41 protein-coding genes and 1 pseudogene are annotated in these 51,665 nt (G+C 56.8%); 29 read left to right on the top strand and 13 right to left on the bottom strand.

Annotated features, from left to right (window positions below):
* Positions 1–165: 165 nt before the first annotated feature.
* The gene (locus QN378_RS22000; protein WP_322204719.1) at positions 166–1,350 is read right to left on the bottom strand and encodes a thiolase family protein; all 1,185 of its coding nucleotides are present in this window, start codon (positions 1,348–1,350) and stop codon (positions 166–168) included.
* Positions 1,351–1,468: 118 nt separating this feature from the next.
* Positions 1,469–2,968, bottom strand: a complete 1,500-nt coding sequence (gene pap, locus QN378_RS21995; RefSeq protein WP_322204720.1) for a polyphosphate:AMP phosphotransferase — start codon at positions 2,966–2,968, stop codon at positions 1,469–1,471.
* Between the two features lie 184 nt (positions 2,969–3,152).
* Here pap and mnmC point away from each other — a divergent pair, with 184 nt between their 5' ends.
* From mnmC to QN378_RS21955, 8 genes are all read left to right on the top strand, one after another.
* Positions 3,153–5,132: a bifunctional tRNA (5-methylaminomethyl-2-thiouridine)(34)-methyltransferase MnmD/FAD-dependent 5-carboxymethylaminomethyl-2-thiouridine(34) oxidoreductase MnmC gene (mnmC, locus tag QN378_RS21990; protein WP_323550589.1), complete on the top strand. Its 1,980-nt coding sequence runs from the start codon at positions 3,153–3,155 to the stop codon at positions 5,130–5,132.
* Between the two features lie 162 nt (positions 5,133–5,294).
* Positions 5,295–5,963 (top strand): ABC transporter ATP-binding protein, encoded by a 669-nt coding sequence (locus tag QN378_RS21985; RefSeq protein WP_323550590.1) that lies wholly within the window; start codon positions 5,295–5,297, stop codon positions 5,961–5,963.
* 1 nt (position 5,964) lies between these two features.
* Positions 5,965–8,445 carry an ABC transporter permease gene (locus QN378_RS21980; protein WP_322204723.1) on the top strand — a complete coding sequence of 827 codons (2,481 nt, stop codon included), beginning with the start codon at positions 5,965–5,967 and terminating at the stop codon, positions 8,443–8,445.
* Complete coding sequence (locus tag QN378_RS21975) at positions 8,435–9,514, top strand: lipocalin-like domain-containing protein (RefSeq protein ID WP_323550591.1); 1,080 nt, start codon at positions 8,435–8,437, stop codon at positions 9,512–9,514. Before QN378_RS21980 ends, QN378_RS21975 begins: the two co-directional genes overlap by 11 nt.
* 196 nt (positions 9,515–9,710) lie before the next feature.
* Positions 9,711–11,483, top strand: a complete 1,773-nt coding sequence (locus tag QN378_RS21970; protein WP_322204725.1) for an N-acetylglutaminylglutamine amidotransferase — start codon at positions 9,711–9,713, stop codon at positions 11,481–11,483.
* A 3-nt stretch (positions 11,484–11,486) separates the two neighbouring features.
* Complete coding sequence (gene ngg / locus QN378_RS21965; protein WP_322204726.1) at positions 11,487–13,235, top strand: N-acetylglutaminylglutamine synthetase; 1,749 nt, start codon at positions 11,487–11,489, stop codon at positions 13,233–13,235.
* 67 nt (positions 13,236–13,302) lie between these two features.
* The gene (locus QN378_RS21960; protein WP_323550592.1) at positions 13,303–14,499 is read left to right on the top strand and encodes an osmoprotectant NAGGN system M42 family peptidase; all 1,197 of its coding nucleotides are present in this window, start codon (positions 13,303–13,305) and stop codon (positions 14,497–14,499) included.
* Positions 14,500–14,610: 111 nt separating this feature from the next.
* Complete coding sequence (locus tag QN378_RS21955; RefSeq protein ID WP_297844929.1) at positions 14,611–14,838, top strand: YheU family protein; 228 nt, start codon at positions 14,611–14,613, stop codon at positions 14,836–14,838.
* A 2-nt stretch (positions 14,839–14,840) separates the two neighbouring features.
* Here QN378_RS21955 and csrA read toward each other — a convergent pair whose 3' ends face one another.
* The 4 genes from csrA to QN378_RS21935 all read right to left on the bottom strand — a co-directional run bounded on the left by csrA (position 14,841) and on the right by QN378_RS21935 (position 16,964).
* On the bottom strand, positions 14,841–15,041 hold the full coding sequence (gene csrA, locus QN378_RS21950; protein ID WP_322204728.1) for a carbon storage regulator CsrA: 201 nt from the start codon (positions 15,039–15,041) through the stop codon (positions 14,841–14,843).
* 175 nt (positions 15,042–15,216) lie between these two features.
* Positions 15,217–15,549 (bottom strand): YnfA family protein, encoded by a 333-nt coding sequence (locus tag QN378_RS21945; protein WP_322204729.1) that lies wholly within the window; start codon positions 15,547–15,549, stop codon positions 15,217–15,219.
* 130 nt (positions 15,550–15,679) lie between these two features.
* Positions 15,680–16,480: an SDR family oxidoreductase gene (locus QN378_RS21940; RefSeq protein ID WP_322204730.1), complete on the bottom strand. Its 801-nt coding sequence runs from the start codon at positions 16,478–16,480 to the stop codon at positions 15,680–15,682.
* Positions 16,481–16,586: 106 nt separating this feature from the next.
* Positions 16,587–16,964: a DUF2784 domain-containing protein gene (locus tag QN378_RS21935; protein WP_322204731.1), complete on the bottom strand. Its 378-nt coding sequence runs from the start codon at positions 16,962–16,964 to the stop codon at positions 16,587–16,589.
* 149 nt (positions 16,965–17,113) lie between these two features.
* On the opposite strand from QN378_RS21935, the gene QN378_RS21930 reads away from it, so the two are divergent.
* Positions 17,114–17,272 (top strand): DUF3309 family protein, encoded by a 159-nt coding sequence (locus QN378_RS21930; RefSeq protein ID WP_322168252.1) that lies wholly within the window; start codon positions 17,114–17,116, stop codon positions 17,270–17,272.
* Between the two features lie 86 nt (positions 17,273–17,358).
* Here QN378_RS21930 and QN378_RS21925 read toward each other — a convergent pair whose 3' ends face one another.
* The 3 genes from QN378_RS21925 to QN378_RS21915 form a co-directional block, all read right to left on the bottom strand.
* Positions 17,359–19,017 (bottom strand): cation acetate symporter, encoded by a 1,659-nt coding sequence (locus QN378_RS21925; RefSeq protein ID WP_322204732.1) that lies wholly within the window; start codon positions 19,015–19,017, stop codon positions 17,359–17,361.
* On the bottom strand, positions 19,014–19,325 hold the full coding sequence (locus QN378_RS21920) for a DUF485 domain-containing protein (RefSeq protein ID WP_322204733.1): 312 nt from the start codon (positions 19,323–19,325) through the stop codon (positions 19,014–19,016). Before QN378_RS21920 ends, QN378_RS21925 begins: the two co-directional genes overlap by 4 nt.
* Before the next feature lie 245 nt (positions 19,326–19,570).
* A complete protein-coding gene (locus QN378_RS21915; RefSeq protein WP_322204734.1) occupies positions 19,571–20,425 on the bottom strand; it encodes a glycine betaine ABC transporter substrate-binding protein in 855 nt (284 codons plus the stop codon).
* 335 nt (positions 20,426–20,760) lie between these two features.
* Between QN378_RS21915 and QN378_RS21910 the strand changes: the two genes are divergently transcribed.
* Complete coding sequence (locus QN378_RS21910; RefSeq protein ID WP_407074090.1) at positions 20,761–22,362, top strand: glycosyl hydrolase family 17 protein; 1,602 nt, start codon at positions 20,761–20,763, stop codon at positions 22,360–22,362.
* 569 nt (positions 22,363–22,931) lie between these two features.
* On the opposite strand, the gene QN378_RS21905 is transcribed toward QN378_RS21910, so the two are convergent.
* A complete protein-coding gene (locus QN378_RS21905) occupies positions 22,932–23,306 on the bottom strand; it encodes a hypothetical protein (RefSeq protein ID WP_322204736.1) in 375 nt (124 codons plus the stop codon).
* Positions 23,307–23,542: 236 nt separating this feature from the next.
* On the opposite strand from QN378_RS21905, the gene QN378_RS21900 reads away from it, so the two are divergent.
* The 3 genes from QN378_RS21900 (at position 23,543) to QN378_RS21890 (ending at position 26,758) form a co-directional block, all read left to right on the top strand.
* Entirely contained in the window at positions 23,543–24,841 is a 1,299-nt protein-coding gene (locus tag QN378_RS21900; protein ID WP_322204737.1) for a serine/threonine protein kinase, read from the top strand.
* Positions 24,834–25,637, top strand: a complete 804-nt coding sequence (locus QN378_RS21895; RefSeq protein WP_322204738.1) for a VacJ family lipoprotein — start codon at positions 24,834–24,836, stop codon at positions 25,635–25,637. Before QN378_RS21900 ends, QN378_RS21895 begins: the two co-directional genes overlap by 8 nt.
* Before the next feature lie 266 nt (positions 25,638–25,903).
* On the top strand, positions 25,904–26,758 hold the full coding sequence (locus tag QN378_RS21890; RefSeq protein WP_322204739.1) for a pirin family protein: 855 nt from the start codon (positions 25,904–25,906) through the stop codon (positions 26,756–26,758).
* Positions 26,759–26,798: 40 nt separating this feature from the next.
* On the opposite strand, the gene QN378_RS21885 is transcribed toward QN378_RS21890, so the two are convergent.
* Both QN378_RS21885 and QN378_RS21880 read right to left on the bottom strand, forming a co-directional pair.
* On the bottom strand, positions 26,799–28,019 hold the full coding sequence (locus tag QN378_RS21885) for a patatin-like phospholipase family protein (protein ID WP_322204740.1): 1,221 nt from the start codon (positions 28,017–28,019) through the stop codon (positions 26,799–26,801).
* A 10-nt stretch (positions 28,020–28,029) separates the two neighbouring features.
* Positions 28,030–28,977 (bottom strand): lipid A biosynthesis lauroyl acyltransferase, encoded by a 948-nt coding sequence (locus tag QN378_RS21880; RefSeq protein ID WP_322206898.1) that lies wholly within the window; start codon positions 28,975–28,977, stop codon positions 28,030–28,032.
* Positions 28,978–29,095: 118 nt separating this feature from the next.
* Here QN378_RS21880 and minC point away from each other — a divergent pair, with 118 nt between their 5' ends.
* The 6 genes from minC (at position 29,096) to QN378_RS21850 (ending at position 35,420) form a co-directional block, all read left to right on the top strand.
* The gene (gene minC, locus QN378_RS21875; protein WP_322204741.1) at positions 29,096–29,836 is read left to right on the top strand and encodes a septum site-determining protein MinC; all 741 of its coding nucleotides are present in this window, start codon (positions 29,096–29,098) and stop codon (positions 29,834–29,836) included.
* Between the two features lie 199 nt (positions 29,837–30,035).
* Positions 30,036–30,851, top strand: a complete 816-nt coding sequence (gene minD / locus QN378_RS21870) for a septum site-determining protein MinD (protein WP_322204742.1) — start codon at positions 30,036–30,038, stop codon at positions 30,849–30,851.
* Positions 30,848–31,102: a cell division topological specificity factor MinE gene (minE, locus tag QN378_RS21865; RefSeq protein WP_322168238.1), complete on the top strand. Its 255-nt coding sequence runs from the start codon at positions 30,848–30,850 to the stop codon at positions 31,100–31,102. Before minD ends, minE begins: the two co-directional genes overlap by 4 nt.
* Before the next feature lie 95 nt (positions 31,103–31,197).
* Positions 31,198–31,833 carry an RluA family pseudouridine synthase gene (locus QN378_RS21860; RefSeq protein WP_322204743.1) on the top strand — a complete coding sequence of 212 codons (636 nt, stop codon included), beginning with the start codon at positions 31,198–31,200 and terminating at the stop codon, positions 31,831–31,833.
* A gap of 107 nt (positions 31,834–31,940) precedes the next feature.
* Positions 31,941–33,230 (top strand): M18 family aminopeptidase, encoded by a 1,290-nt coding sequence (locus QN378_RS21855; RefSeq protein ID WP_322204744.1) that lies wholly within the window; start codon positions 31,941–31,943, stop codon positions 33,228–33,230.
* Between the two features lie 39 nt (positions 33,231–33,269).
* Complete coding sequence (locus QN378_RS21850) at positions 33,270–35,420, top strand: mechanosensitive ion channel domain-containing protein (RefSeq protein ID WP_323550593.1); 2,151 nt, start codon at positions 33,270–33,272, stop codon at positions 35,418–35,420.
* 16 nt (positions 35,421–35,436) lie between these two features.
* On the opposite strand, the gene QN378_RS21845 is transcribed toward QN378_RS21850, so the two are convergent.
* A complete protein-coding gene (locus QN378_RS21845; protein ID WP_322204746.1) occupies positions 35,437–36,153 on the bottom strand; it encodes a UTRA domain-containing protein in 717 nt (238 codons plus the stop codon).
* A 360-nt stretch (positions 36,154–36,513) separates the two neighbouring features.
* Between QN378_RS21845 and QN378_RS21840 the strand changes: the two genes are divergently transcribed.
* The 10 genes and pseudogenes from QN378_RS21840 to QN378_RS21795 all read left to right on the top strand — a co-directional run.
* Positions 36,514–37,581: an ABC transporter substrate-binding protein gene (locus QN378_RS21840; protein WP_322204747.1), complete on the top strand. Its 1,068-nt coding sequence runs from the start codon at positions 36,514–36,516 to the stop codon at positions 37,579–37,581.
* Positions 37,582–37,700: 119 nt separating this feature from the next.
* Positions 37,701–38,507 (top strand): alkaline phosphatase family protein, encoded by an 807-nt coding sequence (locus QN378_RS21835; RefSeq protein ID WP_322204748.1) that lies wholly within the window; start codon positions 37,701–37,703, stop codon positions 38,505–38,507.
* Complete coding sequence (locus QN378_RS21830) at positions 38,504–39,346, top strand: ABC transporter permease subunit (protein WP_322204749.1); 843 nt, start codon at positions 38,504–38,506, stop codon at positions 39,344–39,346. Before QN378_RS21835 ends, QN378_RS21830 begins: the two co-directional genes overlap by 4 nt.
* A complete protein-coding gene (locus QN378_RS21825) occupies positions 39,333–40,133 on the top strand; it encodes an ABC transporter permease (RefSeq protein WP_322204750.1) in 801 nt (266 codons plus the stop codon). The genes QN378_RS21830 and QN378_RS21825 overlap by 14 nt, the downstream gene beginning before the upstream one ends.
* Entirely contained in the window at positions 40,130–41,119 is a 990-nt protein-coding gene (locus QN378_RS21820) for an ABC transporter ATP-binding protein (protein ID WP_322204751.1), read from the top strand. The genes QN378_RS21825 and QN378_RS21820 overlap by 4 nt, the downstream gene beginning before the upstream one ends.
* A 49-nt stretch (positions 41,120–41,168) precedes the next feature.
* Positions 41,169–41,822: an HAD family hydrolase gene (locus tag QN378_RS21815; RefSeq protein ID WP_323550594.1), complete on the top strand. Its 654-nt coding sequence runs from the start codon at positions 41,169–41,171 to the stop codon at positions 41,820–41,822.
* 323 nt (positions 41,823–42,145) lie between these two features.
* Entirely contained in the window at positions 42,146–46,108 is a 3,963-nt protein-coding gene (locus tag QN378_RS21810; protein WP_322204753.1) for a hypothetical protein, read from the top strand.
* A 78-nt stretch (positions 46,109–46,186) separates the two neighbouring features.
* Entirely contained in the window at positions 46,187–47,107 is a 921-nt protein-coding gene (locus QN378_RS21805; protein WP_322204754.1) for a hypothetical protein, read from the top strand.
* Positions 47,108–47,141: 34 nt separating this feature from the next.
* Positions 47,142–48,755 (top strand): hypothetical protein, encoded by a 1,614-nt coding sequence (locus QN378_RS21800; protein WP_322204755.1) that lies wholly within the window; start codon positions 47,142–47,144, stop codon positions 48,753–48,755.
* A 58-nt stretch (positions 48,756–48,813) separates the two neighbouring features.
* A pseudogene (locus QN378_RS21795) lies at positions 48,814–51,665 on the top strand (Ig-like domain repeat protein); the annotation flags it as partial.

The following is a 51,665-nucleotide window of genomic DNA, read 5'->3' as shown; positions in this document are numbered from 1 at the left end:
TGAACTGCGTTGAATATTTACCCATGAAAAACACCCCGGTAGTTGGATGGGTGTCCAACATTTGGGGCGCAGTTCAGAATGTGTGTCATTCACAACGAGGGCGATCACGTCATTCGCTTCCCCATAAATGGGCACGAATTCATATCGAGAAAAGGCCATACCGGTTTACTTCACCGCCTCAAACAACCCCGTAGCGCCCATCCCGCCGCCGACGCACATGGTGACGATGCCATAGCGCAGGTTGCGGCGTTGCAGTTCGCGGACCAAGTGGCCGACCTGGCGGGAGCCGGTCATGCCGAAGGGGTGGCCGATGGAGATGGAGCCGCCGCTGAGGTTGTACTTTTCGTTGTCGATGCCCAACCGGTCACGGGCGTACAAGCATTGCGAGGCAAACGCTTCGTTGAGTTCCCAAAGGTCGATGTCGGCGATTTGCAGGCCCTTGGCTTTCAAAAGTTTGGGCACCGAATACACCGGGCCGATGCCCATTTCATCCGGTTCACACCCGGCCACGGTGAAACCCCTGAAAAACGCCAGGGGTTTCAGACCCAGTTCCAGTGCTTTCTCCAGGCTCATGATCAGGGTCATCGACGCGCCGTCAGACAGTTGCGACGAATTTCCGGCGGTTACCGAACCGTCCTCAGCAAATACCGGCTTGAGGCTAGACAGGCTTTCTAACGTGGTGTCCGGGCGGTTGCAATCGTCGCGATCAACGATGCCTTCTACCAAGCTGCTGGCGCCTGTGGCCTTATCTTCGACGCGGTAGGTCACTTTCATCGGCACGATTTCGTCATCAAACCGTCCGGCAACCTGAGCCGCCGCCGTTCGTTGCTGGCTCTGCAAAGCGTAAAGGTCTTGCTGCTCACGGCTGACGTTGTAGCGCCGCGCGACGATTTCAGCGGTTTGGCCCATGGGGAAGTAAATGCCCGGCACTTGCTCTTTCAGCAACGGATTGATCAGGTTGTCCATGTTGACGCTTTTCATCGTCAGGCTGATGGACTCAACGCCGCCCGCGACGATGACATCGCTGCACCCCGAGGCAATTTGGTTGGCCGCGATCGCAATCGCCTGCAAGCCCGATGAGCAATAACGATTGAGGGTCATGCCGGGCACGTTAATGCCCAACTTTGACAGCACCGCCACGTTACGCCCGATGTTGTAGCCCTGAGCGCCTTCATTGGAGCCCGCGCCAACGATGCAATCTTCCACCAGCGCCGGGTCCAGACCATTTCGCGTCAGCAGCGCATTCACGCAATGGGCCGCCATGTCATCGGGCCGGGTTTGGTTGAACTTGCCGCGAAACGACTTGGCCAGGCCAGTGCGCACGCTGTCGACAATCACCACTTCACGCATGGCATATCTCCGTTCTTATTGGGGGGGGCGAGGAAGGTTGCTAAAACTTCCTTGAGCATAAGTCCAGGTCAGTGCGGTCCGCGATGATCATTCATTGGCTGTATGGAAAATCATCTGCTCACTTGGACTTCTTATCCTTGGCGAAGGCCGCTTCTAGTGCTTCGTTGATCGTGCGCAGCACTTTGACCCGCGCCCAGTGCTTGTCGTTGGCTTCAACCAAAGTCCACGGAGCAATTTCAGTGCTGGTACGGTCGACCATGTCATTCACCGCCGCGCGATATTCAGGCCATTTTTTGCGGTTGCGCCAATCGTCGTCGGTAATCTTGAAGCGTTTGAACGGGATTTTCTCTCGCGCCTCAAAGCGTTCCAACTGGGTTTTTTCATCGATGGCCAGCCAAAACTTCACCACCACGATACCCGCTTCGGTGAGTTGCTCTTCGAAATCATTGATCTCGCTGTAGGCACGCATCCAGTCCGCAGGGCTGCAAAAACCTTCGACGCGCTCCACCAGTACTCGGCCATACCAGGAACGATCAAACACTGTGAACTTGCCCCGCGCCGGAATTTGCCGCCAAAACCTCCACAGGTAGGGCTGCGCGCGTTCGTCTTCTGTGGGTGCGGCAATCGGGATAATCGCGTATTGACGCGGGTCCAGCGCCGCCGCAACCCGTCGAATCGCACCGCCCTTCCCCGCAGCGTCGTTACCTTCAAAGACTGCCACCAACGCGTGTTGGCGCATGCGTTTGTCGCGCATGTTCCCTGAAAACCGCGCCTGCTCGGTGATCAACTGTTCTTCGTAATCGTCCTTTTCCAGGTGTTGGGTCATGTCGAGACTGGTCAGCAGGCTCAGTTCGTCGACGGTTGGGGCTTGGGGCTCCAGGGGTGTCGGCATCGGTTTGGCTTTCCCGTTAGCCAACGCGGCCTGCATGCCTTGAAGCAATAAACGCCCGGTGGTCAGGCTGCGGTAATGCGGGTCAACGCCCTCGATCACATACCAAGGCGCGTAATCCCGACTGGTCCGGCGCAGTACGCGTTCACCATAACGAACGAATTTGTCGTAGGTTTTCGATTGCTGCCAATCCAGTGGGCTGATGCGCCAGCTGTGCAGTGGGTCATCCTCAAGCGCCTTGAGCCGAGCCTTCATCTGCTTCTTGGACAGGTGAAACCAGAATTTGAAGATTAACGCCCCTTCGTCGACGAGCATTTTTTCCAGCCGTTCAGCGCTATTAATCGCCTGATCAAGCTTGGCATCTTTAAACTCACCGTGAACCCGGCCTTGAATCATCTGGCTGTACCAATTGCCGAAAAAAATCCCCATGCGGCCTTTGGCAGGCAATTGCCGCCAATAGCGCCAAGCCGGTGGGTGAGCCAATTCCTCGTCAGTCTGCTGATCGAAGGTGCGCACCTCGATCAGCCGAGGGTCCATCCACTCGCTGAGGAGCTTCATCGTTTCGCCCTTGCCTGCGCCCTCAATGCCGTTGATCAAGACGATCACTGGAAAACGCGCCTGCTGTTGCAGTTCGTACTGCACGTCCAGCAATGCTTCGCGCAACGCGGGCACTTCGGCGTCGTAGGTTTCTTTGTCAATGGCGTGACCGATTTCGGCAGATTCGAACATCCACATATTCCTCTTTCAATATCGCCCAAGACTAACGGATCGAGTGAACCAATGTCGGTTAAGACAGCCAATCCTTGCGATGGGTCAACGGAAACACGATTTCCTTCACCGCACCCTTCGCACGCCTTGGCCCGCACGGCGATTACGTTAATATGTCGCGCTTCTGACCTCAGCCGAGTCCGCCATGACCCTCACCCGCCACGCCCAGATCGAATGGGACGAACAGGGCAACCCCCATTCTCCGGCGTTTTCGGATGTCTATTTCTCGACGCAATCGGGCCTTAATGAAACCCGTCACGTCTTCCTGAAACAGAACAACCTTGCGCAGCGCTTTACAGCGTTGGCGGCGGGGGCGCAGCTGGTGATTGGTGAAACCGGCTTTGGCACCGGCTTAAATTTTTTATGTGCCTGGCAGTTGTTTGCCCAATGCGCACCGGCCACTGCGCGATTGCACTTTGTCAGCGTTGAAAAATTCCCCCTGACCCAAAGCGACTTGCAACGCGCCCTCGGCTTGTGGCCAGAGCTGACGATTCTTGCCGATCAACTCATGACTCAGTACGTGGCTGTACACGAGGGTTTTCAGCGGTTTGTGTTCGACGGCGGGCGAGTGACCTTGACCCTGTTGATCGGTGACGTGCTGGAAATGCTGCCGCAACTGGACGGGCAGATCGACGCATGGTTTCTCGACGGTTTTGCCCCGGCAAAAAATCCAGAGATGTGGACCGCGGAACTGTTCTCTGAGCTGGCCCGACTCTCGGCACCTGACGCAACCATCAGCACCTTTACCAGCACCGGCTGGGTTCGGCGCGCGTTGAACGCAGCCGGATTCAAGATGAAACGTACACCGGGAATCGGCCATAAGTGGGAAGTGCTACGCGGGATATTTGTAGGCTCGCCGCCAGAAACGGTTAAACCATCGCAGGTCAAGCCTTGGTTCGCCCGACCTGCGCCATTTACCGGGCAACGTAAAGCACTGGTTATTGGTGCGGGCCTGGCCGGATGCGCGACAGCCGCCAGCCTCGCGGCACGGGGGTGGCAAGTGAGTTTGCTGGAGCGTCACAACGACGTCGCGCAGGAAGCCTCGGGTAATCCGCAGGGCGTGTTGTATTTGAAACTGTCGGCCCATGGCACCGCGTTGTCGCAGTTGATCGTCAGCGGTTTCGGCCATACGCGGCGGCTGCTGGAGCGCCTGCAACGCGGCCTCGATTGGGACGCCTGCGGCGTTTTGCAACTGGGGTTCAACGACAAGGAAGCCGAGCGTCAAGCGCAGTTGGCCCAGGCGTTTCCTGCCGAACTGTTGCAACTGCTGGACCTACCGGCGGCCCAGGCAAAGGCCGGTATCACACTGGCGTGCGGCGGTTTGTTTTTCCCCGAAGGTGGCTGGGTCAATCCGCCAGCGCTGTGTCGATTCCAGGCGTGGCACCCGAACATTCAATTGCTGACCCACCACGATGTGCTGGAGCTACGCCGCGACGGCGAACAATGGCAAGCGTGGGCCGGCGAGCAAATGCTGGAACAGGCACCGGTGGTGGTGTTGGCCGGGGCTGCTGAGGTCAAACGCTTTGCAGCCAGCGCCGAACTGCCGCTCAAACGCATTCGAGGACAAATCACCCGACTGACTGAAACCCCGGCCAGCGCGGCGCTGAGTACCGTGGTTTGTGCTGAAGGCTACATTGCGCCCGGCCGTTCAGGCGAACACACACTGGGCGCCAGTTTCAATTTCAAGAGCAATGACCTGACGCCCACCACTGCCGACCATTTAGACAACCTCCAACTGCTACAGGAGATCTCTGTTGACCTGGTGAAACGCCTCGGCGCGGATACGTTACCGCCCGAGGACTTGCTCGGCTTCGCCGGGTTCCGCTGCACCAGCCCGGACTACTTGCCCATCGTCGGTCCGTTGGTAGACAAAAACGCGTTCGTCGAGGCCTACGCTGTATTGGGTAAAGACGCCCGCCAAGTACCGGATATCGAATGCCCATGGCTTGCCGGTTTGTACGTCAACAGCGGCCACGGTTCACGGGGATTGATCACCGCGCCATTGTCTGGCGAACTGCTCGCCGCCTGGCTGGATAACGAACCGTTGCCACTGCCACGCAGCGTCGCCGAAGCCTGCCACCCGAATCGTTTTGCGTTGAGGGGGTTGATACGAGGTAAAGCGTGAGGCGCGAAGCGGTCCAGAAAATGCTGAACGCAAACGAGCGTTTTGGCTTTATCGCAACCTTGCGCAACGACCGCGGACCCACTGACTTCAGAAAAAACAACGGCCCTTTACCCAGCAACACCAGCTATCCTCTCCCCCACCCCATTGCTCAGGCGAACCTTCATGCTGCACGTGCAGGACGTGTTCAAAAGTTACGCAACACCGCAAGGTCCATTGGCGGTGTTGCAGGGGGTGGATCTAAATCTTGAACACGGCAGCAGCCTGGCATTGATGGGCGAATCAGGCAGCGGCAAAAGCACCTTGTTGCACCTGATCGCCGGGCTGGACAACGTTGATCGGGGCGTCATCCGTATCGGCGGGCATCGGCTGGATCAAATGAATGAAACCCAACTTGCCCGGTGGCGGCGCACCGAAATTGGTCTGGTGTTTCAACAATTCAACCTGATCAGCAGCCTCAAGGTTGAAGACAACCTGGCGTTTCAAGCACGCCTGGCCGGGCGTTTCGATCCCATCTGGCAAGCCCAATTGATCGAGCGCTTGGGGCTCGGCGAATTGCTCAAGCGCTACCCGGAACAACTCTCGGGCGGGCAGCAACAACGCGTCGCCCTGGGTCGCGCGCTCGCCTCGCGCCCCGGTTTGTTGTTGGCCGATGAACCCACCGGCAACCTCGACGAAGCCACTAGCGATGAAGTTCTTCAATTGCTCCTTGACCTGCTCCGCGACAGCCCTACCAGTCTGCTGATGGTGACCCACTCAACGCGCATCGCAGCTCGTCTAGCAACTAAAGTAGTCCTGCATGGCGGGCGTTTGGCCGCTGCAGGCGAACGCTGAAATGTCGGTTTTTTATTGGACACTGCGAGCGCTACTGAGTCATTGGCGACGACATCCGGTGCAGTTTTTCAGCGTGCTCACCGGGCTGTGGCTGGCGACCAGTTTGCTCACCGGCGTGCTAGCGCTGAACAGTCAGGCACGGGAGAGCTACGCTCGCGCTAGCCAATTGATCGGCGGTGAGCCCCAGGCCAGCCTTAGCGCGCCCAATGGTGCAAGCTTTTCTCAAGCTCTGTTCGTCAACCTACGCCGCGCGGGTTGGCCGGTTTCGCCGGTCTTGCAAGCGCGGGTGACGCTCAAAGGCCACGAAGACCAACGTCTGCAATTGATGGGCATCGAACCGCTGTCACTGCCCGGTGGCGCGGCGGTGGCTGGCAAAGCCTTGGACATTGAACAGATGGTTGGATTTTTCAGCGCGCCGGGCAGCACCTGGATTGCTCCGCAGACTTTGCAGGCACTGGGTTTTCATGAGGGTGATACGCCGCTGACCGACAGCGGCCGCGCATTGCCGCCGCTGCACAGTCAGGCCGACATGGCCCCCGGTTTGTTGTTGGTGGACATCGGTTTCGCCCAACACTTGTTGAACGCGCCGCAACAACTTTCCCGGCTTCTATTACCCAAGGTATTTGCCGACAGCAAGCCAGTGTTACCGGCCAACGTAATCGGCCAATTGGTGCTGAAAACCAGTGGCGAAGAAAACAATCTGACGCGGCTAACCGAAAGCTTTCACCTGAACCTCGATGCCTTGGGGTTCCTATCGTTCGTGGTGGGGTTGTTCATCGTCCACGCCGCCATCGGTTTGGCCCTTGAACAACGCCGGGGCCTGTTGCGAACCCTGCGAGCGTGCGGGGTCAGCGCCCGGTTGTTGATCATCAGCCTGGCTGTCGAACTGGGTGGCCTGGCCGTGCTCGGCGGCCTCGCCGGGGTCATCAGCGGTTACGTGCTCGCCAGCGTCTTGCTGCCCGATGTCGCCGCCAGCTTGAGGGGTTTATACGGCGCAGAAGTGGCCGGGCAGCTGAGTTTGAGCCCATGGTGGTGGGCCAGCGGCGTTGGTTTGAGCCTGCTCGGTGCGCTACTGGCAGGGGCCAACAGTTTGTTGCGAGCCGCACGTATGCCGTTGTTGGCGTTGGCCAACGCGCAAGCCTGGCATCAGGCGCATAGTCGTTGGCTGCGTCGGCAAGCTTGGGTCGCGGCGCTGGCGCTGCTGGTGGCAATGTTCGCTCTGCTGTTGGGCGACAGCCTGACCAGCGGCTTTGTGCTAATGGGCACCTTATTATTAGGCGCGGCGCTGGGGTTGCCTGTGTTGCTCAACGCCCTGCTCAATGGGTTATTGGGCCGTAGCCGTTCGGTGCTCGGTCAATGGTTTCTCGCCGATTGCCGCCAACAATTGCCCGCCTTGAGCCTGGCGTTGATGGCCTTGTTGCTGGCGCTGGCGGCAAATATCGGCGCTGGCAGCATGACCTCGGGGTTCCGCCAGACCTTCACTAACTGGCTGGAGCAACGCCTGACCGCCGAGCTGTACCTCAATCCGGAAAACCCGGCCCAGGCACGGGACATACAAACCTGGCTCAGCCAACAACCGTCAGTCACTGCCGTGCTGCCTAACTGGCAAGTCTCGGTTCAGTTGCAGGGCTGGCCAGCAGATCTGTTCGGCGTGATCGATCACCCCACCTATCGCCAGCACTGGCCGTTGCTGCAATCGGTATCGAGCGATCCCTGGGATCAACTGGTTCACGACGACACGCTGATGCTCAGCGAACAACTGGCGCGACGATTAAGCGTTAACGTCGGTGATCACCTGACGATTCCGACACCCCTAGGCCAATGGACGCCCCGCGTCGTCGCGATCTACGCCGACTACGGCAATCCCAAGGGCCATTTGTTGGTCAACGCTCAACACTTGCTGCGTTACTGGCCGCAACTGTCACCCAACCGATTCAACCTGCGCATCGCCCCGGCAGCGGTACCGTCACTGGTGCATGACCTTCAGTCTCGATTCAAGCTGGATGACAACCGCATCATCGACCAAAGCCAGCTCAAGGGTTGGTCGACGCAAGTGTTCGAACGCACCTTTGCCGCCACCGCCGCGCTGAACAGCCTGACCTTGGGTGTGGCCGGTGTCGCGCTGTTCATTAGTTTGCTGACCCAGAGCCAAAGTCGTCTCGGCCAACTTGCACCGTTATGGGCGCTGGGCGTGACGCGAAGGCAATTGATGCTGCTCAACCTCGGACAAACCTGGTTGCTGGCGGTGCTAACGCTGGTACTCGCGCTGCCGTTGGGGTTGCTGTTGGCCTGGTGTCTGGACGCGGTAATCAATGTGCAAGCCTTCGGCTGGCGCCTGCCGTTGCAGATATTCCCTGCACAGTTAATGCAATTGATGGCGTTGGCGTTGTTGGCCACCTTGCTGGCCTCGACCTGGCCCCTGATCAAGCTGTACCGCAGCCGCCCGGCGGATCTGTTAAGGACGTTCGCCAATGAGAATTAACTGGCTGCTGCTGGCATTAAGTGTCCTGTTGTTGGGCGCCTGCGATGACGATGACAAAACCCCGGCCAACGGCTTTGCCGGGCTGGGCAACGACGCGGCGGCGTTTGCTCAAGTGGTGCCCGGCAAAGTCTTCAGCTTTCCCGAGGACCACGGCCCGCATGACGGTTTTCGCATCGAATGGTGGTACGTCACTGCCAACCTCAAGGATGACCAAGGCCAGGATTTCGGCGTGCAATGGACGCTGTTTCGCAGTGCGCTAAAAGCAGGGCCTGAGCAACCGGGCTGGGCCGATCAAACGATCTGGATGGGCCACGCCGCCGTCACCTCAGCCAACCAGCATTACGCCGCCGAGCGTTATGCCCGTGGTGGGGTCGGGCAAGCCGGGGTCAGCGGCGCGCCATTCAAGGCGTGGATCGACGATTGGACGTTCGACAGCCAATCGACCCGCGACAACCCGCTGACCGACATGCAACTGCATGCCCGAGGGCCGTCTTTTAACTATCAACTGCACCTCACCTCAAGCCAGCCGCTGGTGCTGCAAGGCGCGCAGGGCTTCAGTCAAAAATCCGAACAAGGCCAAGCGTCGTATTACTACAGCCAACCGTTTTTACAGGCCTCTGGCAGCCTCGACATCGACGGCAAAACCTACCACGTCAGCGGTCCCGCCTGGCTCGATCGGGAGTGGAGCAGTCAACCATTGACCGCCAATCAAACCGGCTGGGACTGGTTTTCCGTGCACCTGGAAAGCGGCGCTCAACTAATGCTGTACCGCATGCGGCAGAAGAGCGGCGAGGCTTACCTCACCGGCACCTGGATCGACACCGACGGCAAGACCCAATTGCTCAACGGTTCGCAAATCCAACTCACACCCTTGTCCACCAGCGACGTCGCCGACCATAAAATACCCACCCGTTGGTCAGTCAAGATCCCGAGCAAACAGCTCGATATCGTCACCACTGCGCTGAATCCAAACGCCTGGATGGACCTGCGCATTCCCTATTGGGAAGGTCCGGTGACGGTAAGCGGAAACCAGGCCGGGATTGGGTATCTGGAGATGACGGGGTATTAACAGCCGCAGCTACAAGAGGGCAGCTGCAAGCGACAAGCTCGACTGCTTGCAGCATGTAGCTTTTAGCTTGCATCTCTTACAGCTGCCCCCGGGGTTTATAACTGATCGATCTAAAACATTCGCAAACCTCACGGGTCAGTTTCTGGTGTAGGCGACTGATCGTCTGCCCTCCCCAACGGACACCCGGTAAGGACTTATGTGCGGATTAGCAGGTGAGCTACGTTTCGACCATCAACCAGCAGACCTCGCTGCGGTTGAGCGGATTACCCATCAATTGGCCCCTCGCGGACCCGACGCCTGGGGCTTTTATTGTCAGGGGCCCATTGCCCTTGGTCATCGTCGGCTGAAAATCATGGACCTGTCGGACGCGTCTGCTCAGCCGATGGTTGATCATTCTCTGGGCCTGTCGCTGGCATTCAATGGCGCTATTTATAACTTCCCGGAATTGCGTACTGAGCTGGAAATCCTCGGCTATACGTTTTATTCCGGTGGCGACACCGAAGTACTGCTCAAGGGCTACCACGCGTGGGGCGCCGACATGCTGCCCAAGCTGAACGGCATGTTCGCCTTCGCCATCTGGGAACGTGACACCGAGGAGTTGTTCATCGCCCGCGACCGCTTGGGCGTCAAACCGCTTTATATGTCGCACACCGACAAGCGTTTGCGTTTCGCCTCCACTTTGCCCGCGCTGCTCAAAGGCGCAGACATCAGCTCACTGCTGGACCCGGTCGCCCTGAATCATTATTTGAATTTCCACTCGGTTGTACCCTCGCCGCGCACGCTGTTGGCTGGCGTTGAAAAACTACCGCCCGCCACCTGGATGCGCATTGATGCCCGCGGTAAATCGGAGCAAAAAGTTTGGTGGCGCCTGCCCTATGGACCACATGCTGATGAAGCCAACTTGACCTTGAACGATTGGCGCGACCGGGTTCTGGACAGCACCCGTGAGGCGGTAGCGATTCGGCAGCGAGCGGCAGTAGATGTCGGTGTCTTGCTTTCGGGCGGTGTCGATTCAAGCTTATTGGTCGGTCTGCTGCGTGAAGTGGGCGTAGAGAATTTATCGACATTCTCCATCGGCTTTCAGGACGCGGGCGGCGAACGGGGCGATGAATTCCAGTATTCGGACCTGATCGCCAAGCACTACGGCACTCAACACCATCAGTTGCGAATCAACGAAAACGAGATCATCGAACAGTTGCCAGCGGCGTTCCGCGCCATGAGCGAGCCGATGGTCAGTCACGATTGCATTGCCTTTTACTTGCTGTCACGGGAAGTCGCCAAGTACTGCAAGGTGGTGCAAAGCGGCCAAGGTGCAGATGAATTGTTTGCCGGTTACCACTGGTACCCGCAAGTGGACGGCGCAAGCGATCCGTATGCGGCCTATCGAGGGGCGTTTTTTGACCGCACTTACGACGAATACGCCGCCACCGTGCAGCCCAAATGGCTGACCGCCCACGACGCTGCGGGCGACTTCGTTCGCGAGCATTTCGCCCAACCGGGGGCCGACGCTGCTGTGGATAAAGCGCTGCGGCTGGACAGCACAGTGATGCTGGTCGATGACCCGGTGAAGCGCGTCGACAACATGACCATGGCCTGGGGACTGGAAGCACGCACGCCGTTTCTGGATTACCGTCTGGTCGAGTTGTCAGCCCGGGTGCCGGGCAAGTTTAAACTGCCCAACGGCGGTAAACAGGTGCTGAAAGAAGCCGCTCGGTTGGTCATTCCGGCAGAAGTGATCGACCGTAAAAAGGGTTATTTCCCAGTTCCGGGATTAAAGCATCTGCAAGGTGACACGCTGAAATGGGTGCGTGAGTTGCTTCTCGACCCGAGCCAGGATCGCGGCTTGTTCAGGCCCGACATGCTCGACAGTCTGCTGACTGATCCTGCCGGTCAACTGACCCCACTGCGCGGCTCCAAGCTGTGGCAACTCGCGGCGCTGAACCTGTGGCTCAGCGAACAAGGACTTTGACCGATGAAACATAACGCCTCCGTGTTTAGCCACCGGCTGTTGCGCGGTCAATCGCCGTCCTATGAACGCTTGCAAGCGCAACTCGCCGAAGATGGCAGCGACCTCGATGCCGAGCCGCTGGCATTGCATTGCGGCTGGGGCCGGTTGCTGATCGGCCACACTTACCGCGACCCAGCGGCGCTGGCCCACGAGCTGCTCAACGAAAAACCCGGCGAACGCGACATCGCGCTGTACGTGGCGGCGCCGCAGCAAGTCTTGGCGCAGGCGCCTCAACAGCTGTTTCTCGATCCGTCTGACACCTTGCGCTTGTGTTTCACTGACTACCGCCCGGCGCAAAAAGTGTTTCGTGGCTATCGCATCCGTCGCGCGCAAAACGAGGCCGATTGGAAATCGATTAACCATTTGTACCTGACCCGTGGAATGTTGCCGATTGATCCGGCCCTACTGACGCCGCGCCACCAAGGCGGGCCGGTGTATTGGCTGGCAGAGGACGAGAGCAACCACGCGATCATCGGCAGCATCATGGGCCTTAACCACCAGAAAGCCTTCAACGACCCCGAGAATGGCAGCAGTTTGTGGTGTCTGGCAGTCGATCCGCAGTGCACGCGGCCTGGAGTGGGTGAAGTACTGGTGCGGCATTTGATTGAGCATTTCATGAGCCGAGGATTGAGCTACCTGGACCTCTCGGTGCTGCACGACAATCAACAGGCAAAAAACCTCTACGCCAAACTCGGTTTTCGCAACCTGCCGACCTTTGCCATCAAACGCAAAAATGGCATCAATGAACGTTTGTTTCTCGGGCCTGGCCCGCAGGCGAACTTCAATCCCTATGCCCGGATCATTGTCGAAGAGGCGCATAAACGCGGTATCGACGTGCAGGTTGATGACGCCGACGCGGGTATGTTTACCCTCAGCCATGGCGGGCGCCGTGTGCGCTGCCGCGAATCGTTAAGCGACCTGACTACGGCAGTAAGCATGACTTTATGTCAGGACAAAAGCCTGACCCACAGGGCGCTTAAGGCTGCGGGCTTACGTCTACCGGCGCAACAGTTGGCCGGTGAAACGGACAACAATCTGGCCTTTCTTGAAGCGCACAAACACATTGTGGTCAAGCCTTTGGACGGCGAGCAAGGCCATGGCGTTGCGGTGGATTTGTGCACGATTGAGGAGGTTCATGCCGCCATCGAACGTGCTCAGGCGTTCGACACGCGGGTGCTGCTTGAAAGCTATCACCATGGCTTGGACCTACGCGTGGTGGTGATAGGTTTTGAAGTGGTCGCCGCTGCGATTCGTCGCCCGGCTGAAGTGGTGGGTGATGGCACTCACACCATTGGCGCATTGATTGACGCCCAAAGTAGACGCCGCTCGGCAGCCACAGGCGGCGAAAGCAGGATCCCGCTGGACGAAGAAACCGAGCGCACATTGCATGATGCCGGGTACGACTACGCCAGCGTATTACCAGCTAATGAACGCCTGGCGGTTCGGCGCACCGCCAACCTGCACACCGGCGGCTGTTTAGAAGACGTCACTGCAATTTTGCACCCAGTGCTAGCCGACGCGTCGATACGCGCTGCCAGGGCCCTAGACATTCCGGTGGTAGGCCTGGACCTGATGGTGCCTGCCGCCGACCAACCGGAGTATGTATTCATCGAAGCCAACGAGCGTGTAGGACTTGCCAACCATGAACCCCAACCCACCGCCGAACGCTTTGTAGACCTGTTGTTCCCCCACAGCTTGCCCGCGCACAGCTGACCTTCAAGACCACAAATATCTGGCCAATTTTGCCGCGTCAACGTCGTCCCGTATTAGGAGCCACCACATGACACCTGCAAACATCCCCGAACCGGATCTGAAGTACCTGCAGAAAGTCCTGCTGGAAATGCTCGCGATTCCCAGCCCCACGGGATTCACCGACACCATAGTGCGTTACATCGCCGAGCGCCTTGAAGAACTGGGTATTCCATTCGAATTGACCCGGCGCGGGACGATTCGCGCCACATTAAAGGGTAAGCAAAACAGCCCGGACCGTGCAGTCTCTGCGCACTTGGACACCATCGGTGCCACGGTCCGGGCGGTGCAAGACAATGGACGTCTTTCGCTGGCGGCGATTGGCTGCTGGTCCAGCCGTTTTGCCGAAGGCAGTCGCGTCAGCGTATTCACTGACACCGGGGTTATTCGCGGCAGTGTCTTGCCGTTGATGGCGTCCGGACACGCCTTCAACACTGCGGTGGATGAGATGCCGATCAGTTGGGACCATGTCGAATTACGCCTGGATGCTTACAGTGCGACCCGCGCCGATTGCGAGTCTCTAGGCGTCAATATTGGGGATTTCGTGGCCTTCGACCCGCTGCCGGAGTTCACCGAAAGCGGCCACATCAGTGCCCGTCATCTGGATGACAAAGCCGGCGTCGCGGCCTTGTTGACGGCCTTGAAGGCGATCGTCGACAGCGGCGCCGAACCCCTTATTGATTGCCATCCCCTGTTCACCATTACTGAAGAAATCGGCACCGGCGCAGCGGGGGTGTTGCCCTGGGACGTGAGTGAATTCGTCGGTATCGACATCGCTCCCGTCGCACCCGGCCAGCATTCCAAGGAACACGCGGTCAGCGTGGCCATGCAGGATTCCGGCGGCCCCTACGATTACCACTTGTCCCGGCACTTGCTGCAACTGGGCCTCGAAAATGAACTGCCGATTCGTCGTGACGTGTTCCGCTATTACTTCAGCGACGCTCATTCAGCGGTCACGGCCGGGCATGACATCCGCACCGCCCTTCTCGCTTTTGGCTGCGATGCAACCCACGGCTATGAGCGCACGCACATCGACAGCCTCAGTGCATTGAGCCGATTGTTGGGGGCTTACATCCTCAGCCCACCGGTATTTGCCAGCGACGCGCAACCGGCGAAAAGCTCTCTGGAGCGCTTCAGCCATCAGATAGAACACGATGCGCAGATGGAATCCGATACCCGCGTACCGGCCGTGGAAAGCCTGGTCGGACAGCGGACAGAAGAGACATAAGGCATCGGACGGCGTGAAATCGGCGCGCCGTCTTAACTGAAAGGTCCTCATGGGCTGTAGCCTGTCGACACCAAGCGCGCTAGCATCGCCTGGAATTCATGTGAGAAAACCATGCTGATCCCCTACGACCAACTTGAAGCCGACACCCTCACTCGCTTGATCGAGGACTTCGTCACCCGTGACGGCACCGACAATGGCGACGAGACGCCGCTCGAAACCAGAGTACTCAGGGTGCGCCACGCACTGGGCAAAGGCCAGGCGGTGATCGTCTTCGAACCGGAAAGCGAGCAGTGCCAATTGATGCTCAAGCGCGACGTACCCAAAGAGTGGCTCGACTGAGCTCAAGGGGTGGGTGGCAATGATGCTTTCTCCGCCGCCAGCCGTCGGGAGATGCGGTAGTGCACCTCCATTCGATTGACCTTCACGTCCTTGGGTGCAGTGATTCCGAGTCGAACTTGATTGCCGTTCACCGCCAGAATCTGCACGGTGATGTTGTTGCCAATGGAAAAGGTCTCGCCAACCTCTCGTGTTAATACAAGCATTTTGCCCGCTCTCTTTGTTACAAAGAGAGAAGATTGCCCTGCCGGATCACCCTCTTCAATCCGTCGAAAGCAAATCAGTAACGCCCTTCGATGGCGCCAGACGGTTCCTACGGATTTGCCCTGTTTTTGGCTAAAGATAAGGGAAAAGTCCGTCTGTGCTGCCGGGTCTAGTCGCCTAGGATTGTGAGAGTCGAGGGCCAAACAGGATGACGCTGGCGCCGATCACACACAACGCCGCGCCCAGCCAATCGGATGTCAACGGCCGAACTCGCTCGATTAATCCCAGCCAACCAATCGACGCTACGATGTAGATTCCGCCATACGCGGCGTAGGCCCGACCGGCATACGTCGCTTCGACCCGCGTCAGTAGCAAGGCAAACAGCGTCAAGCTGACTAGCGCCGGAATCACCCATAGAACGCTTTTGCCCAACCGTAACCACGCCCAGAACGCATAACAGCCAGCAATCTCGAACAATGCTGCGAGGAAAAACCAAAGGTAATTGAGCACGGCGCAATCTCGCTGGGGTGAGTGGCGGTAACCCTAGCGAGATGGGCGCGGTAGAGCAAGGAATGCACGATTTCGAGTTGTTGTCGGACCGAATTCCAACCAACCGTCCGTTCTCCGTGCCAATTTCCGATTACAACTTCGCCCGCATTTTGTCCGACATCGAGGCCATTTCGTCGTACATCAGCTGCGGGGTTTTCTGCTTCAATTGCCATGCCATGCGCCCTTGTTCGTGGGGCAAAATCATGAATTCGCCTTTGGCGACTTGTTTGAAGATGTAGTCCGCGATATCGCTGGCGCTGATCGGAGAGCTTTCCAGCAACTTGCCCACTTGGGCTTTCATCGCCGGTGTCGGGCCCCGAAAAGAATCAAGCAAGTTGGTCTGGAAAAACGACGGGCACACCACATGCACACTCACATCCTGATGCCGCAACTCAATCAGCAAACTTTCCGACAACGCTACTACACCGGCTTTGGCTACGTTGTAGTTGCTCATGGCAGGGCCCTGCATTAACGCCGCCATTGACGCGATGTTAATAATTTTGCCTTTACTCGACTCCAGCAGCGGCAAGAATGCTTTGCAGCCTTTGACCACTCCCATCAGGTTGATCGCAATCTGCCAGTCCCAATCTTCCAACGACAACTCGGCGAAGAACCCACCGGATGCTACACCGGCGTTATTGACGATGATGTCGATGCCACCGAGTTTCTTTTCACACGCTTGGGCAAAAGCCGTAAGTTGGCTGTAATCGCGAACGTCACAGCGCTGTACAAACCCGTCACCGCCTGCCTCGCGCACTAATTTCAGGGTTTCCTGCAGGCCGGGTTCGCTGACATCCGACAACGCCAATTGCCAGCCTTCGCGGGCCCAGCGCAGCGCGATTTCACGACCCAGGCCCGACCCGGCACCGGTGATCATCATGCGATTTTGCATAAGGGACTGCCTTGTTGTTCTGGGGAAGATGAGCCGCAGTGTAGCGAAGGACTTCGCTGCCGCGCCCTACCATCAGAATGCTGAATGCCAAGGGCAAACCCGCAGGTTATAAGGCTTTGTGCCGAGACCGGTAGGCACATAAAACCCAAACATACACCGCCGCATTTATCACCACTACGATAGCGCCCAACCCTAGCTGTAACTGCGGCGTGAGGCCTGCTGGATATATCAGCGCAATCAAGTAATGCTCGATGAAGTCGCCGTTATAGCCCTGCTCACCGGCCCGCAACCGTAACGCGTTTTCAAGTGGAGTAAGGGGGCAATACAGGTGAAAGAATTCCACTACCGCACCCCACACGACGGCCGGGACGTGTAATGCCATCAACCAGCGCCAACGAATGATCAGCACGCCACCCGTTACCACAAAAGCGATGAACAAAAGGTGTAAGACCATTACCGCGTCGGCCGCCAAGCGATAAACCATATTTCACACTCTTCTAAATTTTTACTTAAAAAGTTACGGACTTTTTTAAAACGCCAAGGGTCGGAATATTCACGCAGTACACGTTTACGCCTTGGGCGGGTAGCGTGCGATCTGTAGAAGCCATCCATCAAGAAAAGAAGGAACTCATCATGGGCATCGGCACTATTCTTATCATCATCCTGATCCTCCTGCTCGTTGGCGGTCTACCAGTATTTCCACACTCCAGAAGCTGGGGTTATGGTCCTTCGGGCATCATCGGTACGGTCTTGGTCATCTTATTGATATTGGTCTTGCTCGGCAGGATTTAGTGCCTGTGGAGTCAAAATCCAGATAAAAAACGAAGTAAAAAAAAGCAGCCCTCGGGCTGCTTTTTTCGTTGCTGCTTTAAAGCGTGTTAGTGAGACACCGCACCGGTAGCCCCCAGACCTGTCTGGGAACGTACGAACTGCGGGAAGAACAAGGCACGTTCGCCCTCTGCCGCTTTCGATTTATCAGTCACCGAGAAGAACCAGATACCGGCGAAAGATATGGCGATAGAGAACAGCGCCGGGTATTCATACGGGAAGACCGGCGTAGCGTGGTGCAGGATCTGCACCCAGATGGTAGGGCCGAGGATCATTAGGCCAACCGCTGTAATCAAGCCCATCCAGCCGCCGATCATGGCGCCACGGGTGGTCAGGTTCTTCCAGTACATGGAGAGCAGCAGTACCGGGAAGTTACAGCTTGCCGCGATGGAGAATGCCAAGCCAACCATAAACGCGATGTTCTGGTTTTCGAAGAGAATACCCAGGCCAATCGCTACGACTGCCAATACGATAGTGGTGATCTTCGAAACTCGAATCTCATCCTTCTCGTTGGCCTTGCCTTCTTTGATCACGCTGGCATACAGGTCATGGGACACTGCCGACGCACCGGCCAGGGTCAGACCCGCAACCACTGCCAGGATGGTGGCGAACGCCACTGCCGAGATGAAGCCCAGGAACAGACTGCCACCGACCGCATCGGCCAAGTGGATCGCGGCCATGTTGTTACCGCCCAACAGAGCGCCTGCAGCGTCTTTAAAGGTTGGATTGGTACTGACCAGCAGGATCGCGCCGAAGCCGATGATGAAGGTCAAGATGTAGAAGTAGCCGATGAAACCCGTTGCGTAGAGCACCGATTTACGCGCTTCTTTAGCGTCGCCTACGGTGAAGAAGCGCATCAGGATATGGGGCAGGCCCGCAGTACCAAACATCAACGCCAGGCCCAACGAAATCGCCGAGACCGGATCTTTCACGAGCCCACCTGGGCTCATGATCGCTTCACCTTTAGGGTGAACTTTGATTGCCTCGGAGAACAGGGTGTTGAAGTCGAAGTTGACGTGTTTCATGACCATGATCGCCATGAATGTCGCGCCAGACAGTAGCAGAACGGCCTTGATGATCTGTACCCACGTGGTGGCCAACATGCCGCCAAAGAGTACGTACATGCACATCAGAATTCCGACCAGGATCACCGCGACATAGTAGTCAAGTCCGAACAGCAACTGGATCAGCTTGCCGGCGCCAACCATCTGCGCGATCAAGTAGAACGCAACGACCACCAGCGAACCGCAGGCGGACAGGGTGCGGATTTCTTTTTGCTTGAGGCGATAGGACGCTACGTCAGCAAACGTGTATTTGCCCAAGTTACGCAGGCGCTCGGCGATCAAGAACAGAATGATCGGCCAACCCACCAGGAAGCCAATCGAGTAGATCAAGCCGTCATAGCCAGAGGCGTACACCAGCGCGGAAATACCCAGGAAGGACGCCGCCGACATGTAGTCGCCCGCGATGGCCAAGCCGTTTTGCAAACCGGTGATTTTGCCGCCCGCTGCGTAGTAGTCCGCTGCCGACTTAGTGCGCTTGGAAGCCCAATAAGTAATGCAAAGGGTGATACCCACGAACAGGACGAACATGACGATCGCCGATACGTTTAAGGGTTGTTTTTGCACAGCTCCAGTGAGGGCCTCGGCCGCCCACAGGCTCGGTGCGAATACTGCCAGGCCAAGGGCCGCTAGTAGACGCCGGATCATTGCTGAGCCTCCTTGAGAATTGCCTTGTTGAGGTCGTCAAATTCACCATTAGCGCGGTGAACGTAGATCGCGGTCAGTACAAACGCTGAAAGAATCAGCCCTACACCGATGGGGATTCCCCACGTGATCGATGAACCAGGACTTATTTTCGCCCCGAGTACATGCGGCCCATAAGCAATTAGAAAGATGAAGGCGGCGTAAAGCCCGAGCATGATCGCCGAGAGTATCCAGGCGAAACGTTCTCTCTTCGAAACCAGCTCCTTGAAAAGCGGGCTGTTTTGAATCGAGAGGTAAATGCTGTCGTTCATTATTTTTATCCTCAGCACAGATTAGATGTAACGCATTGCACTTTAGTCTGCTCTAGCCCGCACTCCAGACGACCTTAGTAGTAGAAACACAATCATCGCGAAAGTCGTCAGTGCATGACCAAGCGTAGTGTCTGGGAGGATTTACGAAGGGGATTGACGCGAAGAATTTCAGAATGAAAGCGAAAGGCCATCTGGCGATAACGACAGATGGCCTTCAAAGGCCCTAGTTAGACGCGTTCAGGCGATTACTTGGTCCACTCAGCAACACGATCCGGATGCTTGGCAACCCAGTCCTTGGCGGCGGCTTCAGGCTTGGCGCCGTCTTGAATAGCGAGCATGACTTCACCGATTTCATCTTTAGAAGCCCATTGGAATTTTTTCAGGAACGCGACCACTTCAGGTGCTTTCTTCTCAAGGCCCAGGCTACCGATGCTGTCAACCGTCTCAGCAGCGCCATAAACACCTTTTGGATCTTCAAGGAACTTCAACTTCCACTTGGCAAACATCCAGTGCGGAACCCAGCCGGTCACGGCGATGGATTCATGTTTGTTTTCCGCACGGGTCAGTTCAGAAATCATGGCAGCACCGGAGCTAGCCTGCAGTTTGTAGCCGGTCAGGTCGTAGTCTTTGATCGCCTGATCGGTTTTGAGCATCACACCCGAACCGGCGTCGATCCCGACGATTTTGTTTTTGAAGGAGGTGTCCGTTTTCAGGTCGGCGATGCTATTGGCTTTTACGTACTCAGGAACGATTAGACCGATTTTTGCGTCTTTGAAATTAGGACCGTAATCGACAACCAAGTCCTTGTTCTTGGTCCAATATTCCCCGTGAGTCACGGGCAGCCAAGCCGAAAGCATGGCGTCGAGTTTTCCAGTAGCAATACCTTGCCACATGATCCCGGTCGCAACTGCTTGAAGTTTGACTGGATAACCGAGCTTTTGCTCAATCACCTGGGCGGCTACGTTGGTGGTCGCAACGCTGTCGGACCAGCCATCAACATAGCCGATGGAAAGTTCGGGTTTTGCATCTGCAAGGGCCAGAGTGGAGCTGATCGCCAGTGCCAAAGCAGCACCTGCGCCAAGGATTAGTCGCATCTTCATCGTTACTTCCCCAAATGCTGCGCCCGACGAGTGTCGGGCATCTTTAACGTTTTTTTAAGGGACCGCTGTTATGCCCGGTTCTGGAGCGCTGCCGCCCCTTTACGTCTCACCTGTTCGCCGCTAGCAACAGTAGCGGTGTGCTGGCGCCCTGATAATCAACCTGCGATGGGAACGTTCCTGCTCTGTCAGCGACCTCAAGGCAGCGAGAAACGACATCGCCATGCTACTAACGACAAACCGACGCAAATAAATGATCAGCTCCGCCCGAACCTTGCATGTCTTTTTGCATTACCCCCCTTCACCAAATGCCCAGGGTCTCTCCAGCCTCAGGATAAATACAGGTAACATGCCGGCCTTCGCCCTATTTCGGCCCCGTCATGCCCGCCATTTCACGCTTTCCCGTTGCACCCTATCTATTCGCCTGTGTACTGGCCCTGATCGCCATGAGTGGCTTTTGGTACGGTTTGGGCAAGCCGGTTATCCTGCCCGACGCCGCCACCCCTACGCATAAATTGCAATGCGCGTCGTACACCCCCTTCGATAAAGACCAATCGCCGTTCGATCAACCATTCAAGCTGCGCCCAGAGCGGATGGACGCCGACCTTGCGCTGCTTGCGAAAAACTTCCAATGCATTCGCACCTACTCAATGACTGGTCTGGAAGACATTCCTACGCTGGCGCGTAAACACGGCTTGAAATTGATGATTGGAGCCTGGGTCAATGCTAATCCGGTGGACACCGCAATAGAGATCAAAGCGCTGATCGCTTCGGCTAATACCAACGCTGATGTGGTGACGACGGTAATCGTTGGTAACGAAACCTTACTGCGTAAGGAAGTGACCGGCGCGCAGTTGGTCAAACTCATCCGGGAGGTCAAAAGCCAAGTCAAGCAGCCGGTCACCTACGCCGACGTTTGGGACTTTTGGCTGCAATACCCGGAAGTCGCTCCAGCGGTGGATTTCCTGACGATTCACCTGTTGCCGTACTGGGAAGACAATCCAAGTGGCATTGATGATGCGTTGCAACATGTCGCGCAAGTTCGTGAAACCTTCGGCAAACGCTTTGCCCCCAAAGACATCATGATTGGGGAGACCGGCTGGCCCAGCGAAGGCCGCCAACGAGAAACAGCGCTACCCAGCCGAGCTAACGAAGCACGCTTTATTCGTGGCTTTGTCGCTATGGCAGAAAAGAACGGTTGGCGTTACAACTTGATCGAAGCCTTCGACCAACCCTGGAAGCGCGCCGCTGAGGGCGCGGTGGGCGGTTACTGGGGCTTGTTCGACGCAGATCGTCAAGAAAAAGGGGTGCTCGCAGGCCCGGTATCGAATCTGACGTATTGGCCGTTTTGGCTGTCGATCAGTGGCGCACTATTCGTTTTGACCCTGGTGGTGGCCGGACGGGTGTCGACCACCCGTTCAGCGCTGGTCTTGCCATTGCTGGCCGCGTTGGGCGCTTGCTGCATTGGCACTTGGGGTGAGTTGGCGCGGGTCACCGCCCGCTTTGCCGGGGAGTGGGTCTGGGCGACAGCGTTAGTCGGATTGAATCTGATGGTGCTCGCCCACGCGGCGTTGACGCTTTCGGCAAAAGACGGCTGGCGGGGACGTGCATTCATCTGGTTCCAAGCTCGCGCTGGTTGGTGGGTAGCGGCTACAGGCTTTGTCGCGGCCGTTATGATGTTGGCGCTGGTGTTCGACGCGCGTTACCGCAGCTTCCCAACAGCGGCGCTGTTGCTCCCGGCGGTGTTCTATCTATTTCGGCCGGTGGCAGTGCCACGCAGAGAGATTGCCCTGCTGACGTTTATCGTCGGTGCAGGTATCGCGCCGCAGTTGTACCAAGAAGGGTTGCTCAACCAACAGGCTTGGGGTTGGGCGCTGGTCAGCCTGCTTGCTACCGCCGCACTCTGGCGCTGCCTGCGAGTGCGTAACCGACCTTTGTGAAAATTGTGTTACCGGCCCCACAAAGGCCAGTGTTTAACCGGGTAATACGGAAACAAACACTGTTGAGTATGAAGAGCTGCTAAAGTCTGAATTTTTTAAGTTATTGATTTATATGAAAATTATAAAGTTGGCATGGGTTCTGCTATCTCTACTGCATAACAAAAACAAGAAACGAAGCAGTACCCAATAAAAACAATACGTATCGGCTCTGACATAACAAGAACAACACGGACAGAGGCGTAGCTAACCGATTTTTTTGGAGTGGAAATGCTTTACCGGGGTTTCGATCCCACAACCGGGCAGAGAACAATAAAACTACCGTCAGGTAGCTCCCGAACTGGTTGGATCACGTGAGTGATGAAAGCAGGACAGCGCTCAAAAAAATACGTTTGCTCTTGATCCTGAATGGGGATCGCACGAACTGCAGTAAGGGATTGGTCGCCAAAAACAATAACAGGCCGCCCTAAAATAATAAAAATAGAGCATGCAATACGATTAGAGGGGAGCTCAGGCTCCCCTCAGTGCTGTCTGGGGTTTGAGAAAGAATTCACCGCGCTGTTACCTATCGCCTACAGCGCTTTGGCTCGACTGGCCCTGACTAATCGCAGCCCCGCAATCACCACCGCAAATACTGCAAGGCTCGCGCTGTAAAGTACCAACGCCGCAATACCGAACAGCATCGCCAGCACCGCCATTGCCCATCCCACGCGACCCGGCAAGAATAACGCGATGAGCGACGTTATCAGTGCCGCCCAGCCCAAAGTGCCAAAGTGAATTATCAACCCAAGATTTGACCGCACCTGGCACTGCCAATCCAATGCTTCATTGGCGCAAATGCCGACCCAGCGAGCGTCCTCCATCAACGAAAAGCGCACCCCGTAACTGGCGGCGAACCACAGTGGCAGAATAATAAGCAGCACAATCAGCGGCAAACGGCGGGACATGCGGCACTCCAAAAAACAGCGAACAATCGCCAAATGGCGCCCAGCATAATCGCCCAACGCCGGGATGCAAGACACTGACGCACGTTTGAGACCACGCGCACTGTTTATAGCGTGGGCGGACCGTGTATCTTCGCGACTTGATTAGGGGGCGTTTTCTTGCAAGTGCGGCACTTTGGCACTACACCCGTGGTCATAGCCTGCGTATCTCAACCTGCACTTTCCTAAGGGATCTAGTCATGCCCCGTTTTCAGCGCTTCGCTGCCTTTGTCGGCGGCCTCGTTTTAAGTGCCTCTGCCTTGGCGGTTGATATTGACCCCGCCACCTATGGCTACCCTTTGACGAACCCGTTTGAAGCAACAATCGCCTCAACCCCACCAGATCTGCAACCAAAGCTTCCGGCCGATGCGGACATCAATCAGTCGGACTACACGCTCAACCTGCGTCCAGAGCGTGAGTTCACCCTACCGGATAACTTCTGGGCGGTTAAAAAACTGCATTACCGCCTGGCGAAGCAAAATCACCCTGCCCCTCTGATTTTTTTGATCGCAGGCACCGGGGCGCCCTACACCAGCACCATCAATGAGTTCCTGAAGAAGCTGTATTACGGCGCGGGCTATAACGTTGTGCAGTTATCGTCGCCGACCAGTTACGACTTTATGAGTGCGGCCTCACGATTCGCCACTCCGGGGGTGACCAAAGATGACGCCGAAGACCTGTACAGGGTCATGCAGGCTGTGCGTGCGCAACAACCTGACTTGCAGATCACCGATTATTACTTGACCGGCTACAGCCTGGGCGCACTGGACGCAGCGTTCGTCAGTCATTTGGACGAGACCCGCCATAGCTTCAACTTTAAGCGCGTGCTGCTGCTCAATCCGCCCGTCAACCTTTACACCTCGATCAGCAATCTAGACAAACTGGTACAGACCGAAGTTAAAGGCATCAACAACAGCACCACATTTTATGAGCTGGTGTTAGGCAAGCTGACCCGTTACTTCAAACAAAAAGGCTATATCGACCTTAACGATGCGCTGTTGTTTGATTTCCAACAATCCAAGCAACATTTGACCAATGAGCAGATGGCGATGCTGATCGGCACCTCATTTCGCTTCTCGGCTGCCGACATCGCCTTCACCTCTGACCTGATCAACCGTCGCGGGCTGATTACGCCGCCCAAATACCCGATCACCGAAGGCACCAGCCTGACGCCGTTTCTCAAACGTGCGTTGCAATGCGACTTCGATTGCTACCTGACCAACCAAGTGATTCCAATGTGGCGCGCCCGGACCGACGGCGGAAGCTTGTTGCAACTGGTCGATCAGGTCAGCCTGTATGCGCTTAAAGATTACCTGCACAACAGCCCGAAAATTGCGGTCATGCACAACGCTGACGACGTGATCCTGGGCGCTGGCGACCTCGGTTTTCTGCGCAAGACCTTCGGTGATCGTTTGACCGTTTACCCATACGGCGGCCATTGCGGCAACCTTAATTACCGCGTCAACAGCGACGCCATGCTGGAGTTTTTCCGTGGCTAAACGTCTTTTGTTTATCGCTGCCCTGCTGTGCGCAGGCGTCGCTCATGCGGCCGATGTCACCCCGGCCGCGCATCCGGCGACCGTGGCCAGAGCCTCTGACCCGGACGGTTTTACCGAGCCGTTGAAGTCACTTAAATTCAACCCTGGGCTGGACCAGCGCGAGTTCGAACGGGCCACCCTCAACGCACTCAATGTCTACGATCCCATTGAGTCGTGGAACCGCCGGGTTTACCACTTCAACTATCGCTTTGATGAGTGGGTGTTCTTGCCGGTGGTGAATGGCTATAAATACGTTACCCCGAGCTTCTTGCGCGCAGGCGTTAGCAACTTCTTCGGCAACTTGGGTGATATCTCCAACTTGCTGAACAGCCTGTTCCAGTTCAAGGGCCACCGTTCGCTCCAAACCACAGGGCGCCTGTTGCTTAACACCACCATTGGGATTGCAGGGTTGTGGGACCCTGCAACGGCGATGGGATTGCCGCGCCAGGCCGAGGACTTCGGCCAAACCTTGGGCTTCTATGGAGTCCCAGAGGGTCCTTATCTAGTGCTGCCATTACTGGGTCCATCAAACTTGCGTGACACCGGTGGCCTGGTGTTCGACTTCACCGCCGAATCGCAGATCAACTTCCTGAATGTGTCACAGGTCAGCACGAACCATCCGGAAATCTACCTGCTGCGCGCTATCGACAAGCGTTACACCACCTCGTTCCGTTATGGATCGCTGAACTCGCCGTTCGAGTACGAGAAAGTACGCTACGTTTATACCCAAGCGCGTAAGTTGCAGATAGCAGAATAACCGCCTGTGAATAGCTCTCGGCGGCATGGCAAAAAATGCCGCCGAGGGCTATCAGAACAACCGCGTTAACTTATTCCTGAATAAATTCTGCCCTGCCGATAATCCGATTGAAGGTGGGACCAAGTTTGTTCGCAAAGACCTGAACACATAGCACTACAGCCCAACCCATCGATAAACTCGATCAACCCTTCGCAAAAATCGCGCCCATTGATCGGTCAGTTCGGCATAGCATGTCGGCCATTCCCACTTAATCAGAAGTTGCCGCAATGACTCAATTTCGCACAGTGTTGGCGATCCATACCGGCCAGCCGACTTCCGACGGTGCTGGCGTAAAGTTGACCCGCGTGTTTGGCGGGCAGAGCGCCGAATTGTTTGATCCGTTCTTGATGCTGGATGAGTTCGGCTCGGACACGCCTGACGATTACATCGCCGGCTTCCCGTCGCACCCGCACCGTGGCTTTGAAACCGTGACCTATATGATCGAAGGCCGCATGCGGCACGAAGATCACATGGGCAACGTCGGGCTGCTGCAAGGCGGCGGTGTGCAGTGGATGACCGCGGCGCGCGGGATTATCCACAGCGAGATGCCGGAACAGGAAGAAGGCACGATGCGCGGCTTTCAGCTATGGGTAAATTTGCCTGGCAAAACCAAGCTTGGCCCTGCGAGCTATCAGGACGTACAGCCAGAAAATGTGCCCAAGCTGACCACTGAAGCCGGCGTAAACGTAACGGTGATGGCGGGTATCTTTGACGACGGCCAAGTACAGCAGACCGGTGCCGTACAGCGGCCGGACACTGAGCCGTTTTATTTCGACTTGCACCTGCCCGCCGGTTCCCGCGTCAGCCCGCGCATCCCGCAGGGCCACCGGGTGTTTTTATACGTGTACGAAGGCACCGTTGAGTTGGCAGGTCAGCCGCAAGCGATGGTGGCTGGTCAGATGGCCAGATTGTCCGAAGAAGGTGATGTGCAGCTGCACAGCGCGTCGGGGGCCAAGGTGTTGCTGATTGCCGGTAAGCCACTGCGTGAGCCTATCGTGCAGTACGGGCCGTTTGTGATGAACACCCGGGAAGAGATCGAACAAGCCCTGCGGGATTTTCGTGATGACAAATTGACTGATTGAGTCGCTCACAAAATATTGGCCCACATGTACCGGCCAAGCCTCACCCCAACCGCAAAAACTGCTTCAGTTGATCGCTTTGGGCCAAGGCATCACGGCGACCCAATTCAATCAGTTCGCTGCAATATCCCGCCTCGAATAGCAAATAACTCAGCACCCCGGCACCACTGGTTTTAGTCGCCCCCGGCCCACGCAGGAACGTGCGCAGCGCAGGGGGCAGCTCATGGCGATGACGGGCGGCGATTTCATCAATAGGCTGACTCGGCGAAATCACCAACACCTCCACCGGCGCCAAGCCCAACGTACGTATTGGTTGCCCCCCCGGCAGCAGATGGCTCAGCATATTTAGCCTTTCCAGCAACTCTATATCGCTTTCGAGGCTATCGATAAACGTACTGTTGAGCATGTGTCCGCCGATCTGCGCGAGGGTCGGTTGCGTGCCGACCTTCACTCGTTGTATCGAGCTATTGGTTTCAATACCGCGCGGGTTACCGCTGACCCCTACCACCAATACTCGGTTCGCCCCTAAGTGCAGCGCCGGACTGATTGGCGCTGATTGCCGCACCGCGCCGTCGCCAAAAAACTCCTGATCGATTTTGACCGGGGCGAACAGCAGAGGAATCGCTGAACTGGCGAGCAGGTGATCCACCGTTAACTGGGTGGGCAAGCCGATCCGGCGATGACGCAGCCACGAATCGATAGTGCCTTTGCCCTGATAAAACGTCACCGCCTGCCCCGACTCGTAACCGAAGGCCGTCACTGCCACTGCGCGCAGATGCTTGGCTACAATGGCGCGATCAATACCCTCCAGGTCCAAACGCGCGTTTAGCAGCTCACGCAGCGGTGAACTGTTTAGCAACGCCACCGGGACTTGCGAGCCCACACCTAACAAACTGTGGCCGACGAAGCGAGTCGCCTGTCGAATCACACCCGCCCAATCACTGCGCAACACTTGATGGCTGCGAAAGCCTTGCCAAAAATCGACCAACTGATGAACCGCTGAACAAAAATGCGCCGCGCCGCTTGCCAGCTTGACTGCGTTAATTGCGCCTGCCGATGTTCCCACGATCACCGGAAAGGGATTGGGCGTACCCGCAGGCATCAGTTCGGAGATCCCGGCAAGGACGCCAACCTGATAGGCCGCACGTGCGCCGCCACCCGATAGAATGAGCCCGGTGATGGGCTCGGATGCGCTATTGATAGCGACCCCACCGGCCAACTCAGCGGGGTTGGGGCTAGTGTGTTCTGCGGCGCGGATCGGCATTTTCTATTGATTAACCTTTCTTTTGAAGATCCCGCCTCTTATACAGCTTCGGCTCCCCCGGTGGTCGGCTTTTGAAGCGTCGATGAGCCCACAGATATTGGGCCGGACATTCCAAGACGGCGCGCTCTACAAACTGGTTGATCCGTAAGCAATCGACCTCATCGCTTTCGCCTGGAAAATCGCTCAACGGCGGATGAATCACCAGCCGATAACCGCTGCCGTCATCCAAACGCTGCTGAGTAAACGGAATCACTATGGCGCGGCCCAGCTTGGCGAACTTGCTGGTGGCCGTTACCGTGGCGGCCGCAATACCAAAGAACGGCACAAACACACTTTGTTTGGCGCCGTAGTCCTGGTCCGGCGCGTACCAGATAGCGCGCCCGGCTCGCAGAACTTTGAACATGCCGCGCACGTCTTCGCGCTCCACAGCGAGAGAGTCCAGATTGTGTCGTTCACGGCCACGACGCTGGATGTAATCAAAGAGTGGGTTGTCATGTTCGCGGTACATGCCATCAATGGTGTGCTTCTGGCCCAACAACGCTGCGCCGATTTCCAGCGTGGTGAAGTGCAGCGCCATGAGGATCACGCCCTTGCCGTCCAGTTGCGCTTGCTTCAGGTGCTGCAAACCTTCGACCTGGGATAACTTGGCCAACCGTGCAGGGGACCACCACCAGCTCATGGCCATTTCAAAAAAAGCGACGCCGGTGGAGGCAAAGTTTTCCTTCAATAACTGTTTACGTTCGTCGGATGAAAGGTGTGGAAAGCACAATTCCAGGTTTCGCCCGGCAATGCGCCGACGGTCATCAGCGAACCGGTACATCACCAGACCCAGAGCCCGGCCCATCGCCACAAGCACCCCAAAAGGTAACTGAACGACCAGCCAGAGCAGGCCCAGGCCTGCCCAGAGCGGCCAGAAGCGTGGATGAAGAAAATGAGCTCGAAATCGCGGGCGGTCCATTAAAGCTTCCGTCAAGACAATGGCCGCGCATTCTACATCGTTCAGCTTGGCTTGCGGCTGGCGGGCGTTCTGGTTATAAGTCTCGGCACTTTTAGTGACAAGCTGCTTAATGCCGACCATGAGCCAAATCGAATTGCACGACCAGGATCCAGTGTTCCAGTTGAAGGGCAGCATGCTCGCCATCACGGTGCTTGAGCTGGCCCGAAACAACCTCGAAGCCCTTGATCGCCAACTGGCGGCAAAGGTCGCCCTGGCCCCCAACTTTTTCAGCAATACGCCGTTGGTATTGGCGCTAGACAAGCTGCCCGCTGGCGAAGGTGCGGTGGACTTGCCGGGCCTGATGCGCGTTTGCCGTCAACATGGCTTACGCACTTTGGCTATTCGCGCCAATCGCATTGAAGACATCGCGGCCGCGATCGCCATTGATCTGCCAGTGTTGCCGCCGTCCGGTGCTCGGGAACGACCGCTGGAGCCTGCCGAGGGCGATACGGTTAAGAAAAAACCCGAAAAACCACCTGAGCCGACGCTCAAACCGACCAAGATCATTACCTCCCCTGTGCGCGGCGGCCAGCAGATTTATGCCCAAGGCTGCGACCTGGTGGTCATCGCCTCGGTCAGCCCCGGCGCGGAACTTCTGGCCGATGGCAACATCCATGTGTATGGCCCAATGCGCGGTAGAGCGCTGGCCGGAATCAAGGGTGACACCAAGGCCCGGATTTTCTGCCAGCAGTTGGGTGCTGAACTGGTCTCCATCGCTGGGCAATACAAGGTGTCCGAGGATCTGCGCAGAGATCCGCTGTGGGGTGCCGGGGTACAGGTAAGCCTGTCCGGTGACGTGTTGAACATCACCCGTCTTTAACGGATACTGCCGCTTTTTTAAAGCATCTCTGATTCGTCGCAAAATCGTAGCAAATGTCGTTGGAAATCGAGAAAACGCGGGATTACCTGCCCGTTAAACCTGTTTTAGCTTTCACGATTTTTAGCGTTGCTCGGCTGTGCCGTTTCAAAGAGGTGCCCTTCAGGGACTAACTGTCCTTTTCCTCTAGGGGTGAAACACCTTGGCCAAGATTCTCGTGGTTACATCCGGCAAGGGTGGTGTGGGTAAGACCACCACCAGCGCCGCTATCGGTACCGGTCTCGCTTTGCGCGGCCACAGAACAGTGATTGTCGACTTCGACGTCGGCTTGCGTAACCTGGATTTGATCATGGGCTGTGAACGCCGTGTGGTGTACGACTTCGTTAACGTGGTAAACGGCGAAGCGACACTTACCCAGGCCTTGATCAAAGACAAGCGCCTGGAAAATCTTTACGTGCTGGCCGCCAGCCAGACTCGCGATAAAGACGCACTGACCCTAGAGGGCGTTGAAAAAATCCTTATGGAGTTGAAGGACACGTTCGAATACGTAGTCTGCGACTCCCCGGCAGGCATCGAAAAAGGCGCGCACCTGGCGATGTATTTCGCCGACGAAGCCATTGTCGTGACCAACCCGGAAGTGTCTTCGGTGCGTGACTCGGACCGTATGCTTGGTCTGCTGGCAAGCAAGTCCCGTCGGGCCGAGAAAGGCGAAGAGCCGATTAAGGAGCACTTGCTGCTGACTCGATACAACCCTGAGCGCGTCACTAAAGGTGAGATGCTCGGCGTTGAAGACGTTGAAGAAATCCTCGCCATCCGCTTGCTGGGCGTGATCCCGGAGTCGCAAGCGGTACTGAAGGCGTCCAACCAGGGCATCCCGGTCATTCTTGATGACCAGAGCGACGCCGGTCAGGCCTACAGCGATGCTGTAGACCGTTTACTGGGCAAAGAAGTGGCACACCGGTTTATTGATGCGCAAAAGAAGGGTTGGTTTCAGCGAGTCTTTGGAGGTCGTGAATGAATATTTTTGACTTCTTTCGTGACCGCAAAAAAGAAAGCACAGCCTCGGTAGCGAAAGAGCGTCTACAGATCATCGTGGCGCATGAACGCGGCCAACGTAGCACCCCGGATTACCTGCCTGCGCTACAAAAAGAGCTGGTAGAAGTGATCCGCAAGTACGTCAACATCGAGTCTGACCAAGTGCATGTCGCTCTGGAAAGCCAAGGCAGTTGTTCCATTCTGGAACTCAATATCACCCTTCCAGATCGTTGATCCGGAAGGTGCCAACGGCGGTAATGCATACCTTCTGATCAAGCAGGTGCGCACTACCGCCGTTGGCGTTTCTAGCGTTTCGAGGTTCGTTGCACATGCCGTTGTCGAACATCCGCTTCATTCATCAGGACGCCGGCGTTCTGGTGGTCGATAAGCCGACCCTGCTGCTTTCCGTCCCCGGCCGTGCCGATGACAACAAGGATTGCCTGATTACCCGCCTGCAGGAAAACGGTTACCCAGAAGCCCGCATCGTCCATCGTCTGGATTGGGAAACCTCGGGCATCATCCTGCTGGCCCGAGACGCCGATACCCATCGCGAGCTGTCGCGGCAGTTTCATGACCGCGAAACCGAAAAGGCTTACACCGCGCTGTGCTGGGGCCAACCGGAGCTGGACAGCGGCAGCATCGATTTACCGTTGCGTTACGACCCCCCGACCAAACCCCGGCACGTGGTTGATCATGAATTCGGAAAGCACGCGCTGACGTTTTGGAAAGTGCTTGAGCGTTGTGGCGATTATTGCCGCGTGGAACTGACGCCTGTTACAGGGCGTTCGCACCAATTACGAGTGCATATGCTGTCAATCGGCCATCCGTTGTTGGGCGATGGGTTGTACGCGCATCCGCAAGCGCTGGCGGCCTTCCCGCGCCTTTGCCTGCACGCCAGCATGCTGAGCTTCACCCATCCACAAACTGGCGAACGTTTGCGTTTTGAGTGCCCTGCGCCGTTTTAAAAACAAACTGATTCCTTCTACAGATCAGATACGCGCAATATGCACCGTGTGACCACACGACGCAGGCCAATACGGTAAACTCGCGCCATCGCTGTCTGGAGTTACTTATGCGCGAAGCGCTGAATCAAGGCCTGATCGATTTTCTCAAGGCCTCCCCTACCCCTTTTCATGCCACCGCCAGCCTAGTCCAACGTCTGGAAGCGGCCGGTTATCAGCGTCTCGATGAGCGCGAGACCTGGACCACCGAAGCCGGCGGGCGGTATTACGTAACCCGTAACGATTCGGCAATTGTCGCGTTCAAGCTGGGCCACCTCTCACCCGTGATCGGCGGCATCCGACTCGTCGGCGCGCACACCGACAGCCCTTGCTTGCGGGTCAAGCCACAGCCTGAGCTGCAACGTCAGGGCTTCTGGCAGTTGGGGGTCGAAGTATATGGAGGTGCGTTGCTCGCCCCGTGGTTCGACCGCGACTTGTCGCTGGCAGGTCGGGTGACCTTCCGCCGTGACGGAAAGGTCGAAAGCCAACTGATCGATTTCCAGCTGCCCATCGCCGTCATTCCAAGCCTTGCGATCCACCTCAACCGCACCGCCAATGAAGGCTGGGCGATCAATGCCCAAAATGAGTTGCCGCCAATTCTGGCACAGGTCGCCGGTGATGAACGCGTAGACTTCCGCGCCTTACTTACCGATCAACTGGCCCGCGAACACGGCTTGAACGCCGATGTGGTGCTGGACTACGAACTGAGTTTCTACGACACCCAAAGTGCGGCTGTTATTGGTCTGCACGGAGATTTTATTGCCGGTGCACGGCTCGACAACCTGCTGTCGTGCTTTGCCGGTTTGCAAGCATTGCTGTCCACCGAAACCGACGAGACGTGCCTGCTGGTGTGTACTGACCACGAGGAAGTCGGCTCGTCCTCTACCTGTGGCGCAGATGGCCCGATGCTGGAGCAGATCCTTCAGCGCCTGATGCCCGATGCCGAAGATTACGTAAGGACAATCCAAAAATCGCTGCTGATCTCGGCGGACAACGCCCATGGCATTCACCCGAACTACGCAGAGAAGCACGACAGCAATCACGGCCCCAAACTCAACGCCGGCCCCGTGATCAAGGTCAACAATAACCAGCGTTACGCCACCAGCAGCGAAACCGCGGGTTTCTTCCGCCATTTGTGCATGGCGCAAGAAGTCCCGGTGCAGAGCTTTGTGATGCGCAGCGACATGGCGTGCGGCTCGACCATCGGGCCGATCACGGCCAGTCATTTGGGAGTTCGCACCGTGGACATCGGCTTGCCAACCTTCGCCATGCACTCGATCCGTGAACTAGCGGGCAGCCAGGACCTGGCGCATCTGGTAAAAGTATTAACGGCGTTTTACGCGAGCCATGATTTGCCATGACGCAGCCCCTGTCACTTCGCTTTTGAGGTTCTCTGCCCAGTGCCTGTTTTTCTTCGCGCGTTCCTGCTCTGCTTTCTGGGTTTGCTGCCCTTCACCACCGCTCATGCGCTAACCCTGCCGGGCATTCTTGCGGAGTCGTCAAAAGCCCAGCCTCAAGCGCAAGAGCCACTAGGGCAATCGCTGGACGATGTGATCAAGACTCTGGAAAACGATCAACAGCGCACTAAGCTGCTCGATGACCTGAAAAAGCTTCGCGACAACACCCGAAAAGCCCAACCCCCGGCAGAGACAGGCGTGCTAGGCCTAATCGGCAGCACCCTCAGCAGCTTCGAGACGCAGTTTTCAGGCGAAGACAGCCCGGCCAATCGTTGGTCCGAAGAACTCTTCTTGGCACGACAGGAGTTCGTCGCGCTTACGCCACCGGCTGATCAATGGTTACCGGTGATCCTAGGTTTCGCGGTTGTGCTCACAATTTGGGGCCTATTGGCGGCGGGGCTGATCTGGTTCGGCCACCGGGTGCGCGTTCGTTATGGTCTGTCAGAAGACCTGCCACAAAACCCGCGAATCTGGGACATGCTGCGCTTCGCCCTGCGAAAGTTGGGGCCGTGGCTGGTGGCACTGATCATCACAGTGTACTTGAGCTATTCGCTGCCCTCCTCGCTGGGCAAAGACCTGGCAATGGTGTTGGCCTACGCGCTGGTGGTCGGCACATTGTTTTCTGCAGTGTGCGTGATTGCCTTCTCGCTGCTGGACGGTCCCCATCGCCACCGCGCACTGTTTATTCTGCGCCATCAAGCGTTTAGGCCGCTGTGGACCATCGGCAGTTTTGCAGCGTTCGGCGAAGCGTTAAGCGACCCACGCTTGATTGCCAGCCTCGGCGAGCATCTGGCGCATACCGCCGCGACGTTCGCCAATGTCATGGCGGCGATCTCCACCGGGCTATTCATTCTGCGTTTCCGCCGACCTATTGCGCACTTGATTCGCAATCAGCCGCTGGCTCGCCGTCTGACTCGCCGAGCGTTGAGCGACACCATTGAAATTCTCGGCACCTATTGGTACGTGCCCGCGCTGATGTTGGTCGGCGTGTCATTGTTTGCGACCTTTTTTTCGGCCGGCGATACCAGCACCGCCTTGCGTGAGGCGCTGATTTGCACGGTACTGCTGGTGCTGTGCATGGTCATCAACGGCTTGGTACGGCGCCATGCATTGCGCCCGCATCACGGCTACAAACGCCATGCGCTGTACTCTGAACGGCTGAAAAACTTCGTCTACACCTTGGCACACCTTTCGGTTTGGCTGCTGTTTACCGAGCTGGGCCTGCGCGTGTGGGGGCTGTCATTGATCCGCTTTGCCGAGGGCGACGGACACGAAATTGTGGTCAAGTTGTTTAGTCTCGGTGGCACCTTGTTGTTCGCATGGCTGGTCTGGATTCTTAGCGACACCGCCGTGCATCACGCACTGACCCGCTCGCGAAAAGGCGTGGCCAACGCCCGAGCACAAACCATGATGCCGCTGATCCGCAACGTGCTGTTCGTGGCCATTTTCATCATCGCGCTGATAGTCGCGCTGGCGAACATGGGCATGAACGTGACCCCGCTGCTGGCCGGCGCGGGCGTCATCGGCCTGGCCATCGGCTTCGGCGCGCAATCATTGGTGGCGGACTTGATCACTGGCCTGTTCATCATCATCGAGGACTCGTTGGCCATCGATGACTACGTGGACGTTGGCGGGCACATGGGCACAGTAGAAGGGCTGACCATTCGCACCGTACGTTTGCGTGACATTGACGGCATTGTTCACACCATCCCGTTCAGCGAAATCAAGAGCATCAAAAACTACTCGCGGGAATTTGGTTACGCGATCTTCCGCATCGCCATTCCATTCAACATGAACATCGATGACGCCATAAAGATAATCCGCGAGGTCGGACACAAAATGCGCGCCGATCCACTGGAACGACGCAGTATCTGGTCACCGCTAGAGATTCAGGGTATCGAAAGTTTTGAATCTGGCAGTGCCGTATTGCGGGCGCGCTTCAAGACGGCGCCGATCAAACAATGGGAAGTGTCGCGGGCGTTCAATTTGATGTTGAAGCGACATCTGGATGAAGCGGGGCTGGATCTGGCGACGCCAAGGTTGAGTGTGCAGGTAAACGCGCTGGCGGGCAGTGTGACAACAGTGGAAACATAACCCCGGTAAACAAGTCTTAGCCCTCCACCACCGCGCTCACATGTATCGCATCATGGCGCCAATATTCGATATCGCAGTCAATCAGCCTACCCTGCTGATCATGGTTAACCCGTTCGATGCGTAAGCCTGGGCTACCCAGCGACACTTTCAACGCCGCTGCCGCGTCGATCTGTAACGCCGTCGGGACCATTTCAAAGCGAACCTTCCCGTATCGAATGCCATAGTGGCTCGCATATAACTCGGTCAGGGATTGATTCAGATCGAAGTTCAGTATCTGTGGAAAATACTCCGGATTGAGGTAGTGCTCCACATACAGCACTAATCGTTGATCGATCCGCCGCGCTCTGCAGATCTGGATCACGCTGGAAAATGCCGGCAGTTGCAGCAACCCGCACATCTGCGCCGACGCCGGTAGCAGGCGCGCAGAAATCACTTGGGTTTCAGCCACCCGGCCCTGAGCCCTAACCATGGCGTGAAAGTGACTACGGCGCATCAAATCATAAGCCAGGCGCGGCGGTGAAATAAACCAGCCACGCCGTTCTTCGCGGTACACCAACCCCTGCGCTTCCAATTGCAACAATGCTTCGCGCACCGTGATGCGTGTGGTGTCGAACAGTTCGCTGAGCTTGCGCTCGGCGGGCAATTTGCTACTGGGTGGTAAAAGACCGTGTTCAATCTGTTCCTGCAAGGCCAGACCGATGGCTGTCACCGCTTTTGGAGCATCTTCGCGCATCAACGTTACCTATCTGGACTAGTCCAGCTCCGTTATTGGGCAGAACCAAGGGTAAATACCGTCCTGCTGCTCTTAACAAGCGTAGTCACTCCTCATGACTGATAGATGACAAGCTGTTGAAATCCGTTATCAAAAACCATTTTTAAAAATACTAACTTAATAAATATCAATTACTTAACTGTGGTCTACGCTTATTCACCACAGCAGGTGGTTAGCTGGGCATCACCATTGCAGAACGGATGCCGACATTAAAGTGTCATGCACTACGCCTAGATTGGCTCATGTATTGCTGACCTAGACCAACCCAACCGCATCACCGTCGATAAAAATGCAGCGTTATAACGCCCTAAGGAGCTTCGGATGAAACATATTTTCCTGGCATCACTGTTAAGTTCGACCATTGCCCTGTGCACCGCAGCCACGGCAGCAGAAACCGACTTGCAAACCCTGGAGGCCGCCGCCAAAGCGGAAGGTGCGGTTAATAGCGTCGGCATGCCCGATGACTGGGCCAACTGGAAAGGCACGTGGGACGACCTGGCCAAAACCTATGGCCTGAAACACATCGACACCGACATGAGCTCGGCGCAAGAAGTCGCCAAGTTTGCGGCGGAAAAAGACAACGCCAGTGCGGACATCGGTGATGTTGGCGCCGCATTCGGGCCTATCGCTGTGAAGCAGGGCGTCACCCAGCCGTACAAACCAAGTACCTGGGCTCAAGTCCCGGATTGGGCTAAAGACAAAGACGGTAACTGGGCCCTGGCCTACACCGGCACCATCGCGTTCATCATCAACAAGAAATTGCTGCACGGTTCCGACGCCCCGAAAAGCTGGGCTGATCTGGAGAAAGGCAAATACAAAGTCTCCATCGGTGACGTAAGCACCGCCGCTCAAGCCGCCAATGGTGTGCTGGCTGCCGCGATTGCCAAAGGTGGCGATGAAAAGAACATCGAACCGGCGCTATTGATGTTCAACAAGCTCGCAAAGGAAGGTCGTTTGTCACTGGCTAACCCGACCATTGCCGCCATGGAAAAAGGCGAAATCGAAGTCGGCGTCGTTTGGGACTTTAACGGTTTGAGCTATCGCAACAAGATGGTCAATAAAGACGACTACGAGGTGCTGATCCCGTCTGACGGCTCAGTAATTTCAGGCTATACCACCATTATCAACAAATACGCCAAGCACCCGAATGCAGCCAAACTAACGCGTGAATACATCTTCAGTGATGCAGGCCAAATCAACTTGGCACGAGGCAATGCGCGTCCAATCCGCGCTGATCACTTGAAGCTGCCCGCTGACGTGCAGGCTAAACTGTTGCCCAACGAGCAATACAAGAACGTGACACCGATCAAAGATGCAGACGCTTGGGAAAAAACCGCCAAGTCGTTGCCGAAGAAGTGGAACGAGCAAGTCATTATTGACATGAAGTAAGACCCTTTCGCGGGCAGGTCTGATTCCACTGGATACATGACGTACATGAATCTACCGGGGAAGCAGGCTTGCCCGCGAACGGATTTGGTGAGTACATCTGCAAACACGGAGCCTTCCCCATGAAACACAACGTCATCCTGGTGCTGCTCGATGGGCTTAATCATAAGGTCGCCCGAAACACTCTGGGCCATCTCCAAGCCTACGCCAGCGCAGGACGCGCGGTGTTATACAAAATGGAGTGTGAGTTACCGGCACTTTCAAGACCGCTTTATGAATGCATCCTTACCGGCGTGAAGCCAATTGACAGCGGCATCGTCCACAACAACGTTACGCGGCTGTCGAACCAACGCAGCATCTTTCATTACGCCACTGAGGCAGGCCTCACTACCGCCGCAGCGGCCTACCATTGGGTCAGCGAGCTGTATAATCGTTCGCCGTTTAACCCGGCCCGGGACCGTCATACCGATGACACCAGCCTGAAGATCCAGCACGGGCACTTCTACTACAACGATCATTACCCGGATTCGCACTTGTTCGTTGACGCCGAAAGCTTGCGTTTACGGCACCTGCCCAACTTCCTGCTGGTGCACTCCATGAACATCGACGACGCCGGGCACAAGCACGGCCTCGACACCCCGCAATACCGCAACAGCGCGCGTACCGTCGACATGATTCTTGCCGAACACCTGAAAAACTGGCTCGACGCCGGTTATCAGGTAATCGTTACGGCCGACCACGGCATGAATAATGACCGTTCGCACAATGGTTTGCTTCCGGAAGAGCGCGAGGTGCCGCTGTTCGTCATCGGAGACGCCTTCAGCCTTGAGCCCAATGCCGCCCCAAAGCAGACAGAAATGTGTGGCACCATCTGCCAATTGCTCGGGATTGCCCACGACAAAACAGTATGCAAGGAGCTGTTGAAGTGAAGTCAGTCCGCGGCAAATGGCTGGCCGCACTCTGCCTGGTGCCCTTCGCCGTATTTTTTATCGTGTTTCAGATCGCACCGCTGGTGTGGGTGCTGATCAACAGCGTGCAGTCGGAAGACGAAGGCTGGGGGCTGGCAAACTTCATCGAAATTTTCAGCTCACGGTTTTATCTGCAAGCCATTGGTCACAGCCTGGAAATCAGTTTTTGGTCCAGTGTGTTCGGGATACTTATCGCGGTACTGGGCAGCTACTCCCTGCGCCGAGTCGATTCGCGGCTGCGCAATTTCGTCAATGCGTTCGCCAACATGACCAGCAACTTTGCCGGTGTGCCGTTGGCGTTTGCCTTCATTATCTTGCTGGGGTTCAACGGCACCATCACCATCATGCTCAAGCAGGCCGGGATTATTCAGGACTTCAACCTGTACTCGGAAACCGGTCTGATTATTCTTTACACCTACTTCCAGATCCCGCTGGGCGTGTTGCTGCTGTATCCGGCTTTTGACGCCCTGCGCGAAGACTGGCGGGAATCGGCTTCGCTGCTCGGGGCCAGTGGCTGGCAGTTTTGGCGGCACATCGGCTTACCGGTGCTGACCCCCGCACTGATCGGTACCTTTGTGATTTTGCTGGCTAACGCCCTTGGCGCCTACGCCACGGTGTACGCGTTGACCACGGGTAACTTCAACGTGCTGCCGATTCGTATTGCGGCCATGGTCTCCGGCGACATCACCCTTGATCCAAACATGGCCAGCGCCCTGGCAGTGATTCTGGTGGGCTTGATGACCTTGGTGACCATCGTCCATCAATGGCTATTGAAGAGGAGCTACCATGTCGCGCGCTGAATCTGGTACCGCCGTCGTGTACCACCGCGTCGTGGTTTATTTGTTATTCATCATTCTGCTGTTGCCACTGGCTGGCACCTTGATTTATTCATTGGCCAGCAGTTGGTCGGCGACCATTCTGCCCAGCGGGTTTACGTTCAAATGGTACGAGCAGCTGTGGAGTGATCCGCGCTTCTTGCATGCGTTTGGCCAATCGCTGCTGGTGTGTGTCGGTTCGCTGATACTCTCGGTGGTACTGATTCTGCCGCTACTGTTCGTGGTGAATTACCACTTTCCCAAGCTTGATGCCCTGATGAACATCCTGATCCTGCTGCCGTTCGCCGTGCCGCCGGTGGTGTCTTCGGTAGGCCTGTTGCAGCTATACGGCTCCGGGCCGTTTGCCATGGTGGGCACTCCGTGGATTTTGATCGGTTGCTACTTCACCGTGGCGTTGCCGTTCATGTACCGGGCGATCACCAATAACCTGCAAGCGATCAACCTGCGCGACCTGATGGACGCCGCCCAATTGCTCGGTGCCAGCACTTGGCAAGCCGCCATTCTGGTGGTACTGCCCAACCTGCGCAAAGGGCTGATGGTCGCGCTGCTGCTGTCATTCTCCTTCCTGTTCGGTGAATTCGTGTTCGCCAACATTCTGGTCGGTACCCGTTACGAAACCTTGCAGGTCTATCTCAATAACATGCGCAACAGCAGCGGCCATTTCACCAGCGCGCTGGTGATCTCGTACTTCATGTTCGTGCTGGTACTGACCTGGGTTGCCAATTTACTGAACAAGGACAAAGACCAATGAGTTTCGTCAGCGTCGAACACCTGCAAAAGAACTACGCCAGCACTGCGGTGTTCAGTGACATCAATTGCGAGATCAAAAAAGGTGAATTCGTCACCCTCCTCGGCCCTTCCGGTTGCGGTAAATCCACCCTGCTGCGCTGTATTGCCGGCCTGACGTCAGTCACCAGTGGGCAGATTTTATTAGATGGCCAAGACCTCGTTCCGGTATCGCCGCAAAAACGCGGTATCGGCATGGTCTTTCAAAGTTATGCGCTGTTTCCCAACATGAACGTCGAGCAAAACGTTGCGTTCGGCTTGCGTATGCAAAAGGTCAACGCTGATGACAGCCGCAAACGCGTCAGCGAGATTCTTCGGCTGGTGGAGCTAACAGACTTCGCCAATCGCTACCCGCATCAGATGTCTGGCGGCCAGTGCCAGCGCGTGGCGTTGGCCCGCTCGTTGGTGACCCAACCACGCTTGTTGCTGCTGGATGAACCGCTGTCAGCGCTGGACGCAAGGATTCGCAAACATCTGCGCGAACAAATCCGCGCTATTCAGCGTGAATTGGGCCTGACCACCATTTTCGTGACCCATGATCAGGAAGAAGCGCTGACCATGTCTGACCGGATTTTCCTGATGAACCAGGGCCGGATCGTGCAGAGCGGCGACGCTGAAACTTTGTACACCGCGCCTATCGATGTGTTCGCAGCAGGCTTCATCGGCAACTACAACCTGCTTGATGCCAACAGCGCCAGCCGTCTGTTGCAACGGCCGATCAACACCCGTCTGGCGATTCGCCCGGAAGCCATCGAACTGAGCCTGAGCGGCGAACTCGACGGCGAAGTACGCAGCCACAGCCTGCTGGGTAACGTCATCCGCTACCGGGTCGAAGCCCGCGGCGTGGAACTGGTGGTCGACGTCCTCAACCGCTCCGCTGACGACCTGCACCCAGACGGTCGGCGCGTAACACTAAGCATCGATCCTTCGGCGCTGTGTGAAGTTGCCTAGAAACAACGCCGCACTAACCAGGGATTGGAACATTTAGAGGACAGCAGTAATGGCTTTAGCAATTTTTGACCTGGACGAAACCTTGATTGGCGGCGATTGCGCCAGCTTGTGGAGCGAACAGATGGCGCGCCTCGGCTGGGTCGACAAAGAATCGTTTATGCGTAAAAACGACGAACTGATGGCCGCTTACAGCAAAGGCGAGCTGGCGATGGAGGACTACATGGCCTTCAGCCTGGAACCCATGGCCGGGCGCACCCCGGAAGAAGTCGATCACTTGGTCGAGCCCTGGGTTGAAGACTTTATCGAACCGATTATTTACAGCGAAGCGTGTACCGCCATTGCCAACCACCGCGCAGCCGGCGACCGGATCCTGGTGATCTCCGCCTCGGGCACGCATCTGGTCAAAGCCATCGCCGCACGGATTGGCATTGATGAAGTGCTGGGTATCGAACTGGAAGTCACTCACGGCGTGTACAGCGGCGCCACCACCGGCGTCTTGACCTACCGCGAAGGCAAAGTCACCCGTTTGATGGAATGGCTCGCAAGTGAAGTCGAAACGCTGGACGGCGCGAGCTTTTATTCAGATTCGCGTAATGACTTGGCGCTGTTGTTGAAGGTTGAGCACCCGCATGTGGTTAATCCTGATCCTGCGCTGCGTGAATACGCTGAAAAGGAAGGATGGCCGATTCATCGTTGGTCATAGCGGACTGAGCTTTTGCGCTTGGTTTGAAAAACCACTCCATCCCGGTGTTCGAATACCGGGTTTACTATGTCGGCGATCAACAAGGGCCGGAGTGCGAACGTTGAGTTGTCACGATTGATGGCGCAAACAGAAAGCGCCTCAAACTGATCTTCGTAAACGTACTGGTCCGCCGTGAAGGCTTCGAAAACGATGAACGGTCCGCCTTAACGTGGCCGACAAACGGACCGTTTTTTCGCTAAAACCTGTCATTTCTGACAGTAGGCAGCTCCATAATTTAGGCATTCAATAACGAGGTATCCATCCCCTAGACAGGAAGTCTTACCATGAACACCGACCTCTCTGTTTCACCTGACTCCAGCGTTGAGCCACTTGCCCTCCCCAATCTGGAAATCCCTGGCCACACTGGCCCTCTTCCAGACGGAGCATGGGGCATTAACGTTGCCGCCGCCGCGGATAATTTCCCGGACAGAGGCTTGCAGTTGTACATCGGGCCTTGGACTCCCATGAGCCAGGGCGACAACCTGGAGGTTTTAAGGGGCAGCGATGTTGTCGGATCGGAACGAATCAATCTTGATCAGGAGGGTCAGCGGATCGTCATGTTCATTCCGACGGCACGCTTGACCAACGGCGCCACGACGTTGAGCTATCGAGTAACACGATTGGGAAGTAACCCGGAAACCTCTCAAGAGGTAAAGGTTTACGTCAAACTTGATCGCCCGGGCGGACACGACCAAAACGGTGATACGCCGGGCCACTCTGAACTGCAGTTGTCCCTCCCGATTGAAATCGTTCAGGGTGGCGTGGATAAGGACACTGCCAAGAAAGGGGTGCCCGTCACGATTGAGCCGTACCCGAACATCGCAGAGAATGATGTCATCCGCTTGAGTTGGGGCGGGCAGTTCGTGCCTCACACGGTGACCAAAGACCAAGCCACAACCCCTAAGAGCAATCCCATCGTAATCACTGTGGACGAAACCGTCATTCTCGCGGCCGGTGATTCGGGGTCGGATGGGTTGGCGGTCGCCTTCGAGGTGTACGACGTTGTGGATAACCGGTCCGAGGATTGGAGTGCCGAAATACGCATCGTAGTGGATACCGGCAGTTCACGCGCCGAGGCCCCGATCATCAAGGAGGCCTTCAACAGTGTTTTGGATCTGGATGCGTTGGGTGACTCTCCAGTAACGGCGCAAGTCATCGTCACGGGCGTTAACTTCGCCAAGGACGACCAACTGATCGTGAACCTAAAAGGTACGACAGCGGACGGCACCCCCCTAGACATCATGCTGCCGTCCAAAACCATTACTAGCGTTCCTAGCGTGGTGGAAATCTCGGGATTCAACGCCGAGGTTCGCTCATTGGCCCAAACTCAGGCCGTGTTCACCTACCGGATCATCAAAGCCAATAGCTCCCCCGACATTCTTTCTAAAGGCAGCTTCATTAGCATCATCGGAGAGATCGCACGCTTGAAGCCTCCCGTAGCCCTGGACGCCATGCAGGGCGCACTTGATCCCATGCTACCCACAGCTCGTATAGAAATAGCCTGGGATGATTCCATGGAGGATGGCCAGACCATCGAGCTGAAATGGCTCGGCACCCGCCCGGATTTGAGCATCTACTTACCTGAACTGCCCCTACACCCGATCACCCACAACGAAACCACAAACAAGCTACCCATTGTCATGCGTGTTCAGGGCTTGCATCTCACCGCTATCAAGGGCGGTACGCTGGAGCTCTACTACCTCATCGAGAGCGACGGCCTCCTGCGGGAATCCTTGCACGCCACGCTGTTGACCGTGGGCGAGCCCCTGGCGGAATTACCGGTACCGACGGTCGTCGGCCAGGTTGATGGCATATTGAAGCCTGCGGATGTACCCGATGGCACTCAACTGATCGTGCCCCTGTACAACGGCATTCACAGTGGCGACCAAGTGCACTACGAATGGCAGGGCTCCAAGACCGGGCCCGACTCAGACTGGATAAAGCTCAGTACCGAGACCGCCAAACACCCGGTGCCGTTCGAGATCGGGTTCGATCTGATCGAGGGCAACGACGGCGGTACCGTCCAGGCGTCATATTGGGTAGAGCGTTGGAACAACGGGGGCACCAGTGCCTCCGACGCATTGAGTTTGCAAATCGGCGAAGGGCAGCAGGCGCTGCTGCAAGTGACCCTGGAGGGCGCGAACGACGGCGAACTGAATATCGACGATGTACCCACCGGTGGAGCGCGCGCTGAGGTGGCGGCGTATGACGTCATGGCAGCCGGTGACCAGGTGTATTTCAAGTGGGTCGACGACAAAGGTTCGGCACCTTACGAAAACAGTAAATCGGTCACTGGCAACATGGTTGGTAAACCCGTCGTGTTCACGGTTCCTTATGCAACTGTGACCACTAGTCTTAGGGCTAACGTTACTGTGACCTGTCGATCCGAACTCATTAAAGGCGGCGAGTTGGGTTCAGACCCGCTTAAATTTTCGGTCAGTAAAGGCGCAGGCGCCAAGTTGCCAGCCCCCATTATTGTTGAAGCCAAAGGCACTGACACCCTCAACCCCAATGATGCCTTGAGCGGTGCCACGGTGCTGATTGGCGCCGGCGCCGCGTTGCAAAAGGGGGATACCGTACTACTGGATTGGAGAGGCCAACCAGGGCCGGGTTCGATCAAACTAACGGTTCCGGTGACCGGCAATGGCGAGCTGCGTATCCCCGTGGTCTATGCCACCGTGCACGCCAATGACGGCTTCAGCATTGAACTTGATTACACCGTTCTACGGGCTGCGGGCAGCACAGACGGCCCTTCGAACCTTGCCGAGTACAACGTTTTGAGCCAGGCCGGTTCCGGCACGTTAAACGTCATGGGCGCTCGCTACAGCCGCAGCAGTTACCGAGCATCGGGGGCGGCACGTCTGTTGAGCGCCTTCGACGCCAAGACCCAGCAACCGCTCATGGCGCAATGGCAATATCAGGGCGAGACCACCGAGACAACCGCCACGACCTTGCGTGACAGCCAACCCTGGAAACCCCTGCGAGTAAGTTCGGCTAATGATTCAGTCACGTTGAATCCGGCCAATATCATCGGTAATGGCATCGATACCGAAATTGCCGGCCGCGCTGCGCTGGTTGCACTCCGCAATTCAGGCGATATGGTGGCTTGGGGCCATCCCGATACCGGAGCAAAAATCCCATCAACCATCATCACACTGAGCGACATTGTCGAAGTTCGTAGTACCCGCAGTGCCTACGCGGGGCGACGGATCAATGGTCAGGTAGTCGTCTGGGGCACGGAGGCGGAAGGGGGCGCCATGAACGGCGTCTCACCGGCCGACTTCGTTGAAGTAACCAGCAATAGCTGGGCCTTTGTCGGTATCAAGACCACTGGTCATATGGTGGCTTGGGGCGCTGCTGCCTACGGTGGCGAGGTACCAGCACCGATTAATAGCTACACAGATATCACGCGGATCTGCGGTGCCGGGTCAGCGTTTGCGGCGCTGCGCCGGAGCGGCGAAATGGTGGCCTGGGGGAACGCAGAAATGGGAGGAACGGTTCCTTCAGACATCGCGGAATTGACCGATATCGTGGAGGTCATGGGAAACTACGGGGCATTTGTCGCCTTGCGGGGCAACGGTCGCATTGTCGCTTGGGGCAATGCCACCTGCGGCGGGACAGTCCCCGACGAGATCGCCTCGATGACCGACATTATAGAGTTGAGCTGCGCTAATACCACGGCCTTCGCCGTGCGCCGTGCCACTGGGCAAGTGGTGGCTTGGGGGTTTCCCAGCTTTGGCAACACGCCGCCGCCCTTAATAGCCGCCTTAACCGATATTGTTGCAGTGGCGAGCAACTCGGAGACCTTCGTCGCCATCAGAGGCAACGGCCATGTGGTGGCTTGGGGTGGCAGAGCGGAAAGCGGTAGAGACATTCCTGAGGACATTGCCAGGTTGGACGACATTGTGCAGGTGGCCGGGTCATCGGAAGCCTTTGCAGCGCTGCGCAAAAACGGAACCGTGGTCGCCTGGGGTGACGTCACTTTGGGGGGCGACACCTCGGCGGTCTCCACTCAACTGACCCAGGTGCAAGCCCTATACGGCAACACTCACAGCTTCGTCGCCCTGACCTCCGATGGGCGCGTCGTAACCTGGGGTCATCCTACGGGTGGCGGTGACAGTAGCACCGTGCAAGACCAATTGGTGGGCAAGGTTACCTACTTGGCGAATGCGGCATCGCGCGGCAGAGCCTTGCAGGCAAGTCGATGGTCGGCCCGTAACGCCAGTCCAGCGATCAGAGCCCGATAACGTTCCTGTGACCCTGAATACTCTCGGCACACCACACATGGGCCGAGCGTATTCACGGACATCGACAAGGAGTCGATCATGAAGCGCAACCGCAAAGCCGCTCCTAGACTCACCCTTCTCGCGCCCAGTGTGGACGAGGCGCCGAACGGGGTGCTGGATCCCGCTAACCTGCCAGCAGACGGAGCCACGGTCAGAATCAAACCCTACGACAACATGGCGTACCTTGATCATGTTTATTTAAGTGTCGGCGACTATGCGGACGACATCCGAATCAGCCAATCCGCCGCCGGTAAGGACGTCGCCTTTGCGGTACCTGCCCAGGTGTTCTCAGAAAGCGCGGACAATCCGATTCTGTTGAGTTATGAGGTTCAGCCTTATCAAGGTGAACGGGTATCGTCGCAGCCCTTGGAACTCGCCCTCGGTGGCGGTTTTGAGGGAGAAGTCAATGTCGATCTCAGCGCGGAAAACTACATTGTTTCGAGCATAAAACCGCCCCTAGTAACGCCCGCGTTTGCCCGTATGTCATTCGACGCGACCTGGGGTGTCAGCCCTTATGCCTACAGCAGCAGCGACTTGACTATCGCCAGCGTGAATGCAACCACTGGCGAAGTGACGGCAAACCTCAATGGCTCGTGCCAGATTACGGCGGTCGATGCTGGCGGTGAGTCACGCAGCTATACATTGATCATCAAGGGCATCAAACACCTTCACTTTCTGAGCGGTAGTGCGGACTGGGACGGCTTGCAACGCACTTGCCAGGCGGCGAACTTGAGCCCAGTTTCGCTGGCGCAAATCAGGCGGTTCTGGACCTTGTATTACCCGAGCAGCGGAGCGGTAGCCAGTTACCTGGGATGGCTGAATTACCCCGTCTGGACCGGTGATGTGCTGGGCGCCGATACCGCGTGGGCCTACGACCTCAATGGTTCGCAGGTCAACGAGAATGCGAGCAGCTACAGCGCCGATACCTTTCTCCCGGCCGTGGGCATTTCGTTGGGGTGAATGACGTCTCGGAAAACAAGGAGGTTTAATTGACATGGATATGCACATTCGGCGGATCAAGGGCCTGCTGCTGGTGCTATTACTCAGCAGCAGCACTGTTCACGCCATCACCGGTCCTGAGATCGCGCAGCTTCTCAATACCCGCTATAAAAGCACCCCGGCTGCTTGCGTCGGCAACCATCCCGCTTTTTTTTGCAGTGGCGTGCTGGTCAGAGGCGTACCGTCGGAACCCGCCGGTGGTTTCTGGAAACATACGGCCGATGCCATCACCTTGGGCGCCGAAGATTTTTCCTATCTACGAGCGGATATAGGTACCCGGGCACTCGCGCAAAAAAATGGCGTCGTATTCAGTGATCCATTCACGGCCATCAGCCAGGGTAAGACACTGGAGGTGTTATGCGCCTATCCGTTTGCCACCGGCGTCGAAAGCAACCGCCCTGACAATGGATGCGGATTGCCAGCACGCGCGAACCCGGCGGCAGAGGATCTGTCCTCATGCAGCGCGTTAGGTATTGTCGACGCCTCAGGCGGGCTGGCACACTTTCAACAGCAAAATTATCAGCCAACGCGCCAATGCTCCCTGAGCAGCCGTGTCCCCGAACAATTCAAGGCCAGCCTTGAAGCGCATGAACGCATCGACACTGAGCAGTCAGCCAAACCTAACGAACTGCTGATCAAAAACTGGGACGATCAGGCGCCACTGCTCATCCCCATTGACGCGTTGTTTTATGACCTGACCCAGACCGACGCGCTACTTGGTGCCCAACTGGATCAACGGGATTACTTCAACTCGACAGGCCAGTGGCTGCCGATTTTACGCATGGACCTGACGGATTCTGGCGCCGGAGTCTTCGGTTTCAATCTGCAGGATCAGTTGTATATCGGCTATGAAGTGGCATCCCGGCTCAATGCTCGGTATGCCGACACCTCACCGGAATGTCCTGATGGCCGGGCGAGTTTTTATTGCAATGGCGTCTTGTTTCGCTCTACCGAAGCTACGACAGCCTTCCATGCCTGGGACCCAAGTCCGAGTTCGAATAGCAGCAACGGTGTTTCGTTTTCCTACGGCCGGGTTGATGTGGGATTTACAAACCTGGTTTACAACCGACCGTTCGGCTTTATGTTTAAGGAGTTCTCAACGCCGAGCGCTTATTCCCCAATCCTACGCTGCGCCTACCCTTATGACGCAGGTACTACAGGTTCTCCAGATGCCTGCACGTTTAGAGGTGTTTGCGACGCATTGGGTGTGACGACCCTCGCAGCCTGGCAAGCGCAATATTCAACTACACCAAACCAAAGCTGCGCCTTTACGGCAACTGCTCCGCAATTTCAGTTAAGTATCGAAGTTCGGACCCTATTGCCCAGCCTCCAGCAAAGCTGGAACGAAATCATGATAGCCGCCTGGCCGCAAGACATCCCCAGTCAGCTCCCCCTCGAAGCGCTGTTCTATCAATCGGGGACCACGGGCCTTGAGCCTGCGCAATTCATCCAGCGCGATTACTTCCAACAAACCCGACGCTTCTTGCCTATCGTCACCATGACGTTGACGGCCACGGACGGCCGAATATTCAACTACAACCCGCAGGAGCAAATAGCCGCAGGAAAGCCCTCTGCACAACGCAGTTCCATGGGCTCCAGTGGGTATTAGCTGTTTTTACCCAATCAACTTACACCGCCCGCCCCCCGGGCCGACAAGGACGTTTATCATGACCAGCTTCAAGCCCTTCCTGTTTCCACCGATCAACCGTGACATCACCACCCTCGCGCTGCGCCCGCTGCTGATTGCGGGCATGGTGATGCCCGTCGTCGGCGGCGATGGCGGGGTCAATATTTCCATCGTCACTGACGACCCGGGGGGAGTACTCAGCGTCATCGATCCCTATCAGGAGATGCGAGCAGGCGACCGGCATCGTATTTTCTGGGAGGACGTGGAAATCGCCTTCAAAGAGGTGCTACTTACCGAGGTCAACGAGCGACTGTTCATTTATCTGCCCATTGAAAAAATACTCCCCGACTGGGCCGAAAAAGTGCTCTACCAACTGACCCGTGTCGGCAGTAATGTCCCTGAAGACTCGGTCCCCCTACGGGTGCGGGTCAAGCTCGATCGTCCGGGGGGAACGGATAAAGATCCGCACCTACCCGGGCATTCGGAACTGAAGAAACCCAAACTCCCACAGGACGTCATCGATAACGGCGTCGATGCCGCCTGGGCCGCCAGAGGCGTGCCGGTGGAAATCGAGCACTACCCGTTTCGGGCTGCACGCGACACCGTTTCACTGAAATGGGGCAGCGTTATCCTTCACCAGCAGGTGACTGAAGACCAGGCCAATGGCACCGCACCCATCACTCTGCTGGTCGATCAGGCGGCCATTCTGGCCGGCGGCGACAGCGCTGCGCTGTTGGTGGAGTACGAGGTGTTCGATGAAGTCTGGAACTTCTCCTCAGATTGGTCCCTCAGCACAAACGTGTTGGTCGATGCCGGCGCCTGGCGCCTGGACGCGCCAATCATCAAGGAAGCGGTCAACGGCGACATCGATCTGATCAGCCTGGCCAAGAAGGACGTGACGGTACAAATCATCGCGAGGGGGGGCCCCTATGCGGCGGGCGATACCATTACCCTGACCTGGATCGGCACACCGCAGAGCGGCAAACCCATCGTGCATACCGAGGCGGTGGTCTTGACCAATATACCGACGGTGCTCGAGCTGAAAGTCCCCTATGCCGATATTCGTGCTATCGCACGAGGCACCGGGGATGCGTCCTATGTGCTGACCAAGGCCAACGGCGATCCACCGCAGTCTTCCAAACGCACCTTTGCCCGAGTGATTGGTGACACTTCACAGTTACCGGCCCCCAGCATCATCCAAGTCGTTGGCGAGCTGCTGGACCCGACGACTCCGGTGGCGAATGTTCAGGTCCCCGCGTATCCCGGGATGAACAATGGCGATCTCATCGATGTGATTTGGCTGGGCACCACGGCCAGCGGTACACCTTACTTGCATGAAATGACACACACCGTGACCGAGGGTGAGAAAGGAAAAATCATCACCCTGCCCGTGCGCAATACCCATATTGCGCCGCTGGACCGCGGCACGCTCGACCTCTACTACCGGGTCTCCAATGACAAGTACGCGCTGTTTGCGGTGAGTGAATCCGAACATCTGCTGCTCAAGGTCGAACAGATTCGTGCCGACCTGCCAGCACCCAAGGTAGTCGAGGCCCCTGACGGCGTGCTCGACCCGGCCTTGGTGCCCGACAGCGCCACCTTGCTGGTGGACTACCTTGGCACCGCGACCGGCGATGTGCTGACCTATTACTGGACCGGAAAACCGGGCGACGGCAGCGCCAGTGATTGGGTGCCCATCACCACACCCATTGCCGGGAAGCCAATCACTTTCAGAATTGAACAGGCGCTCATCGCGTCTAATCTCAATAGTCTGGTCAAGGTGCGCTATACCCTCCAACGTGCCGCCACCGGCCAGTTCAGTTATTCGGCCACACTGGAGTTGATCATCGGCTCCTTGATCGGCGAATTGCCTGCTCCTGACGTACTTGAGGCGCCGACGCGAGTGCTGGATCCAATGGCTGCCCTCAACGGCGCCACCGTGCGAGCCCAGTACGAAAGCATGCAAGACATTCCTGCGGACATCATTACGCTGAATTGGTTGGGCACGCCCGGTGCGGGAACCTCCCAAGACCTCGAGCTGCCTGGCAATGCCATCGGCTATGTCGATTTCAAGGTACCGGCCTCGGTGGTCGGCCCCAACATCGGCAAACAGGTCGAGGTCAGCTATGACGTGTCTCGTTCCGGGCAATCGAGTTCATCCGATCTACTGGAGCTGATGGTCAGCACTTTTCAGGATCCGGAAAACCAATTGCCGCGACCTCGCATCACCCAGGCGAATGACGCCAGCAAGGTGTTGATCCTGAGTTCATTCACCGGCAATGCGCAGGTAACAGTGGGCAAATGGCCGTTTAGTGCCGCCCGGCAGCGGGTATGGTTGCGCCTCGAAGGCAAGACCTCTACCGGCGCGATTTACACCATCGTCTTGCTGACGGGGGTCGAAGTGTCCGCCGCCCAGGCCAGCAGCGGCCTTAACGAGACACTGCTGCGAAGTGAGCTTGAAAAGCTGGGGCATGATTCGCAACTGACCGTCGTGTGCAAGGTGACCTTTGACGGTGCCGTTGATGAAAACTCGGCCATCGAATTTCCCAGAGCGGCTTACACCTTCAAAACCTTCGACGATTCAGTTGCGCCAACCATCGCCAGCGTCAAGGATTCCAAAGGCACCGAGATCCCCAATGGCAGTACGACCTTCGACACCAGCGTGACACTGGCGGGCAAGGCGGCCCCCAGCCAACGGGTCGAGATCTTCGACAGCACCACGTCAAAAGGCACCGCCACGGTCAATGCCAGTGGTGACTGGACCCTCTCCCTCACGGGCCTGACACTGACCAGTCACAGCATCACCGCCAAGGCAGTATATGGCAGCAATCCGGTGTCCGCCGCGCGCACCTTTACGGTCGCCGTCGCCACCGCGCCAACCATCGCCAGTGT

The organism is Pseudomonas sp. 10S5, assembly GCF_035019745.1.
In the GTDB taxonomy this organism is placed as follows: Bacteria; Pseudomonadota; Gammaproteobacteria; order Pseudomonadales; family Pseudomonadaceae; genus Aquipseudomonas.
This window is presented reverse-complemented; position numbering and strand designations above follow the sequence as displayed.

What these genes read in the sequence shown, in the direction of transcription:
- QN378_RS22000 (WP_322204719.1), bottom strand. Translation starts at nt 1,350, where the DNA reads ATGCGTGAAGTGGTGATTGTCGACAGCGTGCGCACTGGCCTGGCCAAG.
- pap (WP_322204720.1), bottom strand. Translation starts at nt 2,968, where the DNA reads ATGTTCGAATCTGCCGAAATCGGTCACGCCATTGACAAAGAAACCTAC.
- mnmC (WP_323550589.1), top strand. Translation starts at nt 3,153, where the DNA reads ATGACCCTCACCCGCCACGCCCAGATCGAATGGGACGAACAGGGCAAC.
- QN378_RS21985 (WP_323550590.1), top strand. Translation starts at nt 5,295, where the DNA reads ATGCTGCACGTGCAGGACGTGTTCAAAAGTTACGCAACACCGCAAGGT.
- QN378_RS21980 (WP_322204723.1), top strand. Translation starts at nt 5,965, where the DNA reads ATGTCGGTTTTTTATTGGACACTGCGAGCGCTACTGAGTCATTGGCGA.
- QN378_RS21975 (WP_323550591.1), top strand. Translation starts at nt 8,435, where the DNA reads ATGAGAATTAACTGGCTGCTGCTGGCATTAAGTGTCCTGTTGTTGGGC.
- QN378_RS21970 (WP_322204725.1), top strand. Translation starts at nt 9,711, where the DNA reads ATGTGCGGATTAGCAGGTGAGCTACGTTTCGACCATCAACCAGCAGAC.
- ngg (WP_322204726.1), top strand. Translation starts at nt 11,487, where the DNA reads ATGAAACATAACGCCTCCGTGTTTAGCCACCGGCTGTTGCGCGGTCAA.
- QN378_RS21960 (WP_323550592.1), top strand. Translation starts at nt 13,303, where the DNA reads ATGACACCTGCAAACATCCCCGAACCGGATCTGAAGTACCTGCAGAAA.
- QN378_RS21955 (WP_297844929.1), top strand. Translation starts at nt 14,611, where the DNA reads ATGCTGATCCCCTACGACCAACTTGAAGCCGACACCCTCACTCGCTTG.
- csrA (WP_322204728.1), bottom strand. Translation starts at nt 15,041, where the DNA reads ATGCTTGTATTAACACGAGAGGTTGGCGAGACCTTTTCCATTGGCAAC.
- QN378_RS21940 (WP_322204730.1), bottom strand. Translation starts at nt 16,480, where the DNA reads ATGCAAAATCGCATGATGATCACCGGTGCCGGGTCGGGCCTGGGTCGT.
- QN378_RS21935 (WP_322204731.1), bottom strand. Translation starts at nt 16,964, where the DNA reads ATGGTTTATCGCTTGGCGGCCGACGCGGTAATGGTCTTACACCTTTTG.
- QN378_RS21930 (WP_322168252.1), top strand. Translation starts at nt 17,114, where the DNA reads ATGGGCATCGGCACTATTCTTATCATCATCCTGATCCTCCTGCTCGTT.
- QN378_RS21925 (WP_322204732.1), bottom strand. Translation starts at nt 19,017, where the DNA reads ATGATCCGGCGTCTACTAGCGGCCCTTGGCCTGGCAGTATTCGCACCG.
- QN378_RS21920 (WP_322204733.1), bottom strand. Translation starts at nt 19,325, where the DNA reads ATGAACGACAGCATTTACCTCTCGATTCAAAACAGCCCGCTTTTCAAG.
- QN378_RS21915 (WP_322204734.1), bottom strand. Translation starts at nt 20,425, where the DNA reads ATGAAGATGCGACTAATCCTTGGCGCAGGTGCTGCTTTGGCACTGGCG.
- QN378_RS21905 (WP_322204736.1), bottom strand. Translation starts at nt 23,306, where the DNA reads ATGTCCCGCCGTTTGCCGCTGATTGTGCTGCTTATTATTCTGCCACTG.
- QN378_RS21900 (WP_322204737.1), top strand. Translation starts at nt 23,543, where the DNA reads ATGCCCCGTTTTCAGCGCTTCGCTGCCTTTGTCGGCGGCCTCGTTTTA.
- QN378_RS21890 (WP_322204739.1), top strand. Translation starts at nt 25,904, where the DNA reads ATGACTCAATTTCGCACAGTGTTGGCGATCCATACCGGCCAGCCGACT.
- QN378_RS21885 (WP_322204740.1), bottom strand. Translation starts at nt 28,019, where the DNA reads ATGCCGATCCGCGCCGCAGAACACACTAGCCCCAACCCCGCTGAGTTG.
- QN378_RS21880 (WP_322206898.1), bottom strand. Translation starts at nt 28,977, where the DNA reads ATGGACCGCCCGCGATTTCGAGCTCATTTTCTTCATCCACGCTTCTGG.
- minC (WP_322204741.1), top strand. Translation starts at nt 29,096, where the DNA reads ATGAGCCAAATCGAATTGCACGACCAGGATCCAGTGTTCCAGTTGAAG.
- minE (WP_322168238.1), top strand. Translation starts at nt 30,848, where the DNA reads ATGAATATTTTTGACTTCTTTCGTGACCGCAAAAAAGAAAGCACAGCC.
- QN378_RS21860 (WP_322204743.1), top strand. Translation starts at nt 31,198, where the DNA reads ATGCCGTTGTCGAACATCCGCTTCATTCATCAGGACGCCGGCGTTCTG.
- QN378_RS21855 (WP_322204744.1), top strand. Translation starts at nt 31,941, where the DNA reads ATGCGCGAAGCGCTGAATCAAGGCCTGATCGATTTTCTCAAGGCCTCC.
- QN378_RS21845 (WP_322204746.1), bottom strand. Translation starts at nt 36,153, where the DNA reads ATGCGCGAAGATGCTCCAAAAGCGGTGACAGCCATCGGTCTGGCCTTG.
- QN378_RS21840 (WP_322204747.1), top strand. Translation starts at nt 36,514, where the DNA reads ATGAAACATATTTTCCTGGCATCACTGTTAAGTTCGACCATTGCCCTG.
- QN378_RS21835 (WP_322204748.1), top strand. Translation starts at nt 37,701, where the DNA reads ATGAAACACAACGTCATCCTGGTGCTGCTCGATGGGCTTAATCATAAG.
- QN378_RS21825 (WP_322204750.1), top strand. Translation starts at nt 39,333, where the DNA reads ATGTCGCGCGCTGAATCTGGTACCGCCGTCGTGTACCACCGCGTCGTG.
- QN378_RS21820 (WP_322204751.1), top strand. Translation starts at nt 40,130, where the DNA reads ATGAGTTTCGTCAGCGTCGAACACCTGCAAAAGAACTACGCCAGCACT.
- QN378_RS21815 (WP_323550594.1), top strand. Translation starts at nt 41,169, where the DNA reads ATGGCTTTAGCAATTTTTGACCTGGACGAAACCTTGATTGGCGGCGAT.
- QN378_RS21810 (WP_322204753.1), top strand. Translation starts at nt 42,146, where the DNA reads ATGAACACCGACCTCTCTGTTTCACCTGACTCCAGCGTTGAGCCACTT.
- QN378_RS21805 (WP_322204754.1), top strand. Translation starts at nt 46,187, where the DNA reads ATGAAGCGCAACCGCAAAGCCGCTCCTAGACTCACCCTTCTCGCGCCC.
- QN378_RS21800 (WP_322204755.1), top strand. Translation starts at nt 47,142, where the DNA reads ATGGATATGCACATTCGGCGGATCAAGGGCCTGCTGCTGGTGCTATTA.